Genomic DNA, 56,766 nt, shown 5'->3' on the forward strand with positions numbered 1-56,766 from the left:
ACCCTGGTAAACCTCATGGATCGCCTGATACAGGAGCTCGCCATGACTGTTTTTTAAAATGTACCCATGGGCACCTACCGCAATCGCCTGCTGAACAAAAATCTCTTCGTCATGCATCGTAAGCACCACGATCTTGACAGCAGGATTCTGTTTCCGAATTTCTTTGCTTGCCGAAAAACCATCCAGCCCATTCGGCATGGACAAATCCATCAGTACGACATCAGGGGCAAGCTGCTTGGTCTTGATGACAGCATCATTGCCATCATGACTTTCGCCCACGATTTTGATATCGGCATTGCCTTCCAGCAGGACTCGCAATCCTTTGCGTATCATCGTATGATCATCTACCAGCAGGACTCGTATCACTTTTCTCCCCTCCTTGCACCCTGACGACGACTTTGATCGTGGTTCCTGCAAAAGGTGCGGTTTGGATATTAAGCTTTCCTCCCATTTGATACACTCTTTCTTCCATATGCTTGAGTCCAAGTCCAACCTTTACATGATCCATCACAAAGCCAATCCCGTTATCCTGGACGATCAGTACCAACTCGTCCTGCTCCTTGTATAAGATGACCTCTATCAAGCTCGCTTTCGAATATTTCAAAGCGTTGTGAAGGGCCTCCTGAATGACGCGGTACAGATTGATTTCGAGGATCGGCGGTACCCGATCGTCTACATGGGCATGCGAAAAAGTAATATTTACATGCAGATGCGTCTTGTTCAGGCTCGATACCAGATGCCTGACTGTCGGAATCAATCCCAAATGATCGAGACTGTGTGGCCGCAGCTGTAGTGAGTACAGCTTGACGTCCTGGATTGCTTTTTCCAGTTCATCGACAATCTCCTGCATGTATTCCTTGAATTGCTCTTCTTGCTTGACGCGTGCTTGGATTGCTTGCAAGCCGACAGATACGGAATAGAGAGATTGTCCGACGCCATCATGCAGCTCCTGAGCCAGTCGTTTGTGCTCGTTCTCCTGTGCCTCCAGTGTTTTTTGCAGAACCAGCTTGGAGATTCTCGCTTCTTCTTCCTTCAGCTTGGAAGTGAGGTCTTTGACAACCAGCAAGACTTCCTGCTGCTTCTGCTCGCGGTTTTCATAGATGACTGCCGTACTCATTTCCATATCTACGTACCGCCCCTCATAGGTTGGCATGGACGATAGAAAATAGGGGACCTCCCGCTTGGCGAGTAGGTAGCAGCGCTCCTCGCCCGGCTCCAGCTCTCTTGTCTGACAGTACGAGCAATAAGGGACCTGATCTCCTTTTTTCCAGCCCGTAATCCGCTCTGCAGACGGATTCATGAGAAGAATTTTCCTTGCCTGATCCATCACGATGATTCCGTCCTGCAGGTGGAAAAAAATTTGCTTCAAATAGCCGCTTTCCATCGCGATGTCTTCTCCATACCAATTGTTCAGAGGGGTATTTTCCTGCATAGCTTCCTCCCGGGTAGACGATTACCTTTGTACGGCTTTTTCTTTTCCTTGTACATATTTTACGTCAAACAGGAACATTTTCATCAAGAGATACAGCGAGGGGATAAGCAAACACAAACCCACTATGAATCCGGTCACCAGCGCCTTGCCCATCACAGGGCTGTTGATGCTGTCTGAAATCGTGATGTAGGGATAGAGCAAATACGGCAGATGCGATATGCCATAGCCGTAAAAGGCGAAAGCAAATTGCAGCATAACCATGACAAATGCCCAACCGTAATGTTTTTTCTTCAACAGAAGAGCCAAGGCCACCAGAAAGCTGGCTAAAGACAGCAGGAACAGCCAGCTGATGTCCAGCATGTTTTGAAAATGCTCCGGATTGTGTTGATAGATGGCGAAAAAAACGAGCATGCTGGCAAAGATCGTTGGCAGACTCCACATGATCGCATATTTGTGAAAGATGACGGTCGATTTGCGGTCCTTCGCCTTGTCTGCGTAATACGTCAAAAAGCTGGCACTAATAAACAGAATGCTGACAATCGCAAGGATAACGACAGACCAGGCATATGGACTTTTCAGCAATTGATCAGACAGGAATTCCACGAGACCGTTCGTTTCACGGATAAATCCCCCTTCTGAGATCGTGAGAACGGTCGCCAGCGATGCCGGTATAAACAGTCCCGTCAAACCGTACACGCCTGTGTACAGCATGCTGTTCCTCACACCATAATGGGCAAAGGCGTAGAAGGAGCCGCGCAGGGAGAGCAGAACCAGTGCGATGCTGCCGGGAACAAGCAGAGCCGTGCCATAGTAATAGGCGGTCGACGGGAAAAACCCGATCAAGCCCACAAAAAAGAACACCAGAAATACGTTTGTCACTTCCCATACAGGCGACAAATACCGCTCGATGATGGAGTTGACCAGATGATCCTCCTTTTTTACTTTGCAATAAAAGGAGAAAAAGCCAGCACCAAAATCAATCGAAGCTACGATGAGATAGCCGTACAGAAAGGTCCAAAGAACCGTAATACCCAGTATTTCCAGACTCATCGCGATTCACCTCCTGTTACAGACGGATAGACCTTATCCATGACAACAGGCTGCTTGTATATACGCAGCAGAATAGATGTTGAGACTACTGCAAGGAACAGGTAGAGCAGGGAAAATAACGCGAGCATTTCGCCTACGTTGGTGGCACTCGTCACCGCATGGGTCGTCTTCATATAGCCCACCAAAATCCACGGCTGTCGACCGATTTCTGTAAAAATCCACCCAAGCTCAATTGCGAGCATGGCCAGTGGAGCACCACCGATAATGAACATCAGTTCCCAAGGGGACGCCTCTTTTTTGAGCCATTTTTTCCGAACGAAATACCAGACGGGAACGATGATCATATAGCCGCCGATCGCTACCATTCCATCGAACAGATAGTGAATAAACAGCGGCGGACGCAAATCCTCAGGGACCTCATTCAATCCCTTCACTTCACCGTCCAGTGTGTTGGTAGCAAGAACACTCAACGCATACGGCAGTCGAAGCGCATATTTGATCTCATGAGTCTCTTCATCCAAAACCCCACCAAATATTAACTCAGCCTCTCCTTTGGTCTCAAAATGCCACTCTGCGGCAGCTAGTTTTTCTGGCTGGTGTTTGGCCAGGTATTTACCAGCGATATCCCCCCAAAGAGCGGTGCCAAGCGAGAATATCAGTGCCAGTGAGAGGGTCAGTTGCAGCGCTTTCTTGTAATACGCCGTCGCATTTCCTCGCAATAGTTTGTATGCTGCCAATGCTGCCAGGACAAAAGCTGAGGTCGCATAAGAGGAAAAAATCATATGCCCGGCTTTGGAAGGAGTCGCTGCGTTAAACATCGCCTGAAGCGGCTCAATCGCGACAATCGATCCGTTTTCCAGCGAAAAGCCTTGCGGTGCGTTCATGAACGCATTAACTGTCATGATAAAAAAAGCCGATGCGGTAGATCCAATGATGACTGGAATCGAGAATGCCCAGTGCAGATAAGGGTTCTTGAACCGATTCCAGGTGTACAGGTAGACACCCAAAAAAATGGCTTCAAAGAAAAAGGCAAACGTCTCCAGGAAAAGCGGCAAGGCAATGGCCTCACCTGCCGTCTTCATAAAGCTTGGCCACAACAAGCTCAGCTGTAAGCCGATACACGTTCCGGTTACGACACCTACCGCGACTGTCACTGTAAAGCCCTTGCTCCAGCGTTTCGCCATTTGTGTATATCGAGGATCTTTTTTTCGAATACCCAGCCACTCAGCAATCGAGATCAGCACAGGAATCCCTACGCCAAGCACCGCAAAAATAATATGAAATCCCAATGTAAGGGACGTCAAAATACGGGCATACATCACATTTTCCAATTTGGTTCCCTCCCTACGTTACCAGCTGGTACTTCTCTATTTGTCACCTCTATGATAGGCTTTGCTGAGAGCTTGACGTATAGGTGGGTTCCCCTATCTTTTTAGGTCAATACGAAAAAGACTGCCGGATTACCCGACAGCCTTTCGCATACTACTGCCTCACGTTTGGCAGTCTCAGTGCGATGTAGGTTGGGAAATTTCTTGAATAGCATCGCTCGCTTCATCGTGGTGGGCCTGGCGGACAGCCATGTCAGCAATCGCCACAATTCCGACAAGTTTTCCGTGCTCCACCACAGGAAGGCGACGAATTTGATGCTGCGCCATGATCTTGGCAGCCTCGTCGACAGTCATGCCTGGCTGTCCGAGAATGATGTCACGCGTCATGACTTTCTCGGTTGCAGTAGAGCCCTCATGCTTCTCTGCAAGTCCACGAATGACAATATCACGGTCTGTAATCACGCCGATCACGTCATTTTTCTCATCTACCACCGGGATAACGCCAACATTCCAGTCTCGCATTTTGCAAGCAACCTCGTACACATTATCCTTAAGTGTCACCGTCGCGACATCTTTTGTCATGATTTCACGCAACGTACGATCTTCCACTTTTGCCATCCACTTCTCCTCCTTTTGCTATGAGACGATTGTAGTGTGTCCAGCTCCTTAGAGTCTCATTCAAAGGTGAAAGCTTGAAGATCTCTTGACATCCCGTACTTATGCATTGCGCTTCTTCCAAAAAGATACTATATTAAGAAGTGAAAAACTCACCATTTGTAGGAGGAAAAAGAATGGTTATCAAGGAAACAGGGATCGGCAGCAAAGAAGTCTTTTTCGCCGATCTGGAGCACTACATGAGTGATCTCGGATTTGACCGCGGTGCCTGGGATTACAAACACGCTACATACGATTATAAAATCGATGATAAAGGCAATACCTACTATCTGCGTATCGAAGCCAACGTGACGAAAGGAAAGTTGGAAGATTCGCATGCAGAGCTGAAATTGGAAGAGCCACTAATCGGCAAACACCTCTTCCCGCATGGAATCGATTATGATTGCAACATGCCAGACAGCGTTGTTCAAACCGCAAAACGCAAACTGCAAATGCTGAACGAAAAAATTTCTTCGCACTAAGTAATTTCACAAGCGCTACAGGTGCAGAGAGGTAACCCCTCTCTGTTTCACGTAGAAGGGGGTTTTCACTATGAAGACACGGGGCGTTCCCGACTTCTTGCTCCTGTTTTTAACCGCCCTGCTCGTCGGTTTTGGCTTGCTTATGGTACTTAGCGCTAGTTCAATTTTTGCCCTGACCAGTTTTACAGCACATGGCTGTAGTTATTGCAACGGTGATGAGCTGTATTTTGTAAAACGGCAAGTAACTTTCTTATTGCTGGGTATTTTAGGTATGTTAATCGCGATGAACATTCCCTTCTCTTTTTACAAGCGCAATTTTTTAGGGATTGCCTTCATCAGCTTCATTGGCTTGTTTCTGGTATTGATTCCTGGTATTGGAACGGAGGTCAACGGAGCGCGCTCCTGGTTTCGCTTGGGAATTGGTAATTTGCAGCCTGCGGAGTTTGCCAAATTGGGCTTGATTTTGTATCTGGCAGCCATTATCAGCAAAAAAGGCGACGGAATTCGCAAAATGAAGTCAGGATTGATGCCTCCATTGCTGATAACGGGTCTATTTTTTATGTTGATTGCACTTCAACCAGACCTGGGTTCCGCAGCGATTCTTCTGGGGACTGCTTTGATCGTCATGGTGTGCGGTGGAGCCAGGATCATCCAGCTAATCGTAATTGGTTTGCCTACCGTATCCCTCGCCTTGTTCGCGTACATCAGTACAAAAGAGTACGCGCTCAACCGGATTAATTCCTATATGGACCCATGGAGCGATCCTCTCCACACCGGATACAATATTATCCAATCCTGGATTGCTATTGCACATGGCGGGATGTCGGGTACCGGATTTGGCAGAAGCATTCAAAAATATTTGTACCTTCCGGAAGCACACACAGATTTTATTTTTGCGATCATTTCGGAAGAGTTAGGTTTTATTGGCGCGTCCCTGTTTTTGCTGGTGTATCTGATTTACCTGCTGCGTGGGATTCACATCTGCCTGAAGGTCAAAGATACCTTTGCCAGTCTGGTCGGCATCGGGGTCGTCACTATGATTGGTTTGCAAGCGCTGATCAATATCGGCGGTGTCACAGGATTGATTCCTTTGACTGGTGTTCCCTTGCCGTTTATCAGCTACGGCGGCTCCTCCCTCTTGGTCTGTCTGATCTCCACAGGAATATTGCTTTCCGTTTCGCGGGAGGTTAGCCGGCAAAAGGTCGAGGAACAGCTGACCAAGCAGCAACACCAGCACCCATTCTCGGCATGAGAAAAACCAAAACAAACGACCTGCACGCAAGCAGGTCGTTTTTACTTGATTTCAATCGTTTCCACCCGGACGTTGATGGACTCAACCTCTAGCCCGGTAATATCCTCTACTGTTTCCTTCACTTTTTCCTGTACCAGTTGACAAACGTGATGAATCGGCGCTCCATAACGAACGGATACTCGCATATCAATCGTGACCCTGCCCTCCAGGATGGACACATTGATGCCTTTGGTGCCGCCATTGATCTTCTTTGCGAAATCCTGGTACAAGCCTCCGGAACGTATCGTAACATCCAACACTTCTTCAACGGCCACTCCAGCCACAACAGCCACGACATTATCAGCTACCCTGATCTCACCGATTCTCTCCGACATCTGGACGTCCTCCTTTCACCCGCGTCGAGCCCACTTGTCAGTTCCTTTTTATCTGATTTTTCTTCCATTATAATCAATCACAGCTTGGGCTTGAAAGAAAAATTCTAGGCTCCTGTCCTCATTATCTCCAGTATTTTACTATGCAAGACTTACGAAAACTGGGGAACCTATCAACCAAGGACAAATGATGCCTGCCTGGATGTACGAACGAGCAAGCTGTACCCAGGTGTGGTCATGATAAGGAGAGGATTTACCATGAAGCGGCCTGTAAAATGGCTGATTGCTTTCTTGCTTGTCGCAGGTCTATTGACGACAGTAGCTACGATTTCACCTGTACGTTCTGATGCTTTCAGCAAACAGATCGTCAAAGTAGGGGCTCAAGGCAAAGATGTACGGGAAATGCAAGGACGACTCAAATTTATTGGCTTCTATACGGGAAAAGTGGATGGTATTTTCGGCTGGCGCTCTTACTGGGCATTGCGCAACTTTCAATATGAGTTTGGGTTGCCTGTGGACGGTGTACTCGGACCGAAAACAAAGCTGAAACTGTACAATGCCACCAAAAACTACAGGCCGTCCGCTGCTGATCTTGGCGTGCCTCAAACAGCTCAGCCGGCACCTACTCCTGCTCCTTCAGCCAATAAAACGTATCACGCAACAGGCGTATCGAGCAATGACCTGAAATTGATGGCCAACGCCGTCTATGGGGAAGCTCGTGGGGAACCTTATATCGGACAAGTAGCCGTAGCGGCGGTTATTCTGAACCGGACCAAGAGCTCTTCCTTTCCAAACACACCCGCTGCTGTCATTTTTGAACCGCGTGCCTTTACAGCCGTAGCCGACGGACAAATTTGGCTGACCCCGAATGAAACGGCGAAAAAGGCAGTCAACGATGCATTAAAGGGCTGGGATCCGACGGGTGGTGCCATATATTACTTCAACCCGGATACTGCGACATCAGGGTGGATCTGGACACGGCCCCAAATTAAAAAAATCGGCAAGCATATATTCTGCCGCTAAGCACGTACACAGAATGCTCCAAAGTCAAACAGGCACTCAGTCATCATCTCGACTGTAGTGCCTGTTTTTCATTCACTTACGAACGCTGACCCTGCATATGCTGGGCCATCTTGGCAAAACGTTCTTCCGGTTCTGTGGTACCGCACACCCCACACTGAATCATGAAATTTTCCCCTTTGTACGGTTGGTGAAAAGCATCCAACTGATCGGAGGACAACTCCGCCACGACCTCTCCTGATTGCGGATCGAGGCGCATGTAGCGAGGCATTTGCTCGATCACCGTAAACCTCATGCGATTGGATTTGCAAGTTGGACAGAGCAATGGTCTTGTCAAGGGTTCCACCTCCAGATTTATTCACCGATTAGTTTCCTTCCAAAAGAGGAAAGCTATACCTATTCGACTGCCAACCCGATTGGAAAACAAAGATCTGCCTGGAGGAGAACGGATGAATCCACGCCTATTTTTCTCGCTGATCGCCGCAAGCTTGCTGCTCGCTGCGTTCGCCCACTATTTGACGGAAAATGAGATCTTTCAGTTTGTCACGGCTTCTATAGCTATCGTCGTGCTTGCAGCCTGGCTGGGGAAAGCGACAGAGAGCGTCGCTCATTACGCTGGGGACCGGATTGGAGGTTTTCTCAATGCGACCTTTGGCAATGCTGCGGAGTTGATCATTTCTTTTTTCCTCGTGCGGGAAGGATTGTTCGACATGGTGAAAGCATCGATCACCGGAGCGATCATCGGGAATATGCTCCTGGTGCTTGGCCTCAGTGTGCTGCTCGGGGGCATCAAGTACAAGGAGCAGAAGTTTAATGCCAAGCTTGCTGGTCACAACGCCTCCTTGATGACACTGGCCATTGCCGCCCTGTTTATCCCGGCAATCTTTATGCGTGAGCTTCCCCCCGTCAAAATTGAGACGCTGAGTATCGTGATTGCTGTTGTGCTGATCATTGCCTATTTGCTTTGGTTGGTCTTTTCGATGGTGACTCACAGCGATTTTTTGGCGGACCTTGATCCGCAAGAGAGTGAGCCCGTATGGTCCAAAGGAGTTTCGATCCTCATGCTGGCCTTGTCCACCGTGTTTGTCGCGATTGTGTCCGAATGGCTCGTACACGGTGTTGAACACCTCTCCAGCTCGTTTGGCTGGTCTGATCTGTTCGTTGGTGCCTTCGTGATTGCGATCATCGGAAATGCCGCAGAGCACAGCGCTGCCGTCCTCTTGGCTCTGAAAGGCCGGATCGGGGGTTCTGTAGAGATCGCCATCGGCTCCAGCCTGCAGATTGCCTTGTTCGTAGCACCTACACTCGTCTTGGTCAGCCTCCTGATCGGGAGACCGATGGATTTCGTCTTTACACCTTTTGAACTGGCTGCCATTGCTGCAGGCAGTCTGATCACGATCTCTATCACTCGTGACGGTGCTACCAACTGGTTTGAAGGTATGCTTTTGCTTACTGTCTACATCATCCTGGGTACAGCCTTTTTCTTCGTCTAGCTTCGGATCAAGCCATAGACTCGCTCATGAAAAAAGGACTGCTCCGTTGGCAGTCCTTTTCACGGTTAAAATACACCCAGCATATGCAGGAACACAAGGATAATAGCGATTGGGGCTACATATTTGAGCAGCATGAGCCAAAGAAGGAACATCTTTTTCCCGATGGAGGTTGTAGCCTGCAGTTCCTCGATCAGTACGGCTCTCTTCATTTTGAACGGTACGAAGATCGCGATTAAAAGAGCCCCCAGCGGCAGTAGAATATTGCTTACGAGGTAATCCGCCGCGTCGAAGATGGACTTGCCAAAAAGCTGGATATCAGCGAGCAGTCCATAGGAAAGAGCCGACGGGATTCCCGCCAGAAAGATCAGGAATCCAATGACCCAGGATAGTTTCTTCCGCTTCTGCTCGTCTCCTTTGGCTATGGACGCAACGATGATTTCCAGTAGCGAAAAGGCAGAAGTCAAGGTCGCAAACAGGAACAGCGCTAAAAAGATCAGGAGAAACAAGCTGCCGAGCGGAATTTGTTCAAAGACGGAGGGCAAGACAATAAATAGCAAGCCTGGCCCCGCCGTTGGTTCCACCCCCAAAGAGAACACGGCAGGAAATATCGCTAGACCGGCAAAGAGGGAGACCAACAGATTCAATCCGACAATAGAACCTGCCGATCGCACCAGATTTTCATTTTTCGCGAGGTAGGAGCTGTACGTCACCATTACGGATACCCCCACACTCAAGGAGAAAAACGACTGGCCCATCGCGTAGAGAATCGCTTCTGCATTCAGCTTGGAGAAGTCCGGCAGCAGGAAAAAGGCGACCCCTTCCATCGCACCCTCCAGCGTCAGGGAGCGAATCATGAGAACCAGAAAAAGAATAAACAAAGTCGGCATCATGTATTTGTTCGCGGACTCAATCCCGTTTTGCACGCCACGGGCGACCACCCATGAAGTGATCAGCATAAAAGCAAATTGTGCCGAAACAGCTCCTGCCGGATGGCCAATCACTTCTCTAAACAAAGCTTCATACGGCTGACCCATCAATTGGCCTGTAAAAGCGCGAATCAGATAGATGAGGATCCATCCGCCCACTACACTATAGAAGGAGAGTAGAATAAACGACGTGGCTACTCCAAGACGTCCAACCCAAGGCCAAAGCGTCCCCGGAGCAATCGCTTTGTACGCTGAGATGGCCTCTTTTTGGGTACTTCGGCCAATGGTAAACTCCGCCAGCAGCAGCGGCAGCCCAATCACGATGGTAAACAGCAGAAACAAAAGGAAAAACGCACCTCCCCCGCTCGTTCCTGCTACGTACGGAAATTTCCAGATGGCCCCCAAACCGATTGCCGAGCCGGCAGCTGCCAGGATAAAGCCTAATCTGTTCGTCCACTGCTCCTTTTGATTCATTGAATTGTGCACTCCTCTGTTGATTCTAGGTTGGTATTGAAAAATGAAAAACTCGCTCCACAAGGGAACGAGTTCTAATCTCGCGGTTGACCAATAGAACAAATCTACTGTAGTGGATTTTGTAAGGGATTACAATGCTTATTTTTGTCCAAATGAAAAACGAGGATGCATGGAGCTTCCTCGTTTTTACTTGTTGTTAAACATTTCATGAAGGTCGGCCAGCTTGCGCTCCAGTGAGCCCATGATTTCGCGACCAATCTCTTCCTCTATCAAACCGAGTCGTACCGCGTACTCTACTTCTCTTGAGAGCCCGAACATTTGCGTATCCAGTACTTCCTCATAAAGTGGGCACTGCGGCATGGTCAGGTTTTCCATCTGTACGTCGATCAGTTTAAAAATCTTGTCGGCGTCTGCTTGTAGCAACGCTAGCGCTTTTTGTTCCAGATCGATTACCTTTAATTCTGTCAAAACCTATCCCTCCGTTTGCCTCCATCCTTATCATCCATAGTACGCGATTCTGGGCGATTTGAAAAGGGGAGAAGAAGGATGAATTGCAACTAGCTAAAAGATACCAAGTTTCCACTCTCGCGACAACTGCTCCAGCAGCTTGACCCCTGCAACCGAATTTCCCTTGTCGTCGAGGGCTGGACCGAAGACTCCGATGCCCATACGATGAGGAACTGTAGCCAAAATCCCGCCTGCTACACCACTTTTGGCCGGAATACCTACATCGATCGCAAACTCCCCCGAAGCGTTGTACATGCCGCAAGTAACCATGAAGGTCTTGCAAATTCTCGCAATTGCTTGAGGAAATAGTTGTTCGCCTGTACAGCGGTCAAATCCATCAGCAGCCAAAACCATTCCCATGCGAGCCACCTCTTGGGCGGTCACCTCTATTGCACAATGCCGAAAGTATAGATCAAGGGTCTCATCTACATCAGCGGTAAGGACGCCACTGTCTTTTAAAAACCAGGCCAGGGCCCGATTGCGATCCGCTGTTTTTTTCTCAGAGCCGTATACTTCCTCGTTCACCCGGATGTCAGGATTTCCTGTCATTTTGCGCAGCAGATCCAGGATGCTGTCTAGACGTTCCTCTACGCCCTTCCCCTGAATCATTCCCGCTACGGCAATGGCTCCTGCATTGATCATCGGATTGAGAGGCTTGTGTGGCTTGATCGTCTCCAATTTGATAATGGAGTTGAACGGATCGCCAGTCGGCTCTTTTCCTACACGCGAAAACACTTCATCCGGCCCGTTCTGGCACAGTGCGACAATAAGTGAAAAAAGCTTGGAAATACTTTGCAAGGTAAAGCATACATCCGTATCACCCGTATTCAGAAACGTCCCGTCCGGCAAGCATACACTAACCCCTAATTGCCCCGGGTCCTGTTTGGCTAATTCCGGTATGTAGGCAGCCACCCGCCCACGATCCACAAACGCTTTGCCTGTGCTCCATGCTGCTTCCAACTGTTTTTGATCATACTGGTTGTTCATCACAGAACCTCTCAATCGACGACTAGTTTGTGAAATTGATTGTAAAGATGTAAAATCCTCCTGTCAAACGACGTTCTACCTCGAGAGCTCTACATGCTCAAGTACAGCCTTTTCCAATCGTTCCAGCCCCTCTTGAAGCAAGGCACGAGGACACGCGTAGTTGATTCGGCAGAACCCAGTGCCTGCTTGTCCAAAAATCGCGCCGTCCTGCATGCCGATGCGAGCTTTTTGCTGCAGCAATTGGAGCAAGTCTTTCTGTGGCAAGTTCAGCTTGCGAAAGTCTATCCAGCCCAAATACGTCGCTTCGGGTACACGCATGGAAACCTGCGGCAGCCTTTCTTGCAGAAACTGATGGATGAACTTCGCATTTTCATGCAAATACGGAAGCAGCTGATCGAGCCATTCTTCCCCATGCTGGTACGCCGCGATGGTCGCTTCGATTCCAAAAATATTGACGAGCTCATGACCCATACGGGCTGCTGTTGTCTTAAAAGCTCTTAGCAATTCACTGTTTTGCGTCAACACAAAGGAAGTGAACAAGCCTGCTATATTAAAAGTCTTACTTGCCGCCAGCAATGTCACACTTTGGTTGGCAAGCTCGGATGGTAAAGCGTAGTACGGGGTGTGGCTGCCTTTTTCATACACGAGATCGGCGTGAATCTCGTCGGAGATGACCAGAACACCATTTTTCACGCACAGATCGCCCATACGAATGAGTTCGTCACGCGTCCACACTCGTCCCACCGGATTGTGCGGACTGCAAAGCAGCAGCAGCTTGGCTTGGGGATCCCGCAGCTTGGCTTCCAGATCGTCCCAATCGATTTCGTAGCGACCATCCTTCTCCAGTAGCAGATTCTCCACCACCTGGCGTCCGCGATGTTCCACTGCCGAGAAAAAGGGATGGTAGACCGGCGGCTGTACGACTATTTTATCCCCTGGGGAGGTAAAGGCATCGATGGCTACATGCATGGCTGGAATGACACCCGCGATACTGGTCATCCAGCTCGTCTCCACTTCTACAGCGAAGCGCCGATGAATCCATTCTTTTAACGAACCGAAAAAAGCATCTGGCTTGATGCCATACCCGTAAATGGGGTGTGCCGCACGTTTGGAAAGAGCCTCCGTAATTGCAGGTAGGCAGGTGAAGTCCATATCCGCTACCCACAGAGGAATCATCCCTTCCCGGTTATATTCCGGTTGATTAGATTCCCACTTCAGACTGTCCGTTCCCTTGCGATCTACTACCGCATCAAAAACGTACTTCATATTGCCATCCCCATTTCTGATTTTTCTGTTAACAGAATATACCTTCTATTGGTATTTTCACAAGTAGATTCCCAATTTGCCTGCACTTCTTTTCCTAGGGTACAATGAAAGGGAAAAAATGATTCTACATTCGGAGGAATACCTCATGTCTGAAGTGATTGTGTTCAAAGGAGCTGTCTCCTTCCCCATTACCCTGGATCCTACCGTCTGGATTTTTGACGATCGGAAAATTGACTTGAGCACCTATACAGGTGAAGGCGATTCTGCTGATTCCGGAAAAGCCAAGTACCTGAAGGGCACCGGAGCCCAGTGGGATAAAGAGCTTGCAGAAGGCGCCCAGCTGCCGTCAGAGAGGCCAACCAGTCTGGTAGAAGCACGAAAAGCGCTGGAAGGTGACTACGGGATGCGTCTTGATCCGTTCATCACGAACGCTCAACCGTTGCCTGAAGCTACGCATGTCCGTCTTCATCGAGAAAACCAGGAGCCTATTACGTTGACAATTGCAGAAGCGAGAAACGCAATCCTGCAATTTTCACGTGACGGGAAACCAATCCGTGAGAACGGACCCGTCTATTTTTATCTGCCTGAAATGCTGCTTGCCAAGGAAGCTCCAATCGAAGGGATCACGATCATCGAGTTCGTCCAAAATCCTGAGAGCTAATTGCCAATACAGTATGGAAAAAAGCCATCCTTTTGATTCAATCGGATGGCTTTTTTACGTCTCATTTTCCGCTTTCTATGAACAATCAAGCATGCAATCAAGCACTCGCTTTGGAAATTCGTATGTTACGTTGTTTCAATTCCTGGCTCAGTAGTTCAATAAAAGCAGCATCTAGTTGAAGGTCGATAGCACGATGATATACCTCTATCAACATTTGATCGCTCATGTATTTCACCCTTGCTCACCTCCAGCTTTCTGATGAACCCATTTTATCAAAAGCTTGTACATCGAACAATCGTTCCTCTATCCACAAGCCTTGTGGACATCGTGTGGGTATCTTGTGGGCAAACTGTGCGCAAGTTCCGAAAACCCATTTGCCTCTATGTGAATATCCAAATCGAAGATATCCACAATTACTCGATTTTTGTCGAAAGAAAAATATTCCTCACTACGGTTTTTCGTACAAAAATGAAAAAAGGCCTTCCCAAAAGAAGGCCTTTTTTCATGTCTCACTCCTATTTACGGTTGTGCAATCTCGGTAACATGCAAAATTTGTTTGATCCGCTCGATTGCCCAGTCCAGCTCTTCTTTGCTGATGACAAGTGGTGGAGCAAAACGAATGGTCGTTTCATGGGTTTCCTTGCAGAGCAGACCCAGCTCTTTCAGCTTTTCGCAGTATGGTCGCGCAGCTGTCGACAATTCCAGGCCAATGAATAATCCCCGACCACGAATATCCTGAATCAATGGATTTTGGATTTCCTCTAATTTCTCCTTGAAATAAGCCCCAAGCTCCAGAGATCGTTGTACCAAGCCCTCGTCTTCCAATACGTCCATCGCCGCCACAGCAACCGCACATGCCAACGGATTACCGCCAAATGTGGAACCGTGCGAGCCTGGTTCGAAAACATTGAGAACTTCCTTGTCAGCCGCAACAGCAGAAATCGGGAGCACGCCGCCACCCAGGGCCTTGCCCATGATGTACATATCAGGCTTGACACCTTCCCAGTCGCTGGCAAACAGCTTTCCTGTTCGTCCAAATCCGGTTTGGATCTCGTCGCTTACCAGAAGGACATTGTTTTCTTTACATACATCATACGCTGCTTTCAGGAAGCCCTCAGGAGGCATGATGATCCCTGCTTCTCCTTGGATGGGTTCAAGCATAAAGGCAGCGGTATTTGGAGTAATGGCTTGTTTCAGTGCATCAATGTCTCCGTATGGAATGATCTTGAATCCTGGAGTAAAGGGACCAAAGCCGCGGCGATATTCTTCCGCTGAAGAGAAGGAAGTGACCGTGACCGTACGACCGTGAAAGTTACCTTCGCAGACAATGATTTCAGCTTTATCCGCCTCTACCTTCTTCACGTCATAGGCCCATCGCCGCACTGCTTTTATCGCGGTCTCTACCGCTTCAGCCCCTGTGTTCATCGGCAAAATCATGTCTTTGCCGGTTAAGGCTGACAGTTTTTCGTAAAAGATACCCAGCTGATCGTTGTAGAAGGCACGCGAAGTGAGTGTCACCTTGTCCGCTTGATCCTTCAGTGCAGCGATGATGCGCGGGTGACGATGTCCCTGGTTCAGTGCAGAGTATGCGCTTAGCATGTCCAGATATTTGTTGCCTTCCGGATCGTATACCCATACTCCCTCGGCACGATTAATCACAATCGGGAGTGGATGATAGTTATGCGCTCCGAATTTTTCCGTTTGCTCAATCACTGCTTTTGTATGTGTCATATTGACGACCTCCTTCAAAATGGACACTTTCCTTACTGAGTAGAGCAAGAATGATGCCAACACGACAACCAGTGCTGCAATAGGAATCCCCTACAAAAACGCAAAATTTTTTTACTTCTATCCATGCTGCCATTTTTTGCTGCAAAAATCCTTGGCACATTTCGCAACTATGCTATGATTAAGCTATAAGAAAACCTCTATCTATCGGGGCCTTCGTCAGGCCACTCCCCCGTAACTTTTGAGGTAGAAAGCTGGTGATTCCCATGTCATCTCCCCTGCAACACCACGGACCGGATACGTTGCTTCGGATGTACGAGCATATCCTGAATGAAATCAACGAGGGTGTCCATATCATCGATCGTAACGGCACAACGATCCTTTACAACCGCAAAATGATGGAGTTGGAAGCGATGACGGCTCAGGATGTGTTGAATAAACCTTTGTCAGAGGTATTCGTCTTTCCTGAGGGTCAAGCGAGTACATTGCTCACTTGCTTGCAAACGGGCAAGAGTATCCGCAATACCAAACAAACGTACTTCAATGGAAAGCGCAAAGAAATCACGACAATCAACCATACCCTCCCCATCGTCGAGAATGGACAGGTGATCGGAGCTGTCGAAATCGCCAACGACATCACGAAAATGGAACGGTTGATTCGTGAAAATCTCCAGGAAAAAAACGGCGCACGCTATACATTTGCTGATATCGTTGGCAACAGTTTGTCACTGCGAGAAGTAGTGGCAAATGCCAGCCGTGCAGCCCGTACCTCATCCTCAGTTCTGGTGGTCGGCGAGACAGGAGCGGGCAAGGAATTGTTTGTGCAAAGCATCCACAATGCCAGTCACCGTGCTTCCCGACCTTTTATCTCGCAAAACTGTGCTGCCCTGCCGGACACCCTGATCGAGGGACTGCTATTCGGGACTGCACGTGGTGCGTTTACAGGAGCTATAGAGCGTCCCGGTCTTTTTGAACAGGCAGAAGCTGGCACACTTTTCTTGGATGAGATCAACGCGCTTAGTATGCCTCTCCAGGCCAAATTGTTACGTGCTTTGCAGGAGAAGACCATTCGACGCATCGGCGATACCAAAGACCGCGCGATCGATGTCCGAATCATAGCAGCATTGAACGAAGATCCGATCGAGGCCATCGCCAATCAGCATTTGCGAAAAGATCTTTACTACCGCCTGGGCGTGGTCACCTTGTTCATCCCACCGCTTCGCGAACGGTTGGAGGATGTTCCGGTTCTTGTGGAGCATTTTATTCAAAAGTACAATCCGTTGTTTCAAATGGAAGTCACGGGTGTCAGTGAAGATGCGATGGCCTTTTTCATGCAGCACGACTGGCCGGGCAACATCCGTGAGCTGCAGCACTTGATCGAGGGTGCGATGAATTTGATGGGTGAGGAAACGCTGATTACGCTCGAGCATTTACCCTTGCACTTTTTGGGTCGATCACCAGCCGTAAACGTGAACAACACTGTCAGTCACACCCCATCTATTTCAACTCCGCCTTCGGGACAGCCACTCAAGGAGGTCATGGAGGATTTTGAAACCTCCTACATCCAACAGACTGTTACCAAGCACAATGGCAATATCTCCAGAGCGGCGAAGGAGCTGCAAATCAGCAGACAAAGCTTGCAGTACCGATTGAAAAAATTGGGAATCCGCAATCCCAACGATTAGTGTAAAGGTAAAAAAGAAAAGCTTGTGACGCCCTTCGAGGAGCGCACAAGCTTTTCTTTCTTTTCGTCATGTTGAGTCCTATATGGAGATACTTACAATTTCTGTGACTACAACCATCGCAAATACGGCAAATCCCAGGGAACTCGTAACTAGCAGCATGAGCTTCAGTTTTTTCATATCTTCCATGAAATGGTCCCTCTCTTTCCTGCGCCAAACGTCTATACCGTTATATACGTTTGACTACAGAAAAATGTTTCAGGTCGCTCAAGTTTTCATAAATTTGCCATCTTTGTACAATCCTTTTCCATCTCATTGGTATCCTGCTCCATCTGATACAGCTTCCAGGCAACAATCAGACCGACCAAGAGACAAATGCTCCATGGCATCCACGGCATGGCCATCTCTCTGCCCAGGTCGTACACCCAGCCGCCGACAATCTGTCCGACGGAACCTCCAATGGCAACCGAGTAACCATTAAAGCCATAGTAGGCACCTACCAGCTCTTTTGGCGCAAATCTCGGTACCATCTCCACCAGGTTGGGAACAGAAATCATCGTTCCTAATGCGTAAAGGAACACGTTGATGAGCATGAGCCATAGTGATTGGGTAAAAGTAAGCATGAACAGTCCGATGCCCATGACCAGTGTACCGATCCCAATCAAGGTAAGTCTTTGCTGATAGCCGTCCAGCCACCGCGTGACCTGCATTTGCAGCACGATGACGGAAATGGAAACCGTCGACAGGACGACACCTACGTAAAATTTATCATGCATCACATCCTCGACAAATCGAGGGATCGTCAGGAAGATCTGCATGTTCAGATAATAGTAGCCCATCAAAATAATCGTAAAGCGTACAAAGCGTTTGTCTTTGATGACATGCGACATGCTCTCCCAAACGCTGTATCGGGTGTTCTTCGCTGCAATCGGTGGCAGTAGAAAGAACAACACGAGTCCGCAAAGGGCGAAAATACCCCCTGCAAACAAAGAAAGGTACGTAAAGTCGACCGCTGCCAGCGCAGTACCCACCAGTTGGGAGCCGACGACACCGATATTACCCAATACATTGCGGAAAGCGAATACTTCCTTGCGCACGGAATCAGGTGTATGCACAGCAAATGCGGCCGATACTGCCGGGTCAAAGAGAGAACCCCCAAGACCTGATAAAATAGCAGCGACAAAGAAATGCCACGTCTCGGTGCAATACGCAAACATGGCAAAACCAACGGCACGTACAAGCATGCCGATGACCATCGTGCCCTTGTAGCCAAATAAATCTGCCATCGCTCCGCCCAAAAAGGCGAATCCTTGCTGTGAAAATTGCCTGACACTTAATACCAAGGCAGCCATTGCCAAGGTCCAACCGATGCTCCCGGTCAAATGTAATGTGAGATACGGGATTAACGCATAAAAGCCTAGATTCATCATGAAGGAGGTGGATAACAGCAGCTTTACAGCTAGCGGTGTCTCCCTCCATGTTTCGCTCTTCATGTCCTGTACGCCTCTCTCTCATATCTCCCGATTGATTTAGGGATACTCCCAGCTTAAAGAACAAGGTATACTTTGAGAAACGAACAAAATTGGTTATGGTTATCAAATATTTAGATAAGAGGGATTTTCCAGTATGGACTTCGAACAACTACGCGCTTTTTATACATTGGCTCAAACCAAAAACTTCACGAAAGCAGCAGAAATCCTGCATCTCGTACAATCAACGGTCACGATGCGTATCAAACAATTAGAGGAAAAAGTGGGAAAACCCCTCTTTGTTCGTGATAAACGAAGTGTCGAAATCACACAAGCGGGCTTAACACTATTGCCGTATGCCGAACGAATCCTGCAATTATCGCATGAAGCCTTAAATGAGGTCGCATCCTTGCATCCTTATGAAGACTACTTGTCCGTAGGCAGCCTGAATTCAATCTGGACCTCCATTCTCGAACCGATTTTAAAGGAATATCACTTCCGCTATCCGTCGATCGCTCTCAGCACAAAAACGGGCCGATCTTCCGATGTGATTCAATACCTGCTCGATAATGTCATCCAGATCGGCATCGTCTATGTCCCGCCGTCCTTGCCGAACTTCGACGTTATTCCCACGTGGGAAGACGAAGTGGTCCTGGTGTGCGACCCGAAGAGTACTTTTGCCGAGACTAATACCGTCGATGCGAGCGAGCTTCGCCACCTGCCCATCCTGTACATGAGCTGGGGACCTCCATTTAATGAATGGATCCGACAAACCCTGCCGCGCAATTACGTCCCACGCCTCAATGTAGACAAAGCGGAGCTGGCGATCGATCTGGTCAAGGAAGGGTTGGGTGTGAGCCTCTTGACTCGTTCTACCGTCAAGGCTGATCTTGCCGCCGGGACACTCAAGGAACTGATCATCACGGGCAACAAACCGCCAAAACGTTCTGCCTACATCGTATTGCCTCGCGATAAAAAGAACAAGCCCAGCGTAGAAAAATGGCTGGGCTTGATGAAAGAATTCGGCTATCACACATAGCCATGATCTACCGAGTTGTTTCTAGTGGAGAGACGATCGCAGGTCGTCTCTTTTCCCATCGCTGGTAAGTAATACGAGCTCCAAAATAGAGAACCATGGAAAGACAAAAGCCAGTCAGTATATCACTCAGGTAATGAACCCCCAGATACACACGGCTCGCAGCCAATAAGAAGACCAGCGCGATCGCAACTGGCTGAATGAGCGACGACCAGCTTTTTTCCTACCAGCAGAGTGAGAAAGATCGTAAGCGCTTCTGACCGATACCCCTTGAAAAAACAAACGATCACCACGATGATTCCCAGAGGAGCCAGTGCACTCGCACCTCCCAAAAAGGTGAGTGCACTCAGAAAAGTCGTGATCCAATCCGCACGTATGACTTCCATCCATTCAAATGCGAGGCGGTCTGCTGCGGTTAGTGCACTGCTGATATGTAAACCAAGCATCAAAATAGATAAAACAGCAAAGATACCGAGCTGTAACGGCTGCACAAAATTTTTAGTTTCGCTCATAAACAAACCTCTTTCTCCATCAATGAACGCAGGGATGCTGCAAAACGCTGATCATCCTCACGCGTACGGGCAGCAGGCCCACGTGTTCTTCCTCCCCCTCTGCGATATCGGGCTTTTTCATTGCGCTCCTCCAGATGGAACTCGATTCGGTCTGGATCAAAAATCATGCCGTGCGGTGTCAGAGAAAACGCCTTTTTACCCAAAATGAGTGCAGCAAGACCGATATCCTGCGTGACGACGATATCCCCTACTCTGGTCTCGTTCGCTACCTTCATGTCGACCGCCTGCTGACCAGCGTCTACTACCGTATGGTTTTCCCCATGCAATTGATGATTGAAGCTCGCGTATGTCAAACATCTCCAGTTCAATTCCGCACTCAGTGCTTGTGCGATCGCCAGTGCCTGGCGAGGGCAAGCATCTGCATCGATCAAGATGCGACGTTCTTTCATGGGCATCCACCCTTTCCTGCGCTTTTCTCTCCCCAATCCGTCTCCATTTTTGATATGATGGGAATGGAGAGGAGTGAACGAACCATTGCGTTACCAATTTATACAAGATGAACGACTTGGCATTTCGCTGCCCATGCTCCATTTGGACTGGGACGACTATTCGAGCGAAGAGCGAGCTGACATACTCTTGGAGTGGGAGGAAATTCGAGCAACCATTCCAGATCGCATCCTCCAATTGGAAGTGATCATCATTGAAAAAACCAAGCAAATGTCAGAAGAGGAAAATTTCCTACGCTCTTGCGAATTAAACAGCGAAATCCATGAATTGGCCAGTCTCATAAATGATCTTAATATATGGTTCCGAGTACAGCAAGATCACGACACCAAAGTGCACCAATGATCTTCCTATGAACCAGCAGTTGGCGAATTGAAAAAGACATTCAAACAACGTTTGAATGTCTTTTTCGCTTTGGTCCCTCGACCACGTCACACGATTTTATACAGTTGTCGCCTTCACTTTTATCCGTCGAGCCATTTGCAGTGCCATCAGGCCAGTGACGTGTGGGGCTGCCATTGACGTCCCATTCAGCTTTCGGAATTGATTACCCGGCCACGTAGATAATATGTCTACCCCAGGGGCTCTCCGATCGGCTCCCTTGCCCCTTGAGCTGAACGATGCCAGATTGCCGTTCTGATCGATCGCACTAACTCCCACTACCCCATCGTATCTGGCGGGATATTCGACTTCTCCGCCATTGTTCCCCGCTGAAGCCACCATCACAACGCCACGGTCATTTGCCTTTTTAATGACGCGTGCGAGTGCCTCACTGTACTGCGGCATGCCAAAGCTCATGTTGACGATGTCCATTCCATTCTCGATCGACCAGTTGATGGCCCTCAGAATCGTAGCGAGGGATGACTTTCCTTCCTCGTCGAAGGCACGTATGTCATAGATATGGGACTCTGGAGAAACGCCAACGATTCCTCTTTGATTCATCTCGGCTACGATAATTCCAGCCACGTGTGTGCCGTGACCATTTTGCCTGCCGCGAACAAAGTCGACACCACCTTTGACTCGGTTCTTTAATTCAAAATGATCGCGTGAGATCCCTGTATCGATGACACCGATCTTGACTCCCGCACCCTTTCCCTTTTTCCAGCGCCGTTGTGCACCAACATACTTCACACCCCATGGGATCTCTTCTTCCGCATGCAGCTTTATTGTCAAATTTTCTTCCACAGTCGCCTTGTAGCGTTCACAGTGCTTTTGAATCAACCGATACACCTGTTGATTCACGCACATACAGGACATGTCATCGAAGCTGCGCCACGGCTTTTTTTCCTTTTGGGACCTGATTTTTCCCTGCAAGTCACGTAATATCTCGCCAAATGGCGTTTCCTGATGAAAGCTGATAATCTTCAACTCATTAGCCTCCTGTCATGCTTCTTTCTGCCTCATCCTATGTGCTTTTGACCTTGGAGGGTTGGGCATTTACACATGCCTGCCAAAATAGGCGAGAAAACCGGTGCATGTGTCCAGACAAGACAGTAGCTTCTTCCATATAACTGCATGGAGACCAGCCACCAGCATGAGAGGAGCGAATGAGCATGGGAAAAGAAAAAGCCAATGACATATTGAAGAAAATCAACAAAAAGAGCAAGAAAAAATGGAAAATGGACGATATCAAGGCACTTGGCAAGGGATATACCAAAAAAGACCTCAAGAACGGTAAGAAATTGGATGAACTGATCAAAAAGGTAAGCAAAGCTGTAGGTGTAAAATTGAGTGACAAACAAATGTCTTCCGTTAAAAAACAAGTGCAAGATCGACTGGGATAAGATGTTTCAAGGGGATGCAACCACAATGGGTTGCATCCCACTTTTTATGAAATCCATACAAAAATGGAGAGCTGAGAGGCTCTCCATTTTTGCAGTATTGTCAACCAGATCGCTGGTATGTCTTAATCACACGCACATGCAACGATCACGAGCAATACGAACAACACCAACACCAAAGCAAAATCGTCGAATCCAAATCCGTTAAATACACTACTCATTCGCTTTCCCTCCTTTATCGGCAACTAGTCATACTGTATGTGCGGATCGTCAATCCTGATTGGACTCCCGCCTACATGCGTGCCCGTTTTTGGACGCATACCCTCAGTGCCGATAAGAAAACTTGGCCCCACCAAGCTTTTGGCGGGGCCTTAGTTGCACTTATGTCGATAGGCAAAAATTTAAATTCCTATCGACCAAAGAAAGTCATGGAATTAGCTGGCTCGACGCTCTACCCGCTCTGGCAGCGCGTATTGTTTTTTCATCACCATTTGCCAAAACGGAATGGTTCTTTGAATCATCGGTCCAGTCAACAACGCGATCAAGACCGTACCGACAGAAACAGGTCCACCTAATGCGGCTCCCGCGATTAGAACAGTAACCTCGATGATCAATCTTACTTTTTGGATGCTCCATCCCAGGCGCTCATTCATCGCCAGCATGAAGCTGTCTCGGGGGCCAGCTCCAAGACGTGGAGAGAGATACATGCCGATGCCTACGCCCATGATCATCATCCCCATTAAAAACATCACGGTGCGTTCGAACAAACCCTCGATTTGCGGCACGATATCCCACCACAAAATCAAATCCAGAAAACTGCCGAAACAGACCATATTCAGAAACATGCCAAATGTAGGCTTTATCTTGGCGAGCAAATAAGAGGACAAGATAACGACAACCCCAACAATTTGCGACCATATTCCAATCGTTAGACCAAACGTTTTCTGCAGACCAATATGAAAAGTATCCCAAGGCGCTACTCCCATGTTTGCCTGAATGGTCAGAACGCACCCGAAGGCTCCGATAAAGAGCCCCAGCATAAACATGCCATAGCGTATCACAATGGACCTGCTGATCCGTATACCGGACACTGCCTTTCACCTTTCCTCTCCTCTTAAACCCCTCTATCTCTACTAAATTCTCTTCCAGCCTGCGATGACCTCAAAGAAAATTCCATCCTTGCGGTAATACGCCTCAGGCTTGTCGTAATCCAGGTAGGTCGCTGCCTCCCGGAGGCGATCACCCGACAAAATCACTTGGCGCTGCTTATTGGCAGCGTCCCTGTATTCAATAACCAGATTCACTTCTTCTTGCAGGCAGTGTGCCACCAGCTCTTCCGGTGTTGTGAAGGTAATCCGTTTCATACCCCTCTTTCCTTTCTTACGTCCTGTTAATGATCATTCATTATAACAGGGATCGTTCCTTTCTCCCATCGTTTTTCGCACTCTCTTGACTGGCAGACTATAGAAATCCGCTGCCAGGGTCGTAGCAGGAAAACGCTCTCTCGCCTCAGCCAACAGATCTTCCATCGTAAAGTCCCCTTCTTCATCCTCATAACGCGGACTAAAGTGGGTCAAGCAGAGCATTTTCACGCCTGCTTTGCTCGCCAGCTTGGCGGCTTCCTGGGCTGTCGAATGACCGCTGCGAACAGCCAAATCCTTATCCCGCTGCGCATACGTCGCCTCATGAACCAGCAAATCAGCATCCTGAGCAAGTTCAAGAACGGATTGACAAGGCTCGGTATCCCCGCTAATCACGATTTTTCGTCCTGGCTGTGCTTCCCCTACAAAATCCTTCCCGTCAAGCATCCGACCATCGGGCAGCACGACCTGCTCTCCTCGTTTCAATGCACCATAAAGAGGCCCAGAAGGCACCCCCATCTGTTTGGCAAGCTCGACCTGGAATGCGCCCGGCTTCTCTTTTTCTTGCACGGCATAAGCAAAGGACTGCACCCGATGCTTGGCCGGACTGCAGGTCACGATAACCTCGTCATCCTCATAGACAACACCCTCGCTCACGATATGGATCTGCAAAGGATAGTGCAGATGGACAGGACTGACCTCCATGATCGCGCGATAATAACGATCCAAGCCTGGGGGTCCGTACAGATCGAGCTGCGATGCTTCCCCGTTGCGCAGCGATCGGCTGGCCAGCAATCCAATCAGGCCATAAAGATGGTCACCGTGCAGATGCGTAATGAAGATTTTTTCCAACTGACTGATTTTCATCGGCGCCCGAAGCAATTGATGCTGGGTCCCTTCTCCGCAGTCAAAAAGCCACCATTTTCCTGCTTGCATAAAGCGAAGTCCAATCGCGCTCACATTCCGCTTGGTTGTGGGTGCTCCGGAACCTGTTCCCAAAAAAGTAAGTATCACGACTTCTTGTCTCCTTTTGCTTCAATGCGTCCACACTGTCGTTTGTTCAGGCGCCTGTCCCTTCATCTGGGCATTCACCCTTTTTTCCATCATCGCATACCTTACCACAGACAACAAACCTAGCAAGGAGGGACTTTGGATGATGAAACGTCTTCTCTCTCTGGGTATGGCTATCGGCCTTGTGGGAATGGCCATCTTGAGTGGTTGCTCAAGTGCCCCAGAAAAAATTCGTATCGGTGAAGTGACTCGCTCCCTGTTCTACGCGCCCTTGTATGTAGCCTTGGAAAAGGGCTTCTTTCAAGAAGAGGGATTGGATGTAGAGCTGTCCACCATTCCTGGCGGAGACAAAGTCATGTCCGCCTTACTCTCGGATGGCATCGATGTGGCGCTCGTCGGTTCCGAAACGAGTATATACGTCGCACAGCAAGGAGCGGCTGATCCAGTCATCAACTTCGCGCAATTGACACAGACAGACGGCACGTTCCTCGTCGCACGTGAAAAAACAGATTCTTTTTCGTTTGATCAACTGAAAGGCACGGTCTTCCTCGGCCAGCGCAAAGGCGGCATGCCTCAGATGGTTGGCGAATACGTGCTGAAAAAGCACCAAATCAACCCGCAAAGCGATCTGGAGTTGATCCAGAACATCGAATTTAAAAACATTGCCGCTTCCTTTGCATCTGGTACCGGAAAATACGTACAGTTGTTCGAACCGGAAGCCTCTCGTTTTGAGCAGGAAGGCATCGGTCATGTCGTCGCTTCGTTTGGCAAGGAAAGCGGCACAGTGCCGTATACCGTGTTTATGACCAAGCAAAGCACAATCGACAAAAACCCGACTGCTATCCAAAAGTTTACCAATGCCGTTTACAAAGGGCAACAATGGGTTGCCAGCCATTCACCCAAGGAAACCGCGGATACCATCGCCAAGTACTTCGAGCAGATCAAACCGGAAATCATGGAAAGTGCCGTTAAACGCTATCTGGAGCAAGGCTCCTATGCCACAGATCCGATTTTGGATGAAGCAGAATGGAAGCAGCTCCAGGACATCATGGATTCCGCAGGAGAGCTAAAAGGCCCCGCCGATTACGCCAAACTGGTGAATACGACTTTTGCCAAAGCTGCTATAGAAGGGAAGTAGACCATGATGAACAAGACTCCTTCTACGCCGGCCAAAATTGAACTCGGCCACGTGACCCATCTCTATCTATCCTCGAACAGGGCATTCATGGCGGTCAAGGACATTAACCTACGCGTGGAGGAAGGCGAGTTCATTTGTCTGGTCGGTCCCAGTGGTTGTGGTAAAACCACGCTGCTCTCCTTGATTGCCGGATTGGAGCAGCCTACATCCGGCAAGATTCTCATTGATGGCAACAGGGTCACCGGGACATCCTCACAAGTAGGCTATATGCTTCAGCAGGATTACTTATTCAACTGGCGCAGTATCGAGGATAACGTATTCCTCGGCCTGGAGATCAAGGGAATACGGAACAAAGAAACCGAGGAGTACGCTTTGCACTTGCTCGATGAAATGGAATTGATTGATGTCCGCAAGTCATCTCCGACGCAGTTGTCAGGAGGAATGAGACAGCGCGTCGCTCTCGTTCGCACCCTCGCCTGTCAGCCGCAAATTCTGCTACTCGACGAGCCATTCTCCGCTCTCGACTACCACACCAAATTAAAGCTGGAAGACCTGGTGTTTACCACACTGCGGCGGCATAAAAAAACCGCGATTTTGGTAACACATGATCTGTCTGAATCGATTGCGCTTGGTGATCGGGTGCTGATTTTTTCCAGAAATCCCGGCCAAGTGCGAACGGAACTCACGATTCCAGCTCCGATTCGCCATGCACTGCCTTTTGAAGCACGCAACCAAGAGGGCTTTTCAGATCTGTTCCAATACGTGTGGAAAGAGATGGAGGTGTTGTCCGATGCAGCCAAAGGAGATTGAAGCCGTCCATCAACGCTACCTGAAAAAAGAAGGGAGAACACGCTCCTTGGTTTTCATTACGCAAATCCTTCTCTTTCTGGTATTCATAGGGCTTTGGGAAGTGCTGTCGCGAACGAATTTAATCAACTCTCTAATCTTTAGCTATCCGTCCAAAATCGTCGCTCTCCTATGGGCGCAGCTGGCAGATGGCAGTCTGCTCCCTCATGTCGGCATGACGGTGTGGGAAACGGTCGTAGGCTTTGTACTCGGCACTTTGATTGGTACCTTGATCGCAACCGTGATCTGGTGGTCCCCCTTCTTGTCTCGCGTACTAGAGCCCTATCTGGTCATCGCCAACAGTATGCCAAAGGTTGCCCTTGGCCCCGTCTTTATCGTCCTGTTCGGCCCTGGCCTGGTCTCGGTCATCGCGATGGGGTTAGCCATCTCCGTGATTATTACAACCATCAATATCTACACCAGCTTTCGGGAGGTCAACCCGAACTTCGTAAAGGTCGTCCAAACGCTAGGCGGCAACAAACGGCAAATCTTCACGTCCGTGATCCTGCCTGCTACGATTCCTACCATTTTGGCGACCTTGAAGGTAAATGTCGGTCTTTCCTGGGTAGGTGTGATCGTCGGAGAATTCCTTGTATCGCAAATTGGATTGGGCTACCTGATTATTTATGGCTTCCAGGTTTTCAATTTTACCCTGGTCATGATGAGCCTCGCCATCATCGCTCTCGTCGCAACCTTGATGTACCAAGGCGTAGCGTATTTAGAACGGCGGCTCACCAGCCAGTTTAAATAGATTGATTCACAAAAACGGTGCTGTCCCGTACTCACATACGGACAGCACCGTTCCCTTTCACCCGATACGATTCAGATTAAGCTTGCTGAAGTAAAAACTTTTTACCATATTCCCCGTGGTCCAGAATGGCCGGATCTTCGATTTGAATCGTAGAATGCTTGATACCGTACTTGGTCTTGAGCAGATGGTTGATGGCCATAATCACGCAATACGGTTGAATATTTTCTCTCACAAAGACGTGCGCGGTCAACGAGTAATGATCCGTAGTCACTGCCCACAAATGAAGCTCATGGACGTCCTCTACCCCTTCGACCCTACTGATATCTTCGCGGATTTTATCCAGGTCGAATTTCTCAGGTACAGATTCCATCAATACAGCGAACGACTCGCGAATGATCTTCGCCCCTCCGATGAAGATAATTCCTCCAATCACCATACTGATCAACGGGTCAAAGATGTAAATACCCGTAAAGTAAATCAATACAGCGGAAGCAATGACTCCGATCGAGCTGAGCAAATCTCCGATAAAGTGCCAGAGCGCGCTTTTCACGTTGAGGTTTTCTTCATCTTTTATACTGCGGCTTAAGACGATGGTCAGGACGATGTTTACAATCAAGCCGATGGAAGCAATGATCAGCATCAGCTGCAGATCTACATCCTGTGGATGGATCATTCGTTTAATACCTTCGACAAAGATTCCGATTGCAATGATAGAAAGAGCTAATCCATTCAAAAACGAAGCGATAATCTCGAAGCGCAAGAAGCCAAAGGTGTACTTCTTATTAGGCTTGCGCGTTGCCAAGTAAATGGCAGTCATGCTCAACCCCAATGCGATGACGTCGGAGATCATGTGCGCCGAATCCGATAAGAGGGCGAGTGAATTGGAAAGCAGCCCTCCAACAACCTCCACAATCGTAAAAAATAGCGTCAGCATCAAAGTAATCCAAAGTGTTTTCTTTGATCTATGCTGCTCCTTCACATGGTTCAGGTGATGATAATCAATATTCTTCATAGGAATGCTTCCTCTCATTTAAAAATAATAACTATTATCTAATAATTAATTTAATCATACTCCTTCTTAACGATTTAATCCAATGAACGTTTTATGGATCATACAAGTGATTTTCATTACCAATAGCCACATACGAAGAAAGAAGCTATCCCATCGTCTCGTGACAAGGGATAGCTTCTATTCATATTTCATACCGGTATAGCTTTATTTCCAGAACTTCCACCAGCTCTTTTTCTGTGCGGAATCGCCAGCCTGTTCTTGAGCCACTTTTTGTTCCGCTGCTGCTTCTACCTCTGCCGCGCCTGGGATACGGGCGAGAAATTGATCGACCATCGGTTTAAAGTTATCAGCCAAGTGATCTTGCATATGACGCAATATCGCAATCGCCTTTTCCTTTTGATCGGTAGCGAGCAACGCGTTGGCGTAATTAAATCCTGCATATGGAAACGGGAAATCGGGCTGCCAATACTCTTCACAAATCTGAATCAGCTGGTAGACGTATCCGGCTTGTCCTAACTCCCCTGTTACAGTCATGACTACCTCGAAGCGATCTGAAGACCCTTCAATGGCTTGCTTGTACCAGTGCATCGCTTTCAGGAGGTTTTCCTCACTCAGTGCGACTCGCGCCAAGTGCAGCTTTGGACGCCACGCCCCTTCTTTGGCAGCAAGCGTTTCCAATCTGCGTCTGAGCTCATCCTTTTTTCCGCCAGCAATGAAAGCTTGCGCGTATAAATTCAAAGCATTTTCCTGGTTCGGATCTTTGAACAAAGCTGTTTCCAGCATTTCAAAGGCTTTAGCTTCGTCACCCTCAGCTCCATAGATTTTGGCCAGGTTGGTACATGCGGCTCCTGAAGCCGGAAAACGATCCAGACAATTGATCAAAATCGTTTTGGCTCGTTCAAATTCTCTGGCTTGCATGTGGACGACAGCGCGAAAAATCAGTGCTGACTCGATGGGCCCGTACAGCTCCAAAAGCCTGTCCGCAGCGATCGCAGCCTGTTCGTTGAACTGATCCTTCGCCAGCTCCATGGCGTACTCTCGCAGCTTCTCCTTGTTGTCCCAGTATTTATCCAGGTTGCCGGGAATCACTTTTTTTTGATAAGCTTCACGCGACATCTGTACGGATTGGCCCAACTCATTGGTAAACGTCACAAAATCAGACATGAAACAGCCTCGCTTTCATTTCCTACACAAATTGTATCAAGAGAATGGACGAATCCAGCAAAGAAGAACGATTTTCCCATAAGGAAAACCGTTCAGATCCGCGTCTCCCGTCTCAAATCCAGGCTTTCATGTTTACTTTGCGGATAAATTCTTCCATTGATTCCTTGACGGGTTCGTCATTAGCCGTTTCCGCCTCCTGCATGCCCAGCAGTTGACGAAATAATGCTTCGTTGCGTGTTGCCAGCGCGTAATCGAGCAAAGCCTCGCGGGATACTCTCTCAGCCTCCTCTTCCAGAAGCTGCTCTTCCAGAGCGATATCCTCTTCAATAACGGGGAATTGCTTATCTATTTTAGGGATTCGCACTATCCACGCAAATGCACTGTCGGGATTACGGTCACGAGCGATCAGGTACCCGTATTCGCTAATTGGCAAACCTTGCTCAAAGGAGTCGGCCACGATGACGACACGTTGTCCAAGCTTGAACATGAGCGTCAACTCCTAAATAAGATTAATTCTTATCATACTAAATTATATGTGCGCTTGGGAAGGGAAAACCCTCGGGAAGGGCTTGCACACAAAAAGTTTGTTGTGTGAAGCAAAATGCGTTACACTTTGATGTACATGCATTTTTTTATATAAAGTGTCTGGTAAACGAGGTGTACGAGCATGCAAATGACCGCAGGGTTCTCCTTCTTTATCGTGGGTTGGACGATTGTTCTGGTCAGTCTGATGTTTATTGGCGGATACTTCATGTTCCGCAAATTTTTGAAATCGATGCCCAAACAGGATGGCAAGTCTGATCTCGATTGGCAGGATCATTATATTGATAAGACGCGCTCGCTTTGGACGGAGGAAGGGCTTGAGCTGTTGAACGAACTGGTCTCCCCCGTGCCACAGCTTTTTCGTGACGTTGCGCGGCGCTCTATCGCGGCCAAGATCGGACAACTGGCTCTGGAAGAGAAAGCACACACCATTACAACCGATTTGATTGTCAAAGGGTACATCGTCGCTACACCGAAAAGAGATCATAAGTGGCTCATTGCCCATCTGGAATCCAAGCAAATCGATTACACGCCTTATGAGAAGTATTTGAATGCTGAATCTTAGAAAACCTGACGAAAAAGCTGCCATCCTGGTCCTGTAACAGACCAGCAAGATGGCAGCTTTTTTATAATCTCTTTAATCCAGAGTCAGAACGACGCGACCGTTGATTTGCCCTTTTTCCATACGCTCAAAGATTTCGTTGATCTTCTCCAATGGCTGAGTCTCGATGATTGCTCTCACTTTTCCACGCGCTGCAAAATCCAACGCCTCCTGCATGTCTTTTCTAGTGCCCACGATGGAGCCTTTTACCGTTACTCCGTTAAGAACGGTATCAAAGATCGGGATTGGCAGGTCGGCATTCGGCAAGCCCACGACGACCAACGAGCCTCCGCGTCTCACCGACTTGTACGCCTGCTCAAAAGCCTTTTTCGTGACAGCGACACTGATCGCAGCATGAACGCCACCGACTTGCTCCTGAATGGCTTGAATCGGGTCTGTTTCACTGCCGTTCACCGTTACGTCTGCTCCCAGTTCTTTCGCCAGCTCCAGTTTTTCCTGATGGATGTCGACCGCTACCACATTGTAGCCCATCGCTTTGGCATATTGCAGGGCAACGTGTCCCAGCCCGCCGATTCCGTAGATGGCCACCCACTCACCTGGCTTGATGTTTGCCACCTTCAACGCTTTGTAAGTCGTGACACCCGCGCACAGAATAGGGGCAGCATCGACGTCGTTCAGTTCATCCGGAATCCGTGCTACGTACGCAGCAGGTGCCACACAATACTGCGCATAGGCGCCGTCTGCCGAGTAGCCGCCGTTTAGCTGCTGCTGACACAAAGTTTCCCAGCCAGTGAGGCAATAGTCACATTCTCCGCAAGCAGAGAAGAGCCAGGGAATCCCTACACGATCTCCGATTTTCAGTGAGGTCACCCCATCGCCGAGCTTTTCTACTACACCGACACCTTCATGTCCTGGGATCAAAGGCAGTTTTGGTTTGACTGGCCAATCACCCTGGGCTGCATGCAGATCTGTATGGCAGACTCCGCAGGTTTTGATGCGAACCAATACCTGACCATACCCTACCTCTGGCACTTCTACTTCCTTTACCTCGAGCTTCTGATTGAAACCGTTGACAACCGCTGCTTTCATCGCTGCTTCCTCCTCTTTTCTTTTTGGAATATCCGACACTCCTATGCTTTTGCAAACAGCGTGCCAAAATGAAAACGCTTTATATTTCGAATTTAGTGTGCATTTCATCACTCTTTTCAGCCAATTTTTTGGCTGAATGGTCAAAAAAACGGCCCGACTGCCGACCTTTTGGCTGATAAAGGAAATCGACGCTATCGTGCGGTATTACTATGAAATGGAGGAAGGAGGAGCAACGTATGCAGATTTCTAAATTTATGACACCTGAAATCATCTTTGGAAATCAATCTCTTCGCCAGGTGGGGGAAAGTTTGCGCAGGCTGGGTGCGACGCGTGTGTTCATTGTCAGCGATCCAGGGGTAGAGAACGCAGGCTGGATCGAGCGTATTATCCACTATCTCGGCCAGCAAAACCTGGACTATTTCCTGTGGACCCAGATCACTGCCAATCCTAAAGACCATGAGGTTCACGCAGGAGTAGCCGAATATCGTGCCCGTGAATGCAATGCGATCCTGGGTGTTGGAGGAGGCAGTGCCGTAGACGCAGCAAAAGCGATTGCCTTGCTGGGTACCAATGATGGAAGTATCGTCCAATATGAGGGCGTCGATAAAATTGAGCATCCTTTGCCGCCTATGGTGATGGTACCTACCACAGCCGGTTCCGGCTCAGAGGTGTCGCAATTTTCGATCATCGTAGATAGTGAACGAAAAGTCAAAATGGCAATCATCTCCAAGTCACTTATTCCCGATATCGCGATTATTGATCCGCAGACTTTGATGACCAAGGACAAGCAATTGACGGCGAACACAGGCATGGACGTCCTCACCCACGCAATCGAATCCTACATTTCACTCGCAGCCACGCCTCTCACCGAGGTTCATTCGCTGCAGGCCATGCGTTTGATCGCCAATCATTTGCGACCATCTGTGGCGAGCTGCTACAACGCAGAAGCCAAGCAAGCAATGGCCATGGCCAGCTTGCAAGCAGGGATTGCCTTTTCAAACGCCATCCTCGGAGCCGTCCATGCGATGTCTCATCAGCTTGGCGGGTTTCTCGACGCGCCTCACGGGGAAGTGAATGCGATTCTTTTGCCGTACGTGCTGGAGTACAACTATATCGCTGCCCCTGAAAAGTACCGGCAAATCGCCGAGTGTCTGGGCGAAAGCACGGCTGGCCTCAGTTCCCATGACGCTTCTCGCCTTACCTTAAAAGCTGTAAAGGACTTGGCGCGTGATCTGGATATCCCGGAGTCCCTCTCTGCCATTGGCCTGCAGCCTGAGCAGATTCCGCTTTTGAGTGAACACGCCATTCTCGACGTATGCATGACGACCAATCCCCGCGACATGAGTGCGAATGATGTTGCCGCTCTCTTTCAACAAGCACTCTAGGAGGCCATTCATGTTTGACAAACAAGAAATGCTAGAGAAGCTGACCGGCATCCAATCCTCTCGCAAAAGCTACTACACAGAGCTGAACTATCTGGTTGAAGAAATGAAAAAGAAGAATAGCCAGCTCGCTGTGATCAATCAGTTGACGCAAATCCAGATCAATGCTTCCTGGCCTGAGACAAGCATCTACATCGCTTCCCAGCTGAAGCAGATTCTTCCCTTAGAGCATTTTGCCCTTTCCCTGGTGAAAGGAGGCACGCGTTCTACCTATCTTTCCCGCTGGAATGGAACCGAATGGCAGTGCCAAACCTTGATCGAAGCCGCATCTGCGGATATGTCGCTGAACCAGACTAGGCTGCATGCATCGCTGCAGGAGGTTCTCATCGATCACGCCGCTACTTCTGTTCCCTTGCACAGCCCACGCCAGCAAAATTTCGGCTTTCTGACGATTCTCCATCAGAAGGAGGAGCAGTTGTCCGGAGAAGAATACGAATTGTTTCTCCTGACAGCAAGCCACATCAGCGTTTGCGTGGAAAATATCCTGCTCTTTCAGGATGTCCATGAGAAAGTCAAAATCGAGGCCCAGCTGGTTCAATCCGCTAAGATGGCAGCTATCGGTGAAATCGCAGCAGGCATTGCTCATGAATTGAACAGTCCCTTGACGGCCATTCTCGGCAATTCTCAGCTTCTGTTGCGGGAAATGGGGACTAGCTCTGCCACTCCCCTGATGAATGACATCTACCGCTGCGGCGTTCGGTGCAAAAAAATCATTCAGAACCTCCTGACCTTTTCGCGTCAGGAAGAATATCAGTTTGAAATCGTCTCGATTGATGATGTGGTGGAAGATGCGCTGGGGCTGATTGGCTACCAGCTTACCGTCTCGGGATTAGCCGTACACTTCGAGGCATCCCCATCTCCTCTTTCTTTCTACGGCAGCCGCCATCAGATCGAGCAAATTATCATCAATCTTCTGCTAAATGCAAGAGATGCGCTCGCAGGCAAGGAAGACCCGCAAATCACGATTCGCTCCTTTCATCACCAGGAAGATGATCGTTCGTACGTCGGCCTTTTCGTTCACGATAATGGCAGCGGCATCTCGCCTGATCATCTTCCGCAAATCTTTCAGCCTTTCTTTTCTACCAAGGAGCGCTCAAAAGGAACCGGTCTGGGCCTGTCCGTCAGTCTGGGCATCGCGCTTGCCCACGGAGGAAAACTCACGGCTGAGAGCGAAAGCAGCCACTACAGCAGGTTCACGTTGTTGTTGCCACAGTTATCGGATGAGGAGGTACATGATGACGAAGAAACGAATCCTGATCGTCGATGACGAACACGAGGTTACGTCCTTTTTCACCTATTTTCTCCGGCAGAAAAACTGCGAGGTGACCGTCGCTCATACGGGAAAAGAGGTGGATCGGCTGCTGCATGAACCGTCCACCGGATTCCACGCTGCCCTGCTCGACCTGAAGCTGCCCGATGCCACGGGTTTAGATTTATTGAGGCGGATCAAAGCCGTATACCCATCCTGCGAAGTCCTGATCATGACGGGCTACAGCACCATCAAAACAGCCGTAACGGCGATTCAGTGGGGAGCCAAGGACTACCTGGAAAAGCCGTTTGATGACCTCGATAGTCTGGAGCGTGTAATCGATTCGCTGCTGGAAGCATCGGTCCATCAGGAGCATGAGCTTGTCCGCGAAGCCGCTTCATTTGGCATTGTATACGCTCCAAGCAGTCCGATGGCCAAGGTCGCTGCGATTGCAAAAAAATTGGCGCCCAAAGCCATCCATGTCTTGATCGAAGGAGAAACCGGAACAGGCAAGGAACTCATGGCCCGCTTTCTCCACGGAGCCAGTTCGCGATCGCAGCAGCCTTTCGTTGCATTCAACTGTGGGGCGGTACCTGAATCCCTGTTGGAAAGTGAACTGTTCGGCTATGAAAAAGGTGCGTTTACCGGGGCAATAAAGTCGCGAAAGGGCTTTTTTGAGCTGGCACACAATGGGACACTCTTTTTGGATGAGATCGGGGAAGCCCCGACCTCGATTCAGGTCAAGCTCTTACGTACGCTGGAAACAGGAGAATACATGCGAGTGGGCGGCGAGCAGGTCGCGCAAAGCAACATCCGTTTTATTTCTGCGACAAACCGCAATCTGGAGCACGAAGTAGACATGAACCGCTTTCGCCGAGATCTGCTCTACCGTCTGGAAGGCATCAAGCTGACGATTCCTCCCCTGCGTGAACGAGTCCAGGATATCCCGGCAATCGCTCATGCTTTTTTGGAGAAGCGAAGCCGCGAGGATTGTGAGATTGATTCGGAGGCCATGGAGCTTTTGCAGCAATACGCTTGGCCCGGCAACGTCAGGCAGCTCATCAATGTCTTGAATCAGACTCTGGCCTTGCACGAATGTCAGGTACTGCGTTCAGAGCATCTGCCGGCCAGCATACGTGAGCAGGCTATTGGTCAGAGCCCTTCTGCATCTTTGATGTCTGAAACCGTGCAACATATCGATCTGGAGTGTACCCGATTTGTGGAGTCGATTACCCGACATGTGAAGTCGATTGAGGAAATCGATTTTGAATACCTGATCAAGCGGATTAAACAGCTGGAGACAGAGGTTGGACGGACCATCATCGAAAAAGGACTGGCGGAGACGAAAGGCGACAGACAGCTGCTAAGCCAGAAGCTCAATATCACGAAGCGCACGATCCGTTATATATTGAACGAAAAAGCCTAGAATTCTTCAAGCAAACCCATCAACATGCAGGTATAATGAAAGGCAATCATCCAGAATTGTCGATCAAATTTGCGAAAGGGGAACCTCTCTTGTCTTCACGCCTGCGCCAACTTCATAATGATTTTTCACTATCCGCCTTTATTGTCGGGCTCATCGCGACCATGGTCTCCTATGCAGGCCCGTTACTGATCGTCTTTCAGGCTGCCAAAGTAGCTGGACTCAGCGAAGCTCTTCTTTCATCCTGGATATGGGCCATCTCCTTTGGGACAGGCCTTACTGCCATCGTGCTGAGCATCTGGTTCAAGGCTCCAATCATTACAGCTTGGTCTACTCCAGGGGTTGTGCTTCTTGTGGCGAGCTGGTCCGCCTATTCCTTTTCCGACGCAATCGGGGCGTTTTTGTTCGCAGGACTCGCCATTACCCTGCTCGGCATATCCGGTCTCTTTACTAAAATCATGAAGCATGTACCCCAGTCTATTACCACAGCGATGCTGGCGGGGATCCTGCTCTCTTTTGGAGTCCAGGTATTCGTCTCCATGCAAGATTTCCCTGCACTCGCCATCGCGATGCTTCTCACCTATCTGCTCGCCAAGCGTTGGACGCCTCGCTATGCTGTCGTTTTTTCCTTGCTCGTCGGTGTAGCGATTGCGTTTGGCTTTGGACGTATGCATCTGGATCACATCCAGGTAAAACTGGCAGAGCCGATCTTTACCATGCCCACCTTTTCACTGGATGCGATCATCGGACTGGGCATCCCCTTGTTTATCGTCACGATGGCTTCGCAAAATGCCCCTGGCATGAGCGTGCTTAAAGCAGATGGCTACGATACACCCGCCAGTCCTCTCATTGCGACGACCGGACTCGCTTCCTTTCTGATGGCTCCCTTCGGCTCGCACGGGATCAACCTGGCAGCCATAACAGCTGCCATCTGTACAGGTAAAGAAGCACATCCCGATCCGGATAAGCGATATATTGCCGGCATATCCTCTGGCTTGTTCTATCTCGTATTCGGGATGTTTGGAGCGACGATTGCTTCGGTCTTTTCTGCATTTCCGAAAGAGCTGACAGCGGTTATCGCCGGACTCGCGCTATTTGCATCCCTGATCTCCAGTCTGACTTCAGCCATGAGCGAGCCTTCTCATCGTGAAAGTGCGCTGATTACCTTTCTCGTCACGATTTCTGGCATGTCCATCGCAGGTATTGGAGCAGCGTTCTGGGGCTTGGTCGCAGGTGTTGTCACCAACCTGATTCTCAATGGTGATGTGCGTCGCTGGTTCACAAACGCGAAACATAAAAAAAGCTCGACAGAATCATAAGAGGGCTGGGAAACATCTCCCAACCCTCTTTCTTTTATTTTCCAGATACCCCTCCGGATACGAGAAACGCCATGACCTCGGAGCTGTCTACGTCCAGGATTTGAACCTGTTCCACGGGAAAGATCAGCAGATTGCCTGCAAAATTATACGATTGTGGCAGATATACCGCCACGTGATCGGTAAGCCCAAAGGCTTCCAAGTCTTCTTTCGTAATGAATCCGATGGCCTTGGGAAACCCTTCCTGGGACAAAGTCACGAGAACTGGTTTATCAAAGCTCTTTTTCTCCCCTACAAAAGCGCCGATCAAGTCCTTGATCGAAGTGTAAATCAGCTTGATAAAAGGAACCTTTTCAAACAGTTGCGAAATCAGCGACATCAAGCCTTGAGTGAGCACATTGGACGCCAGGAAGCCGATCACAAAAATTCCGACAATCGTCAAAAGAAAACCTACTCCGGGAATCGGCAGGTTCAGCCAGCTGTCTACGGTAACAAAAATTTTGTAAAGGATGAAGACCGTAACCGCAAGCGGGATGACATAGAGCAATCCTTCTAAAAAATATCGGATGGCGCGCTTCATTTGTCTCTCTCCTTTTTCTATAGCTGCTTCAATTATTGTACCTGATTGAATACGCATCTGCTATGATGAAGAAAAACGAAAGGTGGGAGATTTATGCAAGCTATGGTTAGCCCTGAGTGGCTGCGCGCGCATCTGCAGGACGAGCAACTGATTATTGTAGATTGCCGCTTTGTTCTGGCTGATGCGGATGGGGATGCGGGAGAAAAAGCATACAGAGAAAATCACATTCCGGGAGCTTTCTATTTTCATTTGAACCGCGATCTGTCTGGCAAGAAACAGGAACACGGGGGACGTCATCCTTTGCCGGATATCGATGACCTGGTCTCCCTGTTTTCAAGCGTAGGGATCGACAAGACCAAAACGGTCATCGCGTACGACGATCAGGAAATGGCAATGGCAGGTCGTCTATGGTGGCTCTTGCGCTATCTCGGACACGACAACACGGCTGTCCTCGACGGTGGCTATGCCGCTTGGAAAAAGGCTGGCTATGAAGTCACTGCAGAACTTCCTACAGCGACCGCTTCTGCCTTTGAACCAGACGTAAGAACCGAGATGCTGGTTGACGTTCAAGGGGTAAAGGAACGTGGTGAACAGACGATTCTGCTCGATTCTCGTGCTGGTGAACGCTATCGCGGCGAACAGGAGCCGCTCGATCCCAAAGCCGGCCACATTCCAGGAGCGCTCAACTTCTTTTACAAGGACAACCTCACTCCTGAGCAAACCATGCAAGCGGTGGACAAGCTTCAAGATCGGATCGCGCCTTTTGCCGACAAGGAAATCATCGTCTACTGCGGCTCTGGCGTGACCGCATGCTCCAACCTGCTCGCACTGCACTCGGCTGGGAGAACGGATGCCAAGCTGTATGCAGGGAGCTGGAGTGACTGGGTATCGTATGCGGACAATCCGGTAGCAACGGGGGAAGAGTAAGAGCCGAGAAATTTCGTCGGACATGGATCAGAGGGCTACGACAGGTTGCCGGCTGGCAGGCTGTTGCAGTCCTTTTTGAGCTTTCCCTTCCATAGCTTGCAAACCTGAAGCCGGAGAAAAAAGCTACAGGAACTCGGGAATCTTAACGATTTGTGTTAACCATGTGCCAATTTCATTAGAAAACTTGGCTACGCCAAGCTTTTGGCGGAGCCTTAGTTGCACTTATACTATCTTCCGCTAATCTTTTTAGCGCTTTAGCGCACTTAAACTTTCCGATAGTATAATAAAAGCCTTCCGTCCCTTTAGACGAAAGGCTTGTAGCTATACCTTAATACCTCTACTCCTTAACCTGCCGAACCATTTTCCATCCTTCAGAAGGTGGTTGAACCACATATTTGAAGGGCTTCCCCTCCTGATCCTCAATCGCGATCAAGATACCATCTGGCACCGGTAAAATTTGAAGGATTTCCCCATCCTTTACAAGCTCACCCGCCAATTGTTTGACAGCCGGAATCAGGCCATCTTCCAACCAAAGCCGTTCCTGATACCAGCGTGGTATGGGGATGGGAGCTGGATATCCCCCAACCGGAGCCCCCAGCTCTATCGCCATTTTTCGCGGGTCGCGGGTAAGCTTGCGCCCCTCTCCGATTGCGGCAACAAAGCGAAGGCAAAATTCGATAGTATTCATGATCTCATCTTCGTTCAGCGATCCATTAGCATAACGAATCTCTACTGTCCCAATGTCAAACCAGGCAGCTGTGTTGATTCCGCACCTGTGGGATTGAGGACGTCCTGGACGAAGAACCGCTCTTTCAGATGGTTTGTCGACATAGCGCTTTCGTATGTCCTCTTTTACCGGCGGGCAATAGATCGTTCGATGCGGGCTGGTTTGCAACAACGACTGCATGGTTTCTTGGTACAAGAGCGCTGCGTCTAGTAAGGGGAGAATCATTTCTTGTCCCCATGCCTCCAAATCAATGTGGACATGAAGCCCGCAGCTCCAATTCACCCATGCCCCTTGAGCATGAAGCCGGTCAAGCATGACTCGTATTTGGTCACGTTCCTCCCACAATAGCGGTGGCGGCTTTATCTCACTGCCAGACTCTTCTCCTGTTTCGTCGATCTGCCGTTCATCCAACGAGACCACCCAACCAGGCAACAACTCCAGACTTTCGGGGTCACCACCCACAAACTCCATTTCCACACCAAACCTAATCTTTTTCCAATCGATCGATTTTGGCCACATGTCGAACATCCTCTCGTTTTCATTGAATTATCTTTTGGTTTCATGAAACGAGAGGAGGTGGAGCACGAGATTACCAGGGGATTCTTTCTTTTATCATCGGGTTTCCTCCGTACATTTTATTTTTTCACAGCCCATTCCATGGAATCCATCCTGCTCTTGACATCTGCCAGCAGCAATCGTACCCTGTATCGGCTAGGGATAGCTGTTCTGTTGTTTGAGTGACAGCATAAACGCGTGGAATTTTTCCCAGGAATACTCAGGTGCAAACAAAATTCCCCCCAGCTCAATCTGCTCCAGTGATGCAATACTGTTTGGCAGCGCCCCTCCATTCTCATCCGTCAAAGCAGGTGTCCAGGTCGGAAAATTGAGACAGAGGATAAACAGAATCAGACAAGCCGTTATTCGCCTCATTCGTTTCCATGCATTGGTCGTTTTTCCCGTTTTCATATCGCCATTATAAAGTCGATAAGGCGTTGAAACAATAGGAAGGAAGTGAGCTTCACCCTTCTACTGCTACCTCGGCACGCTGCTAACCAGCCAGCGATGAATACCTCCAATCAGGCACGCCCCAGCTGTCACAAAAAATGCGATGAAGTAGGAGTGATGCCAGTTGCCAAGCAATCCTGCAATAATCGGGCTAATAACAGCTCCCAAGGAAAGGACGGCTGAATAGACGCTGAAGACACTCCCGTACAATTCTCTGGGCGAGTGGACCGTCAAGATTGTGGCAAGGGCTGGAAACAAGATACCGAAACATCCCCCCATGAAAAACATCATCACCTGGATCGGCACTGGGAGGCCAATGGCTAATACATACAGCAGGAGGCTTAGAACCCCGAAAGAAGCAAAAATCCGATTCTCGACCGATACTCGGTACAGCCAGAACTGGCTCAGAATGGCCAACGTACCCAAACCCTTCAGACTGAACAAAATTCCTGTAACTGCCGGAGACAGTCCTTGTCGCTGGATCAGCAACGGAACCTCATAAATAATCGTCCCTTGCGCATACAGAACGGCAAAGCCGCCTAAAAATGCGGGATACAGCATTCTGTTCTCAAGCACGGCAACCAAACCCTTGTTTCCGGTCATTTGTACTTTGGGCTGATACGCCATCCCGCCCTCCACTCGCTTGGGCAAGACCAGCCATGCAAATACGCCGACTGCAATCATCAGATAGCCAAGGATGACAAAGGACTGTCCATAGCCAAACTGTACGGCTAAAAAGCTTCCCACCGCAGGAGAAATGATTCCGGCTGAAGTCAGCACCAATCCTTTTTGCCCCATCAATTTTCCCTGCTCCAGCTCAGTCCTGCCTGTCTCTCCCAGCATCGCTGAACAGGCAGGTGATACAAAAGCCATCAAGAAGCCGAGCATCAGGCGAAAAGCAAAAAAACCTTCCGTGCTTTTGACGACCCCTTGGCCGATCAGCATAAATCCAGCCAGTATCAAACCGCCACCGATGAACCACTTTTTCGGAAAACGGTCCAGAAACGGCCCGGCCAACAGGTTGCCTGTCAGGTTGCTTATGGCATATGCGCCCAGGACAAAGCCGATCACGGCGGCAGATACCCCGAGAATATTCAAATACGGCGCCAGCAACGGCGTCTGGGCATGCATGTCAAAGGCTACGACGAACAGCACGACAAACAGGAGAACCCTCATGGTATCCCCCTCCTCTTCATGATCGACCGATCTTTGTCCCAGTATATGAGGAGAGTCGTCCAAGTAGGATAAAAAACCTTTCACAAGCTTAGTGCTTATAGATTCCTACACGTCAAAAAAACAAAAAGAGCCTCGCAGACAAGTGCGAGACCCTCTTTTCATAGCATGGTAAGTCCACTTTAGGACATATTGGGTTTCAAACCAAGTGAGCTTTCGTGGAACTTGACGTTTGGATATTTATCCACCGCCACGCGCAGCTGATATTCACTTTCAAACAGCATGACCGGACGGCCATATCGGTCGGACACGATCTTGTTTTTGAGAGCGTCCAGAGCCGATTTTTCCCCTTCCAGCCAACGAGCGATCTGGAATGGCATCCGGGTCAGCATGATATCTACACCGTACTCTGCCTTCAGCCGGTATTCCAGAACCTCGAACTGCAAGACCCCGACCACGCCCAAAATCAGTTCTTCCATCGGATAGGTACGGAACAGCTGCACCGTCCCTTCTTCTGTCAGCTGCATGATTCCTTTTTGGAATTGCTTGTGCTTCATAGCATCCTTCACCATGACCTTGGAGAAAAACTCCGGAGAGAAATGAGGCATTTCTTCATATTCAAAGGTTTGCCCCACACACAAGGTGTCTCCGATCTGGAAAATTCCCGGGTCGAACAAGCCGATCACGTCGCCAGCGTAGGATTCATCGACAATCTCCCGGTCTTGTGCCATAAACTGCACAGGCTGAGCCAGCTTGATATCCTTGCCGAGCCGTACATGCTTCACTGACATCCCCCGTTCAAATTTGCCGGAACAAATCCGCAGGAATGCGATACGGTCACGGTGAGCAGGATTCATATTCGCCTGGATTTTAAAAATAAAGCCGGAAAAGAAGTTGGACTCTGGATCAATCAAGCCCGCTGTGCTCTTCTTCGGTGATGGCGGCGGTGCCATATGCAAAAAGTTGTCCAGGAAGGTCTGTACACCAAAGTTGTTGATCGCACTGCCGAAGAATACAGGGGTCAGCTCTCCTTTGTTGATCAGCTCCATGTTGAACTCGTCTCCAGCCACATCGAGCAAGGAAATCTCATCCTGAAGCTGCTGCCAGAGGTCTGCCCCGACACGCTCGCCAATAAGCGGGTCTTCTGCTCCTTCTACTGGAAAGAAGGAAATCTCGTCATGATCGGAGTTGTTTTGGTACAGCTCCACGCGAGATTTGTGGCGATCGTATACGCCACTGAAGTAGTTCCCCATGCCAATCGGCCAATTCATCGGGTATGAACGAATGCCCAAGACGTTTTCCAGCTCCTCCAAGAGCTCAAACGGATCCTTCCCGTGACGGTCCAATTTGTTGACAAAGGTAAAGATCGGGATACCACGCATCCGACAAACCTTGAACAGCTTGATCGTCTGGGCCTCCACCCCTTTGGCTACGTCGATGATCATTACCGCCGCATCAGCAGCAGTCAAAGTCCGATACGTATCCTCACTAAAGTCCTGGTGACCAGGTGTATCCAATATATTGATATGGTGACCCTTGTATTCAAAATCCATCGCACTGGAGGTGACGGAGATTCCACGTTTTTTCTCGATATCCATCCAGTCAGAGGTGGCATGCTTGGAGTTTTTACGTCCTTTCACCACACCCGCTTCACGGATGGCTCCACCGTAGTAGAGCAGTTTTTCTGTCATGGTCGTTTTACCCGCGTCCGGGTGGGAAATAATGGCGAAGGTACGCCGCTTTGCAATCTCATTTCCCCATAGTGGATTGGTTTGACTCATCTTCATTCTCCTGTCATCGTCATTCGTATTCGCAGCCTCATTTTATTCCCTTACCGATTATACCGACAAATGCTCCATGCATCTACCTAGTAATTTTTTAGCAAACCGTTATAATGATAGTAGTAAAAATTTTTTGAACGCAGCTAAGACTACATACGCATCCATTTTAACAAGGAGGGAACTCATGACTACAAGTTTGGAAAACCGTGTTTCGGCTTTTCGCGATTTCGTCAAAAAAATATCGAGCTACAACCAGGCTCTTGCTGTCCTTCATTGGGATATGCGGACACAGGCTCCACGCAAAGGTATGGAAGCTCGTTCCGAAGTGATTGGTACACTTTCCGCTGAACAGTTCAAATTGGCTACCTCGAAAGAAATGGAAGCCTTTCTGGATGAACTCGGTGCAAGTGATACGCTTGCTTCCCTAGATCCGGTCACTCGCCATACCGTCCTTGAATGCAAAAAGGAATTTGATCGCAACAAGCTGATACCGGCTGAAACGTATCAGCAATTCGTCGTCCTCACCTCCCAGGCAGAAACCATCTGGGAAGAAGCACGTGAAAAAAACGATTTCAGCATGTTCCAGCCTTATCTGGAGAAAATCGTGGATTTCCAGCTCAAGTTCATTGAGTTCTGGGGCAATGACGGGAAGAACAAATACAATACGTTGCTGGATCTGTATGAACCAGGGATGACAGTCGAACAGCTGGATGCCATTTTTGCTACCCTGCGGGAAAAAACCGTTGATCTGGTAGCGGCAATCGCACAGTCGCCGAACAAACCGGATACTTCTGCTTTAACCAAGCACTTCCCGATCGCCGAGCAGGATGCTTTTAGCCGTTTTGTGCTAAAGAAAATCGGTTACGACTTCCAAGCAGGTCGGATGGATCGCAGCGTACATCCTTTCTGCACTTCTTTTAACCCTGGAGACGTACGGATTACCACCCGTTTTGACGAAAATGATTTCAACAACGCCTTGTTCAGCTGTATTCATGAAGCGGGTCACGCCATGTACGAGCAGAACATCGATCCAGAACTTCTGTTCACACCGCTATGTGATGGTACCTCGATGGGCATCCATGAGTCGCAGTCTCGTTATTGGGAGAACATGGTCGGACGTAGTCTTCCTTTCTGGAAAGGCATGTACAGTGAGCTTCTCAGCGCATTCCCTGCCCAATTTGAGGGAGTCAGCTTAGACAGCTTTTATCGGGCGATCAACGAGGTCACTCCATCCTTCATCCGCACCGAATCCGACGAAGTCACCTACAATCTGCATGTGATGATTCGCTATGAAATTGAAAAAGGTCTGATCAATGGTACTTTGAAGGTCGCTGACCTGCCGACCATCTGGAACGAAAAAATGGAGGAATATCTGGGCGTCGTCCCTCCTACGGATACCCTGGGCGTTTTGCAGGATGTCCACTGGGCTGGCGGCAGCTTCGGCTACTTCCCAACGTATTCACTCGGCAACGTCTATGCTGCTCAGTTTGCCCATGTGATGCAGCAGGAAATCAAGGACTACGAAGAATTGATCGAGAGCGGGGATTTTACGCCAATCCGTGAATGGCTCAAAGAAAAAATCCATCAGCACGGCAAGATGAAGAGCCCTCGCGAACTGGTGGAAGCCATCACGGGTGAAGGTACAAATGCAACTTACCTCGTGGATTACCTCGTCAAAAAATACAGCGACATCTACAAACTGTAATTCAGCGAACAACGTGCACAGCCTTAAATGTAGAATGGATAGAGATCTCGGAGAATACCTGAGCCTCTATCCATTTTTCTTTCGCCTGAAATCGCTTCCTTTTTGTTCACGTTCTCTCCACCATTTCTTCACGCCTTATTCACACCTCCCTAACCAAATACATTCCATTTAGGAGTATGATGAGTATGTAAAACATTTCCACCAAGTGAGGGGAATCCTTATGATCCAATCGTTGTCACGCTGGCTATGGGGCAAAGAAGAACAGGAAGTCGTTCCTTTTGAATCGAAAAAATACGTCCGAAATGAAATGGAGCAATTCCATCTGCATGAACCCGAGCAAATGCTTCCTTACCCTCAGCTGTAAGAGAGCTAGTAAGCGAGCCAAAAATTCGAAATGATCATATGAAAAAGCTGCCCGATACGGCAGCTTTTTTTGCTGCTTCCAGCAGACGTTATCGGATGTGCTACAATGTCAGAACAGGAGGTGTTCACTTGGTCGATTTCACAGATAAATGGTTGCCTACCTACATTCGCCGCGATCTTGCCGTCTTGTTTTGCGGAATCAACCCTGGACGTGTGTCAGCTACGGCTGGCTTTCATTATGCCAATCCAGCCAACCTGTTTTGGCGCGGTTTATATGAGGGTGGCCTGACTCCTCGCAAGCTTTTGCCCGAGGAAACGGCTTTACTGCTGGACTACCATTACGGTATTACCGATCTGGTTTCACGCCCTACCCGCTCATCCGCTGACTTGCGTGAGGAAGATTATTCCCTTGGTGCCGAGCAATTCGTTCAGATGGTCCAAACCTACCGTCCTCGTGTCATCTGCTTCAACGGCATTACTGCCTTCCGCCATGCAAGTGGTCAAAAGAAGGGCGACGTTATTCTAGGTATACAGCCCCAACGTTATTTTTCAACGCAGGACTGGGCTGGCAGTTATGTTTTTGTCATTCCATCAACCAGTGGAGCCAATGCCTCTTTTACCCGTGAGGAGCGACTGGCGATGTTTGGACAGCTCAGTCTCTTCCTACGAGAACAGGGCTGGCATCCCCTACATGCACAGACGAATTAAAAGAGGTCCAGCGTCTGAATGAGTGCCGGACCTCTTGTTACTATCTTTTTCGATTACCCTTGCACAGGCACCTTCAACTGTGCACTTTGCTGACGAACATATTGGATCAGCTCTGTTGCCATCGAATAGTAGTTAAACGGCGTAATCAGATAGATTCCCTGGAAGTAGCGGACAGCTGTATCCAGCAATTCTTTGGCGATCTGAATGCCTTCCCGTCTCGCATCCTCCCCTTGAACGCGCTTCATTCGTTCCAAGGCTTCAGGAGAAAGCTTGATACCCGGCACCTCGTTGTGCAGGAACTCCGCATTTCGGGAGCTGGTCAATGGCATGATGCCGATAAATACAGGAATTCCGATATGCTTCGTCGCTTCATAGACGACCTTGATCGACTCGGCATCGTAGACAGGCTGTGTCATGATGTAGTCCGCTCCTGCCTCCACCTTCTTTTCCAAACGTGCGATTGCCGCATCGATTTGCCTGACGTTGGGATTAAAAGCAGCCCCCACAATGAACTGCGCGTTTTGCTTCAAAGGCCTTCCGGAAAAGGAGACTCCTTCATTCAACTGCTTCACCATGCGAATCAGATCAAAGGACGTCACATCAAATACAGAGCTCGCCCCTGGCAGGTCGCCAAAACGAGAAGGATCGCCGGTGATGACCAGAATCTGGTCGATGCCTAATGCGTGCAGACCCATCAGATGGGATTGCTGACCGATCAGATTGCGGTCGCGGCAAGCCAGATGCAACAACGGGTCGATTCCGTACCTGCTCTTCATCATCGCTCCCAAGGCCATATTGCTCATCCTTACCGTCGCCAGGGAATTGTCGGCGAGAGTAATAGCGTCTGCACCAGCCTTGTGCAGCTCACAGCATCCTTCGAGGAACGAATCCGCATCCAGATCACGAGGCGGGTCGAACTCAACGATAATCGTCGTACCGGACTTTACCTTGTCTACGATACTCGGCCGATCCTGATCACGTACACTGGTCACAGAAACCAATGGTCTTTCACCCGGAACTTCGTCTGGATTGGTACGCGCTTGCGGCTCGAGGGATTCCAACGCATCTGCCATCGCTTTGACATGCTCAGGAGTCGTCCCACAACAACCCCCAATCAGTCGGATTCCTTGCTCTCTTAAACGCAACGCACTTTGGCCAAAATACTCCGCCGTCGATTTGTACGCGTACTCCCCGTCTGTCATGCCCAGACGACCTGCGTTTGGAAAGGCAGACAAGAGTGCATCCTTGGGTGCCTGAACGGTTTCAAAGGAACGAAGAATCTCCGCAGGGCCGAGACGACAGTTGAGTCCGATAATATCTGCTCCCGCTGTTTTCAGTTGGGCAAATGCTTCTGTAAGCGAATAGCCATCACGCGTTCTTCCCACTTCCAGCGTAGCGAGCTGGGTGATCAGCGGGAGTGGGGTCAAAGGTCGAATCACTTCAATGGCAAGCAGCAGCTCCTCCAGATCCAGAAAGGTTTCCAGAATCAATCCATCTACCCCTGCATGCAGTAAAGCAATCGCCTGCTCTTCATACTGATCCCGATATTCGTCCAGCACTTTTTTGCGCACCCGACCAGCCAAGATCGAACCAATGCTTCCGGCTACATAAGCATCTCCCTGCGCCGCTTCTCGTGCAAGTGAAACGGCTTGACGGTTAATACGCGTCACTTTATGCTCCATTCCATAGCGTGACAATGAATCTCGATTTGCCGAATACGTGTTGGTTTCCAGAAGGCGCGCTCCAGCCTGATAGTATGAGTCGTGTACTTCATGCACCAATCTGGGATTGGACAAACACAGCTCCTCAAAGCTGACACCCACGGGGACGCCCAGTCTATGCAACTGGGTCGCCATCGCTCCGTCTCCAACCAGCAAATGATCTTGCAAGTATTCTCTTAAATCTTGCTTGCTCGTCGTCAACCTGATCCCTTCTCTCCGTTGAATCATCTCTATCTTCTAAACTTCGAACACGGATGGTCCCGCATTGAAATAACGCGCTTCCGGATGGGCAAATACCATCGCGGAGACGGAAGCTTCCGGTTCCATCATGCAGCCTTCGGTCAAGTGAACGCCGATATTTTCAGGTTTAATCAGTCTAAACAGCTGCTGCTGATCCTCCAGATTCGGGCACGCCGGATATCCGAACGATACGCGGATTCCCTGATAACGAGCACCGAAACGCTCCAGCATCGTCATCTCTGCAGGGTCAGGAATTCCCCAGCTGTCGCGCATCATGTGGTGGACACGCTCTGCAAACGCCTCAGCGAGTTCCAGTGCCAAGGCTTGCAAGACGTGGGAGCGCAAGTAATCGCCCCGATCCTTCAGCTCAGTAGACAATTCCCGAATTCCTCCACCTGCGGTTACGGTCAGGAAGCCTACGTAATCCATTTCCTTGCTCTCAATCGGACGCAGGAAGTCAGAGAGGCACAGGTACGGCTCTTCCGGCTGACGCGGAAAGCTGAAGCGTTCCAGTACTTTGCTGTGATCCTGCGGGTCGTAGACGACGATATCATTGCCATCTGCTTGGGCAGGGAAAAATTGATACACCCCATGAGCGGTGATCGTCCCCTTCTGCTTCGCTTCTGTCAGGAGCTCTTCCACGAGCCCGTACAGCTGTAGCACTTTCTCGTCTCCCGCTTCGATCAGCTTCTCCACGTTGCCGCGTACGCCCAAATGTTTGCCTAGCAGCATTCGCAAGTTCAGATAAGGCTGCAGGTGGCTGATCGGGTACTGACGCAGGACATGAGGCTGACAATCTGGCGGTAACTGAATCGGAGCGGTACGGCTGATGGCAGAACGTGCAGGCAGTGCAGGTTTCTTTTCCACAACGACCGTTTCGGCTGCCGACGCAGCTTCTTGCATTTGTTGTTGCTCGACTACCAGCCGCTCCCGTTCCTGGGGATTTTGCAGACGATTTACCAGATCCAGTCCGTCCATCGCATCCTTGGCGTAAAGCACGATTCCCCGATACTCAGGGGCAATGCGATTGGAGGTGAATTTACGAGTCAGCGCCGCACCTCCGACCATCATCGGTACATCGATACCGGCAGCCCGCAAATCCTGCGCTGTAATCACCATTTGCTGAGCCGATTTAACCAGCAGGCCTGAAAGTCCAATCGCATCCGGCTTTTCTTCGCGGCATGCGGCAATCAGCTGTTCAGGTGGTACTTTGATTCCCAGATTGACGACCTCATAGCCGTTGTTGGAAAGAATGATTTCCACCAGATTCTTTCCGATGTCATGCACGTCCCCTTTGACCGTAGCCAATAGAATCTTCCCTTTTGCAGCTGCATCCGATTTTTCCATGAAAGGCTCGAGGAACGAGACCGATGCCTTCATGACCTCAGCACTTTGCAAAACCTCTGCCACAATCAGCTGGTTTCCGTTAAACAGGCGGCCAACCTCTTCCATCCCGCGCATCAATGGCCCGTTGATGATATCCAGCGGCTGGTACTTTTCCAAAGCCAGCTTCAGGTCTTCAGTCAAGCCATCCTTGGAACCCTCTACAACATAGCGTGCAAGTCTTTCCTCCAGCGTCAACGAGGAGACCTCAACCTTATCTTCTTTTTTCTTTTGGCGATAAAACTCTGTGAATGCGGCCAGCGTTTCGTCATTGGTTTCGAACAAAAGCGCTTCTGCCAGCTTCCTTTCATTTTCCGGAATCGAAGCGTAACGCTCCAGCTTCTCGGTATTCACGATCGCGTAATCGAGACCGGCGAGCGTCGTATGATAGAGGAATACCGCGTTGAGTACTTCCCTTCCCGCCGCAGGCAATCCAAAAGACACGTTGCTCACACCCAGAATGGTTTTGCAATGAGGCATCGCTTCCTTGATGAGACGGATGCCTTCCACGGTCTCTTTCGCTGAACCGATGTACTGCTCATCTCCAGTACCTACCGGAAAGACAAGCGGATCAAATATGATATCTTGAGGGTTGACCCCATATTGATTTACCAGCAGGTCGTACGAGCGCTTGGCTACCTCCAGCTTTTTTTCGCGTGTAACAGCCATTCCAGCTTCCTCGATGGTCCCAACTACAACGGCTGCACCGTATTTATGAATCAGGGGAGCAACCTCTTCAAATCTCTCCAGTCCATCCTCCAGATTGATGGAGTTGAGAATGGCCTTTCCTTGCGAATAACGCAATCCCAGCTCCATGACCTTGGCATCTGTGGAGTCGATCATCAATGGCGCTTTCACTTTTTTCATAATATATTGGAGGAATTTTTCCATATCGGCGTATTCATCCCGGTCCGGATCTGCGAGACAAATATCGATTACGTGAGCTCCACGCTTCACCTGGGCTCGGGCAATATCAGATGCTTCTTCATACTGCCCTGCCGCGATCAGATCGCGGAATTTCTTGGAACCAATCACGTTGGTACGTTCTCCGACGAGCAACGGACGGTTATCGTCTTCTACGTAAACGACGTCAATACCGGATACAGCACTGACAGGTTCGCTTACTTGCGTACGAGGCTTGCAGTCCTTCAGCGCGTCTGCCATGGCCCGGATGTGATCGGGGGTCGTTCCGCAGCAGCCACCTGCGATGTTGAGCCAGCCCTGCTCGGCAAAAGCCCGCATTTTGGCAGCGAGTCCTTGTGGTGTCTCGTGGTAATGTCCGTTTTCATCTGGCAGCCCGGCATTGGGATAACAGCTCACGCCGCATTGAGCCAAGCCAGAGAGTGTACGCAAATGATCGCGCATGAATTCAGGACCAGTCGCACAATTAAGACCTACGGAGACTGGCTTCAGATGCTCCAGAGAGAAGTAAAAGGCTTCGATGTTTTGTCCAGCCAAGGTAGTACCCATCGGCTCGATCGTCCCGGACAGCATCACCGGCACTTCTTGACCCAGCTCCGCAAAGGCCTGACGAATCCCGATACCGCCCGCTTTGACGTTGAGAGTATCCTGCGAGGTCTCAAGCAAAAGCACGTCGACTCCACCCAGCAGCAATCCTTTTGCCTGGCGATAATACGATTCAACCAAATCATCGAAGGTTACCCCTCCGGTCAGCGAGAGCGTCTTCGTCGTTGGCCCCATGGACCCTGCCACATAACGGGGCCACTCAGGAGTGGAATACCGATCGACCGCTTCTTTTGCCAGTCTGGCAGCCTCGATGTTGATCTCCAGATCTTTATCCGCTACGTCATATTCAGCGAGCACCACCGAAGTAGCACCAAAGGTATTTGTCTCGACGATATCTGCTCCTGCCTCCAGATACGTTTCGTGGATGGATCGAATCACATCCGGTCTGGTCAAATTCAGCAATTCATTACAGCCCTCGTACTCATCCCCGCCAAAATCTTCTGCAGACAGATTGGCCTGCTGCAGCATCGTGCCCATAGCACCGTCCAGTATCAAAATTTTCCGGGAAAGCTGTTCGCGAAAAGTAGGTTTCATTTGGCTTGCTCCTTCTCCCCTGTATCGGTAGTTCTTTTTGACGAACGATTTTACATGCAAATAAAAAAATCCTCTTCTTGTGAAAGGAGAGGATTTGTCCGCGAGATAGCTTATGCGCTTGAACCATCCTCTTATCTTTCAAAGCAAAAAAGCTTTGCTGGAATTGGCACCGGTTTTACCGGTTGCCGAGGCTTCATCAGGCCAGTCCCTCTGCCTCTCTGGATAAGAGTTGTACATGCTATTCAATTATTTGGAATTTTGTATGACGTTTGAAAGTATCTTATCACCCCCCTTGCATGGCGTCAATCAACAATTTGTCTATTTTCATTGCTGCTTCAACATCGCGCCCAAATTTCCGGCAACTAGTCATTCGCCCACGCCAACCTCCGCGTTCGTGTATAGACTAGAGCATAACGGAAAGGAGGGAAAACAAACATGAGTACTTCTTACAGCAGCGGCTTTTTTGGTGAAGCCTTCGCAATCGTGCTCGTTCTGTTTATCCTGCTGGTCATCGTTGGGTGCTCTGACGACTGCTAGGCCATCAGACAGAATAGCTAAAAGAGCCTGAAGACTTCTTCAGGCTCTTTTTTCACATGTAACGTCAAGCACCCGCTTGATTGTCAGTGTTATCGTGATTTGCTATGATGGGGAACGAAGGACAACAAAGGAGCGAACCCTAGTGGATACACTACTTCCCCAAGAAAAGGATGCATTTATCTCTGCATTGGAAAATATTAAAGTACTCGAACAAAGTGAATTCGAGACTTATAGCATTGTGAAGCATCGTGAGACCCAGCAGCATTATTTGCGCTACTTCCTTGTCCATATCAACCTGGTTGAGGGAGGTCGACGCAACGAGCACGACCACTTCCTGCCTGTCGAATCCGACGACGTTCTCGGACTGTTATTCGGTGAGCAATCTTATCATTTTCCCGACAACTGGCGCAAACCTTATTTGCGCAGCGGTAATGACAACCGCTTGATTCCCTTCGATCCCTCCGAGAATTACGATCTGGAGGAAGAGGCCAGGGCTGAGCTTGCGATGCTGGAGCAGCTGGAAACGTTCAAGAATCAATGGATGAACACGGAAAACCTGAGCGCTGAAGAAAAAGAAAAGCTGACGCGCGAGTATTTTCAAAAATTGGATCAAATCCTTAAAAAGCCAGAAGAGTAAGTTGCACATGCTCGTCTTTTTTGGCTATAATGCATAGATAAGGATGAATCGTTGATAAGGAAAGTACTCCATGTGTGAAGCTGAAGCGAGTCGGGGAAGGTGCAAGCCCGATGCGGACCATGTGAGGAAACGCCCCTTGGAGATGCTGCCTGAAAATCTGCGTTCCTTACGCAGATCGCGTAGGGACATGCCGGTACTGCCCGTTATCGCAGATCAAGCGGTTTTTGCTGGCCTCTGACAGGATAGCAAAAACAACAAGAGTGGCACCGCGGGAGCATAACCTCTCGTCTCTTTTTTCAGGAGACGCAGGGGTTTTTTTATTTGCGGATCACACCTTCACAAGTGAAAGGAGTATCAAAAAATGAGCTACAAGCATCAAGTGGCGGAGAAAATTGCTTCCGCCCTGGTTCACCTCGGCGTGGACTCGCTGACCAAAGAAAACGTTTATAACATGCTGGAAACCCCACCAAATCCGGCAATGGGCGATATTGCCTTCCCTTGCTTCCAATTAGCGAAAGCACTGCGCAAAGCACCTCCCATGATCGCTGCAGAGCTGACTGAACAAATCAGTGGTGCACCATTGAAGGAAGTAAAGGCTGTCGGCCCATACGTCAACCTCTTTTTGGATCAGGAAATGGTTGCCCAGCAAGTGATCAGCACTGTTCTTTCTCAAGGAAAAGCTTATGGAGACAGCGATCTGGGACAGGGACGCAATGTCCCCATTGATCTCTCCTCCCCCAACATCGCAAAACCGTTCTCGATGGGACATCTGCGTTCAACCGTAATTGGTAACGCCATCGCCAACATCATGGAAAAGCAAGGCTACAAACCGGTGCGCATTAATCACTTGGGTGACTGGGGCACCCAGTTCGGAAAATTGATCGTAGCTTACAAGCTATGGGGAGACGAAGAAAAGGTAAAAGCAGAGCCAATCAAAGAACTGCTCAGTCTCTATATCCGTTTCCATGAAGAAGCAGAAAACGATCCATCCCTGGAAGATCAAGGCCGTGAATGGTTCAAAAAGCTGGAAGACGGTGACACAGAAGCAAAGCATCTGTGGACCTGGTTCCGTGACGAGTCCCTGAAGGAATTCATGAAGATCTACGACTTGATGAACGTATCCTTCGACTCCACCAATGGCGAAGCCTTCTACAACGACAAGATGGACCGGGTCGTTCAGCTATTGGAGGAAAAAGGACTGCTGACCGAGTCCGATGGCGCACAGGTCGTTACACTGGATGAGTACGACATGCCACCTTCTCTGATCAAAAAATCAGATGGGGCAACCCTTTACGCGACCCGTGACCTAGCTGCTGCCTTGTACCGCCATGAAACCTACGATTTTGCCAAAGCAGTTTACGTGGTCGGAAATGAACAACGCCTCCACTTCCAGCAGCTGTACAAGGTGCTGGAAAAAATGGGCTATCCGTGGGCAGCAAACATGTACCACATTCCATTCGGGATGATGCTCAAGGATGGAAAGAAAATGTCCACCCGTAAAGGGAAAGTCGTCTTGCTGGAAGAGGTATTGGCTCAGGCGATTGCTGATGTGCAGAAAGTGATTGAAGAAAAAAATCCATCGCTAGCCAACAAGGAAGAAGTATCTCGTCAGGTGGGCGTAGGTGCCGTGATCTTCCACGATTTGAAAAACTATCGTCTCAACGACATCAACTTCTCCTGGGAAGAGATGCTTACCTTTGAAGGAGAGACCGGGCCGTACGTTCAATATACGCACGCTCGTGCCTGCTCGCTGCTGCGCAAGGGCAACTACCAGCCTGAGTCGCAGACCTCCCTCGCTCCAGGGGCATTGGACAGCAAGGAAGCCTGGGCAGTCGTCACACTGCTGAATGCATTCCCAGACATCGTCGAGCGTGCAGGAGACAACTTTGACCCGTCTCTGATCGGCAAATACGTGATTGATCTGGCACAGGTCTTCAACAAATTTTATGCCAACATCCGTATTCTCGCGGAAGAAGAAGAAATCAAAGCTTCTCGTCTCCAGCTGGTTGCCGCCGTCACAACCGTTCTCAAGGAAGGTCTGCGCCTCCTGGGACTGGCAGCTCCGGAAGAAATGTAAGGTTGCTATTGAAAACGAAAGCCGCTGTCCCCGTTCGGGAGCAGCGGCTTTCCATTTATGCTTCGTCTGATTGCGTTTTATTTTTTTTGCCAAACCAAGTTTTGGCTACCAGCTCAACGACTTGCTTGGGCAAGGATACGGGCGCTTCCAGCTCGTTGCCGTTTGCGTCCACTTTCCGGTATAAAAGAGCTGTATCGTCCTGGGGATCTGATTTGGTCTGCACCATCCACTCCCCGATGTTACCTGCATGCGTCCATTCCTCGATCATCAGCTGGTACTCGCCTGGAGCCAGCTCAATGTAATCGTCTTCGGTCACGTCCACAATCGCATACCCATCATGTTCGATTTCCGCATCGTATGTATGTCCATTGGCTTTTTCGTAAAGCTCTAGCTCCTGTAGATCGTTCAGGTTCTCCTTTAGTACCGTAAAATCCGCAATCGTCACTTTGATTCGCTTTTTCATCTGCTTGCAACCTCCCTGATTCAACACCCAACTCACACTGTAACACAGAGTGGACACCCCTGCCAATGGCCCGCACTTCCGCACGGCGACTGTCCATCACCTGTTCCTTGCCGTAGTTGGAACGAATCGCTCCTTTACATAAGCGATCTCTTCCCGATGAGATTTTCCTGCGGGATGCGGGGTCTCCAGAATGAATGGCAGTTCCTGAAACTCAGGTGTAGCGAACAATGCTCTGAGTCCCACTTCCGGAATATACCCTTGGCCCAGATTGGCATGGCGGTCGCGAAAGGACTGGTGTGGGTACATCGAATCGTTGAGATGAATGGCTTTCACATGTGACAGATAGTCCAGTTTGCGAGCCTGCTCTGCAACCTCCTCCCAATTCTCTCCCTGCCAGAGGGCGCTGGCAAAAGCATGACAGGTGTCCAGACAAAAGCCAATTTTATGTGGTGCATGGATCAGGCTCCTGACCTGCGTCAATTCCTCCAGCGTCGTTCCCATCCTGCTACCCTGTCCCGCATTGTTCTCAATCAGGAGCAAGGCATCTCCGTCCCATTTTGCCAATACTTCATTGAGCATCTCAATCATGCGGAGATAGCCGTAGAGAGGATCCTGATGCTTTCCTTTGAACTGTCCGAAATGCACAACAACTCCTATGGAACCGCACGCCTCTGCGATCTCCAAATCATTGCGCAAAGATTCGACGGTCAGCCGATACAATGCCTGATCATCAGCGGAGAGGTTGGTAGGATACGGGGTGTGGGCAACCGACTGTAGCGCATGCTGCTGACAATAACGCTTGCATTCTTGTGCATCTCGCTCGTCGAACGCTTTTACAGATAAGCTTCGTGGATTTTTCGGAAAATATTGATAGGCGGAAGCGCCCTGTTGATAAGCGTTTTTAGCCGCACCCAAATAACCGTCACGGATGCTTACATGACAACCAATTTGCATTCCTTGCCCCCTCCCCTTTAATACGTCCGCAAATCATTCTGCTTAGTTTGGGAGCATCTCACTTCAAGTATGCGCTAGACCGGATAAAACGTAAAAGGATGCAGCGAACCCGGCTGCACCCTCTCGATCCTACAGGCTAAATCATTTTCAGTGTATCCACAGATACGCGTTCTACGAATCTACTGAATTTCTCTTTCCCTTG

58 protein-coding genes, 1 pseudogene, 1 riboswitch and 1 other annotated feature (1 of these 61 only partly in view) are annotated in these 56,766 nt (G+C 49.4%); of the genes and pseudogenes, 24 read left to right on the top strand and 35 right to left on the bottom strand.

What is annotated here, in order from left to right; translation table 11 throughout:
- From EDM52_RS08100 to EDM52_RS08120, 5 genes are all read right to left on the bottom strand, one after another.
- A protein-coding gene (locus EDM52_RS08100; protein WP_122908489.1) for a response regulator crosses the window boundary here: on the bottom strand, nt 1-366 show its 5' portion. 279 nt of this gene lie to the left of the window's left edge; only the first 366 of its 645 coding nucleotides appear in the window; it begins with the start codon at nt 364-366; the stop codon falls past the left edge of the window.
- The gene (locus EDM52_RS08105; RefSeq protein ID WP_122908490.1) at nt 341-1,432 is read right to left on the bottom strand and encodes a PAS domain-containing sensor histidine kinase; all 1,092 of its coding nucleotides are present in this window, start codon (nt 1,430-1,432) and stop codon (nt 341-343) included. Before EDM52_RS08105 ends, EDM52_RS08100 begins: the two co-directional genes overlap by 26 nt.
- 21 nt (nt 1,433-1,453) lie before the next feature.
- A complete protein-coding gene (locus EDM52_RS08110) occupies nt 1,454-2,482 on the bottom strand; it encodes a cytochrome d ubiquinol oxidase subunit II (protein ID WP_122908491.1) in 1,029 nt (342 codons plus the stop codon).
- A complete protein-coding gene (locus EDM52_RS08115) occupies nt 2,479-3,801 on the bottom strand; it encodes a cytochrome ubiquinol oxidase subunit I (RefSeq protein ID WP_122908556.1) in 1,323 nt (440 codons plus the stop codon). Before EDM52_RS08115 ends, EDM52_RS08110 begins: the two co-directional genes overlap by 4 nt.
- A gap of 186 nt (nt 3,802-3,987) precedes the next feature.
- The gene (locus EDM52_RS08120; protein ID WP_122908492.1) at nt 3,988-4,428 is read right to left on the bottom strand and encodes a CBS domain-containing protein; all 441 of its coding nucleotides are present in this window, start codon (nt 4,426-4,428) and stop codon (nt 3,988-3,990) included.
- 173 nt (nt 4,429-4,601) lie between these two features.
- On the opposite strand from EDM52_RS08120, the gene EDM52_RS08125 reads away from it, so the two are divergent.
- The gene (locus EDM52_RS08125; RefSeq protein ID WP_122908493.1) at nt 4,602-4,946 is read left to right on the top strand and encodes a YugN family protein; all 345 of its coding nucleotides are present in this window, start codon (nt 4,602-4,604) and stop codon (nt 4,944-4,946) included.
- Between the two features lie 70 nt (nt 4,947-5,016).
- On the top strand, nt 5,017-6,198 hold the full coding sequence (gene ftsW / locus EDM52_RS08130) for a putative lipid II flippase FtsW (RefSeq protein ID WP_122908494.1): 1,182 nt from the start codon (nt 5,017-5,019) through the stop codon (nt 6,196-6,198).
- A 41-nt stretch (nt 6,199-6,239) separates the two neighbouring features.
- Here the strand turns inward: ftsW and EDM52_RS08135 are convergent, their stop codons facing one another.
- On the bottom strand, nt 6,240-6,572 hold the full coding sequence (locus EDM52_RS08135) for an Asp23/Gls24 family envelope stress response protein (protein WP_122908495.1): 333 nt from the start codon (nt 6,570-6,572) through the stop codon (nt 6,240-6,242).
- A gap of 255 nt (nt 6,573-6,827) precedes the next feature.
- On the opposite strand from EDM52_RS08135, the gene sleB reads away from it, so the two are divergent.
- Nucleotides 6,828-7,592: a spore cortex-lytic enzyme gene (gene sleB / locus EDM52_RS08140; protein WP_122908496.1), complete on the top strand. Its 765-nt coding sequence runs from the start codon at nt 6,828-6,830 to the stop codon at nt 7,590-7,592.
- A 76-nt stretch (nt 7,593-7,668) separates the two neighbouring features.
- Here the strand turns inward: sleB and EDM52_RS08145 are convergent, their stop codons facing one another.
- Nucleotides 7,669-7,926 (bottom strand): hypothetical protein, encoded by a 258-nt coding sequence (locus EDM52_RS08145; protein WP_122908497.1) that lies wholly within the window; start codon nt 7,924-7,926, stop codon nt 7,669-7,671.
- 112 nt (nt 7,927-8,038) lie between these two features.
- Between EDM52_RS08145 and cax the strand changes: the two genes are divergently transcribed.
- On the top strand, nt 8,039-9,082 hold the full coding sequence (gene cax, locus EDM52_RS08150; RefSeq protein ID WP_122908498.1) for a calcium/proton exchanger: 1,044 nt from the start codon (nt 8,039-8,041) through the stop codon (nt 9,080-9,082).
- A 65-nt stretch (nt 9,083-9,147) separates the two neighbouring features.
- On the opposite strand, the gene EDM52_RS08155 is transcribed toward cax, so the two are convergent.
- The 4 genes from EDM52_RS08155 to EDM52_RS08170 all read right to left on the bottom strand — a co-directional run bounded on the left by EDM52_RS08155 (nt 9,148) and on the right by EDM52_RS08170 (nt 13,242).
- Complete coding sequence (locus tag EDM52_RS08155) at nt 9,148-10,482, bottom strand: sodium-dependent transporter (protein ID WP_122908499.1); 1,335 nt, start codon at nt 10,480-10,482, stop codon at nt 9,148-9,150.
- Between the two features lie 186 nt (nt 10,483-10,668).
- Complete coding sequence (locus EDM52_RS08160) at nt 10,669-10,950, bottom strand: Fpa/YlaN family protein (protein WP_122908500.1); 282 nt, start codon at nt 10,948-10,950, stop codon at nt 10,669-10,671.
- A 93-nt stretch (nt 10,951-11,043) separates the two neighbouring features.
- A complete protein-coding gene (gene glsA / locus EDM52_RS08165; protein ID WP_122908501.1) occupies nt 11,044-11,976 on the bottom strand; it encodes a glutaminase A in 933 nt (310 codons plus the stop codon).
- Nucleotides 11,977-12,051: 75 nt separating this feature from the next.
- On the bottom strand, nt 12,052-13,242 hold the full coding sequence (locus EDM52_RS08170) for a MalY/PatB family protein (protein ID WP_122908502.1): 1,191 nt from the start codon (nt 13,240-13,242) through the stop codon (nt 12,052-12,054).
- Between the two features lie 145 nt (nt 13,243-13,387).
- On the opposite strand from EDM52_RS08170, the gene EDM52_RS08175 reads away from it, so the two are divergent.
- Nucleotides 13,388-13,903 carry a hypothetical protein gene (locus tag EDM52_RS08175; protein ID WP_122908503.1) on the top strand — a complete coding sequence of 172 codons (516 nt, stop codon included), beginning with the start codon at nt 13,388-13,390 and terminating at the stop codon, nt 13,901-13,903.
- A 97-nt stretch (nt 13,904-14,000) separates the two neighbouring features.
- Here EDM52_RS08175 and sda read toward each other — a convergent pair whose 3' ends face one another.
- On the bottom strand, nt 14,001-14,129 hold the full coding sequence (gene sda / locus EDM52_RS08180; protein WP_276531803.1) for a sporulation histidine kinase inhibitor Sda: 129 nt from the start codon (nt 14,127-14,129) through the stop codon (nt 14,001-14,003).
- A gap of 293 nt (nt 14,130-14,422) precedes the next feature.
- On the bottom strand, nt 14,423-15,634 hold the full coding sequence (locus tag EDM52_RS08185) for an ornithine--oxo-acid transaminase (RefSeq protein WP_122908505.1): 1,212 nt from the start codon (nt 15,632-15,634) through the stop codon (nt 14,423-14,425).
- A gap of 263 nt (nt 15,635-15,897) precedes the next feature.
- Between EDM52_RS08185 and EDM52_RS08190 the strand changes: the two genes are divergently transcribed.
- The gene (locus EDM52_RS08190) at nt 15,898-17,316 is read left to right on the top strand and encodes a sigma-54 interaction domain-containing protein (protein WP_122908557.1); all 1,419 of its coding nucleotides are present in this window, start codon (nt 15,898-15,900) and stop codon (nt 17,314-17,316) included.
- Between the two features lie 272 nt (nt 17,317-17,588).
- On the opposite strand, the gene EDM52_RS08195 is transcribed toward EDM52_RS08190, so the two are convergent.
- Nucleotides 17,589-18,806, bottom strand: coding sequence for an MDR family MFS transporter (locus tag EDM52_RS08195; RefSeq protein WP_122908506.1), 1,218 nt, complete (start codon nt 18,804-18,806; stop codon nt 17,589-17,591).
- Between the two features lie 133 nt (nt 18,807-18,939).
- Here EDM52_RS08195 and EDM52_RS08200 point away from each other — a divergent pair, with 133 nt between their 5' ends.
- Nucleotides 18,940-19,821 (top strand): LysR family transcriptional regulator, encoded by an 882-nt coding sequence (locus EDM52_RS08200; RefSeq protein WP_122908507.1) that lies wholly within the window; start codon nt 18,940-18,942, stop codon nt 19,819-19,821.
- 7 nt (nt 19,822-19,828) lie between these two features.
- On the opposite strand, the gene EDM52_RS25130 is transcribed toward EDM52_RS08200, so the two are convergent.
- Genes EDM52_RS25130 through EDM52_RS08210 form a run of 3 tightly spaced genes read right to left on the bottom strand, consistent with a single transcriptional unit; the run spans nt 19,829 to nt 20,779 of the window.
- Nucleotides 19,829-19,972: a hypothetical protein gene (locus EDM52_RS25130; protein ID WP_245996666.1), complete on the bottom strand. Its 144-nt coding sequence runs from the start codon at nt 19,970-19,972 to the stop codon at nt 19,829-19,831.
- Nucleotides 19,944-20,330, bottom strand: a complete 387-nt coding sequence (locus tag EDM52_RS08205) for a hypothetical protein (protein ID WP_245996668.1) — start codon at nt 20,328-20,330, stop codon at nt 19,944-19,946. The genes EDM52_RS25130 and EDM52_RS08205 overlap by 29 nt, the downstream gene beginning before the upstream one ends.
- On the bottom strand, nt 20,327-20,779 hold the full coding sequence (locus EDM52_RS08210; protein ID WP_122908508.1) for a DUF188 domain-containing protein: 453 nt from the start codon (nt 20,777-20,779) through the stop codon (nt 20,327-20,329). The genes EDM52_RS08205 and EDM52_RS08210 overlap by 4 nt, the downstream gene beginning before the upstream one ends.
- Nucleotides 20,780-20,852: 73 nt before the next feature.
- Here EDM52_RS08210 and EDM52_RS08215 point away from each other — a divergent pair, with 73 nt between their 5' ends.
- The gene (locus EDM52_RS08215; protein WP_122908509.1) at nt 20,853-21,179 is read left to right on the top strand and encodes a hypothetical protein; all 327 of its coding nucleotides are present in this window, start codon (nt 20,853-20,855) and stop codon (nt 21,177-21,179) included.
- Between the two features lie 96 nt (nt 21,180-21,275).
- Here the strand turns inward: EDM52_RS08215 and EDM52_RS08220 are convergent, their stop codons facing one another.
- Nucleotides 21,276-22,202 carry a S8 family peptidase gene (locus EDM52_RS08220; RefSeq protein ID WP_122908510.1) on the bottom strand — a complete coding sequence of 309 codons (927 nt, stop codon included), beginning with the start codon at nt 22,200-22,202 and terminating at the stop codon, nt 21,276-21,278.
- A gap of 185 nt (nt 22,203-22,387) precedes the next feature.
- Between EDM52_RS08220 and EDM52_RS08225 the strand changes: the two genes are divergently transcribed.
- On the top strand, nt 22,388-22,618 hold the full coding sequence (locus EDM52_RS08225; protein WP_245996671.1) for a stage VI sporulation protein F: 231 nt from the start codon (nt 22,388-22,390) through the stop codon (nt 22,616-22,618).
- 122 nt (nt 22,619-22,740) lie between these two features.
- On the opposite strand, the gene EDM52_RS08230 is transcribed toward EDM52_RS08225, so the two are convergent.
- The 4 genes and pseudogenes from EDM52_RS08230 to rnz form a co-directional block, all read right to left on the bottom strand.
- Nucleotides 22,741-22,836, bottom strand: coding sequence for a YjcZ family sporulation protein (locus tag EDM52_RS08230; RefSeq protein WP_122908512.1), 96 nt, complete (start codon nt 22,834-22,836; stop codon nt 22,741-22,743).
- Nucleotides 22,837-23,049: 213 nt separating this feature from the next.
- Nucleotides 23,050-23,661 (bottom strand): YczE/YyaS/YitT family protein, encoded by a 612-nt coding sequence (locus tag EDM52_RS08235; RefSeq protein ID WP_276531806.1) that lies wholly within the window; start codon nt 23,659-23,661, stop codon nt 23,050-23,052.
- Nucleotides 23,662-23,748: 87 nt separating this feature from the next.
- The gene (locus EDM52_RS08240; RefSeq protein ID WP_122908513.1) at nt 23,749-23,979 is read right to left on the bottom strand and encodes a hypothetical protein; all 231 of its coding nucleotides are present in this window, start codon (nt 23,977-23,979) and stop codon (nt 23,749-23,751) included.
- A gap of 40 nt (nt 23,980-24,019) precedes the next feature.
- Nucleotides 24,020-24,990: pseudogene (rnz, locus tag EDM52_RS08245) on the bottom strand (ribonuclease Z).
- Nucleotides 24,991-25,132: 142 nt separating this feature from the next.
- Here rnz and EDM52_RS08250 point away from each other — a divergent pair.
- From EDM52_RS08250 to EDM52_RS08260, 3 genes are read left to right on the top strand one after another with little or no spacing between them, the layout of a single operon-like run.
- Nucleotides 25,133-26,125: an ABC transporter substrate-binding protein gene (locus tag EDM52_RS08250; protein ID WP_122908559.1), complete on the top strand. Its 993-nt coding sequence runs from the start codon at nt 25,133-25,135 to the stop codon at nt 26,123-26,125.
- A 6-nt stretch (nt 26,126-26,131) separates the two neighbouring features.
- Nucleotides 26,132-26,935, top strand: coding sequence for an ABC transporter ATP-binding protein (locus tag EDM52_RS08255; protein ID WP_122908560.1), 804 nt, complete (start codon nt 26,132-26,134; stop codon nt 26,933-26,935).
- The gene (locus EDM52_RS08260; RefSeq protein WP_122908515.1) at nt 26,916-27,722 is read left to right on the top strand and encodes an ABC transporter permease; all 807 of its coding nucleotides are present in this window, start codon (nt 26,916-26,918) and stop codon (nt 27,720-27,722) included. The genes EDM52_RS08255 and EDM52_RS08260 overlap by 20 nt, the downstream gene beginning before the upstream one ends.
- A 76-nt stretch (nt 27,723-27,798) precedes the next feature.
- Here EDM52_RS08260 and EDM52_RS08265 read toward each other — a convergent pair whose 3' ends face one another.
- The 3 genes from EDM52_RS08265 to EDM52_RS08275 all read right to left on the bottom strand — a co-directional run bounded on the left by EDM52_RS08265 (nt 27,799) and on the right by EDM52_RS08275 (nt 30,385).
- Complete coding sequence (locus EDM52_RS08265) at nt 27,799-28,734, bottom strand: cation diffusion facilitator family transporter (protein ID WP_122908516.1); 936 nt, start codon at nt 28,732-28,734, stop codon at nt 27,799-27,801.
- A gap of 204 nt (nt 28,735-28,938) precedes the next feature.
- Complete coding sequence (locus EDM52_RS08270) at nt 28,939-29,898, bottom strand: tetratricopeptide repeat protein (RefSeq protein ID WP_122908517.1); 960 nt, start codon at nt 29,896-29,898, stop codon at nt 28,939-28,941.
- 112 nt (nt 29,899-30,010) lie between these two features.
- Nucleotides 30,011-30,385 carry an ATPase gene (locus EDM52_RS08275; protein WP_122908518.1) on the bottom strand — a complete coding sequence of 125 codons (375 nt, stop codon included), beginning with the start codon at nt 30,383-30,385 and terminating at the stop codon, nt 30,011-30,013.
- Between the two features lie 186 nt (nt 30,386-30,571).
- On the opposite strand from EDM52_RS08275, the gene EDM52_RS08280 reads away from it, so the two are divergent.
- A complete protein-coding gene (locus EDM52_RS08280; RefSeq protein ID WP_122908561.1) occupies nt 30,572-31,006 on the top strand; it encodes a DUF2621 family protein in 435 nt (144 codons plus the stop codon).
- A 72-nt stretch (nt 31,007-31,078) separates the two neighbouring features.
- Here EDM52_RS08280 and adhP read toward each other — a convergent pair whose 3' ends face one another.
- Complete coding sequence (gene adhP, locus EDM52_RS08285) at nt 31,079-32,092, bottom strand: alcohol dehydrogenase AdhP (RefSeq protein WP_122908519.1); 1,014 nt, start codon at nt 32,090-32,092, stop codon at nt 31,079-31,081.
- Between the two features lie 236 nt (nt 32,093-32,328).
- Between adhP and EDM52_RS08290 the strand changes: the two genes are divergently transcribed.
- From EDM52_RS08290 to EDM52_RS08305, 4 genes are all read left to right on the top strand, one after another.
- Entirely contained in the window at nt 32,329-33,477 is a 1,149-nt protein-coding gene (locus EDM52_RS08290; RefSeq protein WP_122908520.1) for an iron-containing alcohol dehydrogenase, read from the top strand.
- A gap of 10 nt (nt 33,478-33,487) precedes the next feature.
- On the top strand, nt 33,488-34,801 hold the full coding sequence (locus EDM52_RS08295; protein WP_122908521.1) for a sensor histidine kinase: 1,314 nt from the start codon (nt 33,488-33,490) through the stop codon (nt 34,799-34,801).
- Complete coding sequence (locus tag EDM52_RS08300; protein WP_122908522.1) at nt 34,770-36,209, top strand: sigma-54-dependent transcriptional regulator; 1,440 nt, start codon at nt 34,770-34,772, stop codon at nt 36,207-36,209. The genes EDM52_RS08295 and EDM52_RS08300 overlap by 32 nt, the downstream gene beginning before the upstream one ends.
- An 89-nt stretch (nt 36,210-36,298) precedes the next feature.
- Nucleotides 36,299-37,525: a benzoate/H(+) symporter BenE family transporter gene (locus tag EDM52_RS08305; RefSeq protein ID WP_245996674.1), complete on the top strand. Its 1,227-nt coding sequence runs from the start codon at nt 36,299-36,301 to the stop codon at nt 37,523-37,525.
- Nucleotides 37,526-37,559: 34 nt separating this feature from the next.
- Here EDM52_RS08305 and EDM52_RS08310 read toward each other — a convergent pair whose 3' ends face one another.
- Nucleotides 37,560-38,102, bottom strand: a complete 543-nt coding sequence (locus EDM52_RS08310; protein WP_122908524.1) for a DUF502 domain-containing protein — start codon at nt 38,100-38,102, stop codon at nt 37,560-37,562.
- A gap of 93 nt (nt 38,103-38,195) precedes the next feature.
- Here EDM52_RS08310 and EDM52_RS08315 point away from each other — a divergent pair, with 93 nt between their 5' ends.
- Nucleotides 38,196-39,029: a sulfurtransferase gene (locus tag EDM52_RS08315; RefSeq protein WP_122908525.1), complete on the top strand. Its 834-nt coding sequence runs from the start codon at nt 38,196-38,198 to the stop codon at nt 39,027-39,029.
- Nucleotides 39,030-39,366: 337 nt separating this feature from the next.
- Here EDM52_RS08315 and EDM52_RS08320 read toward each other — a convergent pair whose 3' ends face one another.
- From EDM52_RS08320 to EDM52_RS08335, 4 genes are all read right to left on the bottom strand, one after another.
- Complete coding sequence (locus EDM52_RS08320) at nt 39,367-40,275, bottom strand: amidoligase family protein (protein WP_183184897.1); 909 nt, start codon at nt 40,273-40,275, stop codon at nt 39,367-39,369.
- Between the two features lie 192 nt (nt 40,276-40,467).
- A complete protein-coding gene (locus EDM52_RS08325; RefSeq protein ID WP_122908527.1) occupies nt 40,468-40,722 on the bottom strand; it encodes a hypothetical protein in 255 nt (84 codons plus the stop codon).
- A 66-nt stretch (nt 40,723-40,788) separates the two neighbouring features.
- Complete coding sequence (locus EDM52_RS08330) at nt 40,789-41,937, bottom strand: MFS transporter (RefSeq protein WP_122908528.1); 1,149 nt, start codon at nt 41,935-41,937, stop codon at nt 40,789-40,791.
- Between the two features lie 179 nt (nt 41,938-42,116).
- The gene (locus tag EDM52_RS08335; protein WP_122908529.1) at nt 42,117-43,715 is read right to left on the bottom strand and encodes a peptide chain release factor 3; all 1,599 of its coding nucleotides are present in this window, start codon (nt 43,713-43,715) and stop codon (nt 42,117-42,119) included.
- A 184-nt stretch (nt 43,716-43,899) separates the two neighbouring features.
- On the opposite strand from EDM52_RS08335, the gene EDM52_RS08340 reads away from it, so the two are divergent.
- From EDM52_RS08340 to EDM52_RS08345, 3 genes are all read left to right on the top strand, one after another.
- The gene (locus EDM52_RS08340; RefSeq protein WP_122908530.1) at nt 43,900-45,420 is read left to right on the top strand and encodes a carboxypeptidase M32; all 1,521 of its coding nucleotides are present in this window, start codon (nt 43,900-43,902) and stop codon (nt 45,418-45,420) included.
- 220 nt (nt 45,421-45,640) lie between these two features.
- Entirely contained in the window at nt 45,641-45,784 is a 144-nt protein-coding gene (locus EDM52_RS24550; protein WP_183184899.1) for a hypothetical protein, read from the top strand.
- 128 nt (nt 45,785-45,912) lie between these two features.
- Complete coding sequence (locus EDM52_RS08345; RefSeq protein WP_122908562.1) at nt 45,913-46,491, top strand: mismatch-specific DNA-glycosylase; 579 nt, start codon at nt 45,913-45,915, stop codon at nt 46,489-46,491.
- 53 nt (nt 46,492-46,544) lie between these two features.
- Here the strand turns inward: EDM52_RS08345 and EDM52_RS08350 are convergent, their stop codons facing one another.
- Nucleotides 46,545-48,440, bottom strand: a complete 1,896-nt coding sequence (locus tag EDM52_RS08350; protein ID WP_245996686.1) for a bifunctional homocysteine S-methyltransferase/methylenetetrahydrofolate reductase — start codon at nt 48,438-48,440, stop codon at nt 46,545-46,547.
- A gap of 9 nt (nt 48,441-48,449) precedes the next feature.
- A complete protein-coding gene (metH, locus tag EDM52_RS08355) occupies nt 48,450-51,896 on the bottom strand; it encodes a methionine synthase (protein ID WP_057133770.1) in 3,447 nt (1,148 codons plus the stop codon).
- A 128-nt stretch (nt 51,897-52,024) separates the two neighbouring features.
- Nucleotides 52,025-52,125, bottom strand: a riboswitch (SAM riboswitch).
- Nucleotides 52,126-52,331: 206 nt separating this feature from the next.
- Between metH and EDM52_RS08360 the strand changes: the two genes are divergently transcribed.
- From EDM52_RS08360 to argS, 3 genes are all read left to right on the top strand, one after another.
- Complete coding sequence (locus EDM52_RS08360) at nt 52,332-52,433, top strand: YjcZ family sporulation protein (RefSeq protein ID WP_122908531.1); 102 nt, start codon at nt 52,332-52,334, stop codon at nt 52,431-52,433.
- Between the two features lie 142 nt (nt 52,434-52,575).
- The gene (locus EDM52_RS08365; protein WP_057133865.1) at nt 52,576-53,070 is read left to right on the top strand and encodes a hypothetical protein; all 495 of its coding nucleotides are present in this window, start codon (nt 52,576-52,578) and stop codon (nt 53,068-53,070) included.
- 42 nt (nt 53,071-53,112) lie between these two features.
- Nucleotides 53,113-53,365 (top strand) — a binding site (T-box leader).
- A gap of 66 nt (nt 53,366-53,431) precedes the next feature.
- The gene (gene argS / locus EDM52_RS08370) at nt 53,432-55,147 is read left to right on the top strand and encodes an arginine--tRNA ligase (protein ID WP_057133771.1); all 1,716 of its coding nucleotides are present in this window, start codon (nt 53,432-53,434) and stop codon (nt 55,145-55,147) included.
- 55 nt (nt 55,148-55,202) lie between these two features.
- Here argS and EDM52_RS08375 read toward each other — a convergent pair whose 3' ends face one another.
- Nucleotides 55,203-55,610 (bottom strand): hypothetical protein, encoded by a 408-nt coding sequence (locus EDM52_RS08375; protein WP_122908532.1) that lies wholly within the window; start codon nt 55,608-55,610, stop codon nt 55,203-55,205.
- A 96-nt stretch (nt 55,611-55,706) separates the two neighbouring features.
- On the bottom strand, nt 55,707-56,564 hold the full coding sequence (locus EDM52_RS08380; protein ID WP_122908533.1) for a deoxyribonuclease IV: 858 nt from the start codon (nt 56,562-56,564) through the stop codon (nt 55,707-55,709).
- Between the last annotated feature and the right edge of the window lie 202 nt (nt 56,565-56,766).

This window comes from Brevibacillus invocatus (assembly GCF_003710915.1).
Classification (GTDB): Bacteria; Bacillota; Bacilli; order Brevibacillales; family Brevibacillaceae; genus Brevibacillus; species Brevibacillus invocatus.

Bases quoted from the DNA above. Each gene is read 5' to 3' on its own strand.
- EDM52_RS08105 (WP_122908490.1), bottom strand. From the start codon at position 1,432: ATGCAGGAAAATACCCCTCTGAACAATTGGTATGGAGAAGACATCGCG.
- EDM52_RS08110 (WP_122908491.1), bottom strand. From the start codon at position 2,482: ATGAGTCTGGAAATACTGGGTATTACGGTTCTTTGGACCTTTCTGTAC.
- EDM52_RS08115 (WP_122908556.1), bottom strand. From the start codon at position 3,801: ATGTATGCCCGTATTTTGACGTCCCTTACATTGGGATTTCATATTATT.
- EDM52_RS08120 (WP_122908492.1), bottom strand. From the start codon at position 4,428: ATGGCAAAAGTGGAAGATCGTACGTTGCGTGAAATCATGACAAAAGAT.
- EDM52_RS08125 (WP_122908493.1), top strand. From the start codon at position 4,602: ATGGTTATCAAGGAAACAGGGATCGGCAGCAAAGAAGTCTTTTTCGCC.
- ftsW (WP_122908494.1), top strand. From the start codon at position 5,017: ATGAAGACACGGGGCGTTCCCGACTTCTTGCTCCTGTTTTTAACCGCC.
- EDM52_RS08135 (WP_122908495.1), bottom strand. From the start codon at position 6,572: ATGTCGGAGAGAATCGGTGAGATCAGGGTAGCTGATAATGTCGTGGCT.
- sleB (WP_122908496.1), top strand. From the start codon at position 6,828: ATGAAGCGGCCTGTAAAATGGCTGATTGCTTTCTTGCTTGTCGCAGGT.
- cax (WP_122908498.1), top strand. From the start codon at position 8,039: ATGAATCCACGCCTATTTTTCTCGCTGATCGCCGCAAGCTTGCTGCTC.
- EDM52_RS08155 (WP_122908499.1), bottom strand. From the start codon at position 10,482: ATGAATCAAAAGGAGCAGTGGACGAACAGATTAGGCTTTATCCTGGCA.
- glsA (WP_122908501.1), bottom strand. From the start codon at position 11,976: ATGAACAACCAGTATGATCAAAAACAGTTGGAAGCAGCATGGAGCACA.
- EDM52_RS08170 (WP_122908502.1), bottom strand. From the start codon at position 13,242: ATGAAGTACGTTTTTGATGCGGTAGTAGATCGCAAGGGAACGGACAGT.
- EDM52_RS08175 (WP_122908503.1), top strand. From the start codon at position 13,388: ATGTCTGAAGTGATTGTGTTCAAAGGAGCTGTCTCCTTCCCCATTACC.
- sda (WP_276531803.1), bottom strand. From the start codon at position 14,129: ATGAGCGATCAAATGTTGATAGAGGTATATCATCGTGCTATCGACCTT.
- EDM52_RS08185 (WP_122908505.1), bottom strand. From the start codon at position 15,634: ATGACACATACAAAAGCAGTGATTGAGCAAACGGAAAAATTCGGAGCG.
- EDM52_RS08190 (WP_122908557.1), top strand. From the start codon at position 15,898: ATGTCATCTCCCCTGCAACACCACGGACCGGATACGTTGCTTCGGATG.
- EDM52_RS08195 (WP_122908506.1), bottom strand. From the start codon at position 18,806: ATGAAGAGCGAAACATGGAGGGAGACACCGCTAGCTGTAAAGCTGCTG.
- EDM52_RS08200 (WP_122908507.1), top strand. From the start codon at position 18,940: ATGGACTTCGAACAACTACGCGCTTTTTATACATTGGCTCAAACCAAA.
- EDM52_RS08205 (WP_245996668.1), bottom strand. From the start codon at position 20,330: ATGAGCGAAACTAAAAATTTTGTGCAGCCGTTACAGCTCGGTATCTTT.
- EDM52_RS08210 (WP_122908508.1), bottom strand. From the start codon at position 20,779: ATGAAAGAACGTCGCATCTTGATCGATGCAGATGCTTGCCCTCGCCAG.
- EDM52_RS08225 (WP_245996671.1), top strand. From the start codon at position 22,388: ATGGGAAAAGAAAAAGCCAATGACATATTGAAGAAAATCAACAAAAAG.
- EDM52_RS08230 (WP_122908512.1), bottom strand. From the start codon at position 22,836: ATGAGTAGTGTATTTAACGGATTTGGATTCGACGATTTTGCTTTGGTG.
- EDM52_RS08235 (WP_276531806.1), bottom strand. From the start codon at position 23,661: ATGTTTATGCTGGGGCTCTTTATCGGAGCCTTCGGGTGCGTTCTGACC.
- EDM52_RS08240 (WP_122908513.1), bottom strand. From the start codon at position 23,979: ATGAAACGGATTACCTTCACAACACCGGAAGAGCTGGTGGCACACTGC.
- EDM52_RS08250 (WP_122908559.1), top strand. From the start codon at position 25,133: ATGAAACGTCTTCTCTCTCTGGGTATGGCTATCGGCCTTGTGGGAATG.
- EDM52_RS08255 (WP_122908560.1), top strand. From the start codon at position 26,132: ATGAACAAGACTCCTTCTACGCCGGCCAAAATTGAACTCGGCCACGTG.
- EDM52_RS08260 (WP_122908515.1), top strand. From the start codon at position 26,916: ATGCAGCCAAAGGAGATTGAAGCCGTCCATCAACGCTACCTGAAAAAA.
- EDM52_RS08265 (WP_122908516.1), bottom strand. From the start codon at position 28,734: ATGAAGAATATTGATTATCATCACCTGAACCATGTGAAGGAGCAGCAT.
- EDM52_RS08270 (WP_122908517.1), bottom strand. From the start codon at position 29,898: ATGTCTGATTTTGTGACGTTTACCAATGAGTTGGGCCAATCCGTACAG.
- EDM52_RS08275 (WP_122908518.1), bottom strand. From the start codon at position 30,385: ATGTTCAAGCTTGGACAACGTGTCGTCATCGTGGCCGACTCCTTTGAG.
- EDM52_RS08280 (WP_122908561.1), top strand. From the start codon at position 30,572: ATGACCGCAGGGTTCTCCTTCTTTATCGTGGGTTGGACGATTGTTCTG.
- adhP (WP_122908519.1), bottom strand. From the start codon at position 32,092: ATGAAAGCAGCGGTTGTCAACGGTTTCAATCAGAAGCTCGAGGTAAAG.
- EDM52_RS08290 (WP_122908520.1), top strand. From the start codon at position 32,329: ATGCAGATTTCTAAATTTATGACACCTGAAATCATCTTTGGAAATCAA.
- EDM52_RS08295 (WP_122908521.1), top strand. From the start codon at position 33,488: ATGTTTGACAAACAAGAAATGCTAGAGAAGCTGACCGGCATCCAATCC.
- EDM52_RS08300 (WP_122908522.1), top strand. From the start codon at position 34,770: ATGACGAAGAAACGAATCCTGATCGTCGATGACGAACACGAGGTTACG.
- EDM52_RS08310 (WP_122908524.1), bottom strand. From the start codon at position 38,102: ATGAAGCGCGCCATCCGATATTTTTTAGAAGGATTGCTCTATGTCATC.
- EDM52_RS08315 (WP_122908525.1), top strand. From the start codon at position 38,196: ATGCAAGCTATGGTTAGCCCTGAGTGGCTGCGCGCGCATCTGCAGGAC.
- EDM52_RS08320 (WP_183184897.1), bottom strand. From the start codon at position 40,275: ATGTGGCCAAAATCGATCGATTGGAAAAAGATTAGGTTTGGTGTGGAA.
- EDM52_RS08325 (WP_122908527.1), bottom strand. From the start codon at position 40,722: ATGAAAACGGGAAAAACGACCAATGCATGGAAACGAATGAGGCGAATA.
- EDM52_RS08330 (WP_122908528.1), bottom strand. From the start codon at position 41,937: ATGAGGGTTCTCCTGTTTGTCGTGCTGTTCGTCGTAGCCTTTGACATG.
- EDM52_RS08335 (WP_122908529.1), bottom strand. From the start codon at position 43,715: ATGAGTCAAACCAATCCACTATGGGGAAATGAGATTGCAAAGCGGCGT.
- EDM52_RS08340 (WP_122908530.1), top strand. From the start codon at position 43,900: ATGACTACAAGTTTGGAAAACCGTGTTTCGGCTTTTCGCGATTTCGTC.
- EDM52_RS24550 (WP_183184899.1), top strand. From the start codon at position 45,641: ATGATCCAATCGTTGTCACGCTGGCTATGGGGCAAAGAAGAACAGGAA.
- EDM52_RS08350 (WP_245996686.1), bottom strand. From the start codon at position 48,440: ATGATTCAACGGAGAGAAGGGATCAGGTTGACGACGAGCAAGCAAGAT.
- metH (WP_057133770.1), bottom strand. From the start codon at position 51,896: ATGAAACCTACTTTTCGCGAACAGCTTTCCCGGAAAATTTTGATACTG.
- EDM52_RS08360 (WP_122908531.1), top strand. From the start codon at position 52,332: ATGAGTACTTCTTACAGCAGCGGCTTTTTTGGTGAAGCCTTCGCAATC.
- argS (WP_057133771.1), top strand. From the start codon at position 53,432: ATGAGCTACAAGCATCAAGTGGCGGAGAAAATTGCTTCCGCCCTGGTT.
- EDM52_RS08375 (WP_122908532.1), bottom strand. From the start codon at position 55,610: ATGAAAAAGCGAATCAAAGTGACGATTGCGGATTTTACGGTACTAAAG.
- EDM52_RS08380 (WP_122908533.1), bottom strand. From the start codon at position 56,564: ATGCAAATTGGTTGTCATGTAAGCATCCGTGACGGTTATTTGGGTGCG.